This is a genomic window from Enterobacter sp. 186315, from assembly GCF_053290175.1.
Genome location: NZ_JBPTTK010000005.1, coordinates 171,045 through 227,739, shown reverse-complemented (window position 1 = coordinate 227,739; position 56,695 = coordinate 171,045). Strand labels below are relative to the sequence as shown.

The window sequence follows — 56,695 nt, the reverse complement described above, 5'->3', positions numbered from 1 at the left end:
CCGGACGAGATAGTGGCGGCCTGATCCGCCGGGCTGTGGACGACATCCGCGAGCGCAGCGACATCCTGCACCGTCCAGGGCGTTTCCAGCTCAATGGTGGTTTTCGCCCATTTCGACATCACCAGATGCGTTTCCACCTCCGGCATATCGCGCAGCGCCTGTAGTAACGCCACACCTAGCGGTGCGCCAGTCGCCCCCGTCATCCCCACAATCAATCTCATTCAGCACCTCAATTATCGTTCGTATACGAACATATTAAGTAAACTACTCCCGGATCCGGATGCTGGCAAGATCGTTCGTGCACGATCACACTAATTGTCAAAACCCGCCGCGTTAAAATCCCCGGCGATAACGGCTATCATAGAGACATCATTTTTAGGCCGGAGAGTTCATGGAACTGAGACACGAGGCGTTCCACCTGTTGCGTCAGCTTTTTCAACAGCATACCGCCCAGTGGCAGCAGGCGTTGCCGGAACTGACGAAACCGCAGTACGCGGTGATGCGCTCGGTTGCCGAAAATCCGGGCATCGAGCAGGTGGCCCTGACGGAAGTGGCGGTCAGCACTAAAGCCACGCTGGCAGAGATGCTGAGCCGGATGGAATCACGCGGGCTGGTAAAGCGCGAGCACGATCCTGCGGATAAGCGCCGCCGGTTTGTCTTTTTAACCCCGGAAGGTGAAGCGCTGCTTGAAAGCTGTAAACCGATTGGGAATGGCGTCGATGAGGCGTTTTTAGGGCGTCTTAGCAAGGCAGAACGGGAACAATTTTCTGTCCTGATCAAAAAGATGATGCACGACTAGCTAATCCTGGCGCGCATAAAATCGATAAACGTCCGCACCTTCGCGGGCACGTGCAGGGCATCCGGATATACGGCATAAATGCCCTGCTCTGCAAACGCGTACTCCGGTAAAAGCGCTACCAGCTCTCCTGCATCAAGCGCAGGTCGCACCAGCCATTCAGGCAGCAGCGCCACCCCTCCTCCGGCACGGGCGAACGCCATCAGCGCCTGCGCGCCGTCGGCATACAGACGCGGTGCTTTTTTGATTTCAAAAGAGACCTGATTTCCCTCGGCGTCTTTCACCTGCCAGCGCAGCGGTGAAGGCAAGCGCTCATGGATGATCCAGTCCGCCTGTGCCAGCTGCGCCAGCGATCCAACCGGATGGCCCGCAAGCCACGCGGGCGCGGCGACGGGCAGAATGGCAAAGTGCGAAATGAATGCCGCGTGGTAGCGTGAATCGGCGAGCGTCCCCAGCCGGATAGCGACGTCGAAACGCTCGGAGATCAAATCGGCATGTAAAGACGATGACGCATGGCGCACGCGAAGATCGGGATGCTGCTGGCTAAACTCGGCCAGCAGCGGAACCACAACCTGCGAACCGTACTCCGGCGTGGTGGTGATCCGCAATTCCCCGCTAAGTCCGGCGTGATCCGCACGGACATCATCCTGCAATCGTTCAGCCTCACTCAAAAGCGCCACGCTTCGCTGATGGAACAGCGCCCCCGCCTCGGTCAGGATCAGACTGCGGGTGGAGCGCAGCAGCAGCGTGACCCCGAGTTCATCCTCAAGCTGACGAACGTTGAAGCTGACCACCGCCTTTGTCAGCCCCATCGCCTCTGCGGCGGCGGTAAAACTTCCCGTATCCGCTACCGCAACAAACATGGCGGTACGCTGTAAATTCAGCACTGGCTGCCCTTATTAATGTCAAAATAATTTTGACATTGTATCGCACATTGTCGCGTTTATCCGTTCGAAACAAGCCGCTACGATACGCCACCTCACCGGAGGATCCACCATGACGTATCGCAGCAAAGTCGCCGTCGTTTATCTGCTCGGCTTTTTTCTTGATTTGATTAATATGTTTATCGCAAGCGTTGCCTTTCCGGCGATGGCGCAGACCTTTAACACCCCCCCTTCGGCGCTGTCTTGGGTCAGTAACGGCTACATTGTCGGTCTGACGATCGTCATTCCGTTTAGCAGCGCGCTGACGCGCCGCATGGGATCTAAGCGCATTATTCTTTTCTCGCTCTTTCTCTTTAGCATCGCCTCCGCCGCTGCGGGCTTATCCGCGTCGCTGGAAGGTGTGATCCTCTGGCGCGTGTTGCAGGGCATGGGGGGCGGGCTGCTGATCCCGGTGGGTCAGGCGCTGACATGGCAGCAGTTTAAGCCTCATGAACGCGTCAGACTCTCTTCTGCGGTGATGCTGGTTGCGCTGCTTGCTCCGGCGTGCTCGCCTGCGCTGGGGGGCGTGCTGGTGCAGGCGCTAAGCTGGCGATGGATATTTTTTGCCACGCTGCCCGTCGCCGCCGCGACCTTCGTTCTGGCCTGTCTGTGGCTCAAACATGAGATCCCTCCAGCGGCATCGCGCAGACTGTTAAACCTGCGGCTACTCACCGATCCGCTTCTGCGCTTTTCAATGCTGGTCTATCTGTGCGTGCCCGGCATATTTATCGGAATGAACGTCACGGGCATGTTTTTTCTTCAGAGCGTCGCCAGGATGACCCCATCCGCGACGGGAATGCTTATGCTGCCGTGGTCTCTGGCATCGTTTATCGCCATCACCGCCACGGGCCGCCTTTTTAACCGCATCGGCCCGGTGCCGCTTGTCGTGGCGGGTTGCCTTCTTCAGGCAATCGGTATTCTGCTCTTGCTGTACGTCAGTCCCACAACGAGCGTTCTGCTTCCCGGCGTGGCGTTTACGTTAATGGGCGCAGGAGGCAGCCTGTGCAGCAGTACGGCACAGAGCAGCGCATTTTTGACCACGCGTCAGGAAGAGTTGGCAGACGCCAGCGCCTTGTGGAATCTTAATCGTCAGCTGAGTTTTTTTGCGGGCGCGTTCCTGCTGGCGCAGGTTCTGGACGGCGTGCAGCGAGTTATGACGCCGCTCGCCGCGTGGCACGGGACGTTTATTTTTGCAGCGGCGATGACCCTGCTGCCCGTCATTTCTGTTTTTCGTCTTAACAACAGGCAGGTGCTTACGCAGCTGCAACAGGAGAAATCATGACGCATTTTGAACACGAGATTATCGATGTCCACGTTGCGCTCGAAAACTGGTTAGGCGCGGGCGAAGGCGACGTGAACGCCCTGCTCGCCCGTTTCCAGCCAGATTTTCTGATGGTTCCCCCGTCCGGAGCGCACCTGGATCACAACGCGCTGGTCAGTTTTTTGAACGCACAGCGTGCAAGCCGGCCCGGTCTGAAAATCACCATTGATGCGTTAACGACGCTGCAAAGCTGGGAAGACGGCGCCGTGCTTCACTACCGTGAAACGCAAACGCGCCCGGATCATCCCGTGAACGTTCGCTGGTCAACGGCGGTGCTTAATCAGGAAGGCGGCAATATCACCTGGCGTCTGCTGCACGAAACGGCGCAGCCGTAAGGCAAAAGAAAAAGGCCAGTCTCACGACTGGCCTTTTTTTGACGAAAGGGTGCTTACTCGCGGAACAGCGCTTCGATATTCAGCCCTTGACCCTGCAAGATTTCACGCAGGCGACGCAGACCTTCTACCTGAATCTGGCGAACACGTTCACGAGTCAGACCGATTTCACGGCCAACATCTTCCAGTGTCGCAGCTTCATACCCCAGTAAACCGAAACGACGTGCCAGCACTTCACGCTGTTTGGCGTTCAGTTCGAACAGCCATTTGACGATGCTCTGTTTCATGTCATCGTCCTGCGTGGTGTCTTCCGGGCCGTTGTCTTTTTCATCGGCCAGGATGTCCAGCAGCGCTTTTTCGGAGTCGCCACCCAGAGGGGTGTCAACGGAGGTAATGCGCTCGTTAAGACGCAGCATACGGCTGACGTCATCAACAGGTTTATCAAGCTGTTCGGCAATCTCTTCAGCGCTAGGTTCGTGGTCCAGTTTATGGGACAACTCACGCGCGGTGCGCAGATAGACGTTCAACTCTTTGACGATGTGAATCGGCAGTCGAATCGTACGGGTTTGGTTCATAATTGCCCGTTCGATGGTCTGACGAATCCACCAGGTAGCGTAAGTTGAGAAACGGAACCCGCGTTCCGGGTCAAACTTCTCAACTGCGCGGATGAGACCTAAGTTGCCCTCTTCAATCAGGTCCAGCAGAGCCAGACCACGATTGCCGTATCGACGGGCAATTTTCACGACCAGACGCAAGTTACTTTCAATCATGCGACGGCGCGAGGCAACATCACCACGCAAAGCACGACGTGCGAAATAGACTTCTTCTTCGGCCGTTAACAGTGGAGAATAACCAATCTCCCCAAGGTAAAGCTGAGTCGCGTCCAGTACACGCTGTGTGGCGCCCTGCGATAACAGCTCTTCTTCAGCTAAATCGTTATCACTGGGTTCCTCTTCTACTAAGGCTTTTTCGTCAAAAGCCTCTGCTCCGTTCTCATCAAATTCCGCGTCTTCATTTAAATCATGAACTTTCAGCGTATTCTGACTCATAAAGGTGGCTCCTACCCGTGATCCCTGAACGAGACACCCTGAAGTGGTATGTCCCGTCAAATTATCGCTGCGGTAAATATTGCAGCGGGTTTACGGATTTCCCCTTGTAACGAATTTCAAAATGCAAGCGTGTAGAACTGGTTCCGGTGCTACCCATGGTAGCTATTTTTTGCCCCGCCTTAACTTCTTGTTGTTCCCGGACCAGCATTGTGTCGTTATGGGCGTAGGCACTCAGGTAATCATCGTTATGTTTGATGATAATGAGATTACCGTAACCGCGCAGAGCGTTACCGGCATACACAACGCGTCCGTCTGCGGTCGCGATGATAGCCTGTCCCTTACTCCCTGCGATATCGATCCCTTTGTTCCCACCTTCACCAGGAGAGAAGTTCTCGATAATCTTGCCGTCAGTTGGCCAGCGCCACGCAGAAATTGCTGCGCTGGAGGTCTGACTGCTTGCAGCCGGTTGTGAAGAGCTAACCACAGGTGCCGTAACCGGTGCTGTGACAACAGTCGCAGTACCTTTATTATTCGGCAACATTTTGTTAGCACTCTGATCACCTGAATCCTCAGAATACGTAATTACCGGTTGTGAAGCAACCACCGTGGTTGATTTTTGTGCAGGTTTCACGCTGTTATTTTGCGCGGTCACGTCGGCCGCCGAAACGGTGTTGCCAGGCGTGAGCGGCGTACCCGTCGCGTTGCCCACCTGGAGCGTTTGGCCGACTTCCAGTCCGTACGGGGCCTGGACGTTATTTCGCTGGGCCAGATCGCGGAAATCGTTCCCGGTGATCCACGCGATATAGAACAAGGTATCGCCACGTTTAACCGTGTACGTGCTGCCGCCGGTATAGCTACCTTTCGGAATGTTCCCATACTTGCGGTTATATACTATGCGGCCATTTTCAGTCTGAACAGGCTGTTCAACTGCCTGAACCTGTGTTGGCTGTATAACAGGCTGCTGCACTGGCTGGATCTGCGGAGTTTGCTGCGCCGGAGCGGTGCCCATTTTCGGTGGAGGGGTAATCAGCATTCCGCCGGACGAACTTCCCGAGCCGCTGTTCCCGCCCACAGAACTGACGGGTGCTGGTGCGTTATTAGAACTTGTACAGCCTGCCAGCCAAAGCGAAACCAGTGTTGCTGCGGCAACACGGCTGATGGTGAATGTTGGGCTTCCCGCGCTCATTTATCCCCCAGGAATGTGATAACTACCAGTGACTTAAAATATCTGTGATGGCACGAACCATTTGCGCCACACCATACGCTCAATTTGGCTGATTAACCCTGGAAAATTCCGAGTCTCAGGCCAGCTCTCCTTTAACGAGAGGCACGAAGCGCACGGCTTCCACAGTATCGATGATGAACTCGCCGCCACGCCGACGAACCCGCTTTAACAGCTGGTGTTCATCGCCCACGGGCAAGACAAGAATGCCGCCTTCATCCAGCTGCGATAAAAGCGCAGTCGGGATCTCCAGCGGTGCAGCCGTCACGATGATGGCGTCGAACGGGGCGCGAGCCTGCCAACCCTGCCACCCATCACCATGACGTGTCGAAACATTATGTAAATCAAGTTGTTTCAGGCGACGTCGCGCCTGCCACTGCAACCCTTTGATCCGCTCCACGGAGCAGACATGGTGAACCAGATGGGCCAGGATGGCGGTTTGATACCCCGATCCGGTGCCAATCTCCAGCACGCGGGACTCTGGCGTTAACTCCAGCAGTTCCGTCATGCGCGCCACCATATAAGGCTGCGAAATGGTCTGGCCCTGGCCTATCGGCAAGGCCACGTTTTCCCACGCTTTGTGTTCAAACGCCTCATCTACAAATTTCTCGCGGGGAACCTGAGCAAGCGCGTTCAGCACATTCTCATCGGTAATTCCCTGAGTGCGTAATTGTTCCAGAAGAGTTTGTACACGTTTGCTTACCATTGAGTGTTCACCCCAGCGCGATCCAACCAGCCCGACACCACATCATGCGCGCTATAAGCGGTTAAATCCACGTGCAGTGGGGTGACGGAAACATAGCCTTCATCCACCGCCGCAAAGTCGGTATCCGGCCCGGCATCGTGCTTATCGCCAGGCGGGCCAATCCAATAAAGGGTATTGCCGCGCGGATCCTCCTGCGGGATAACCTTGTCCGCCGGGTGTCGGCTTCCGCAACGGGTGACGCGAATGCCTTTAATCTCATCAAGCGGCAAATCAGGAACGTTGATATTGAGGATACGGCCGGTGCGCAGCGGTTCGCGGTTGAGGGCGCGCAAGATAGAGCAGGCGACCGCCGCCGCGGTGTCGTAGTGCTGATGGCCGTTTAACGAGACCGCCAGCGCCGGGAACCCGAGATGGCGCCCCTCCATTGCGGCCGCTACCGTACCGGAGTAGATAACGTCATCGCCCAGATTTGGCCCCGCGTTGATGCCTGAGACCACGATATCCGGGCGCGGACGCATCAGCGCGTTCACACCCAAAAACACGCAGTCGGTCGGCGTGCCCATCTGGACAGCAATGTCGCCATTCTCAAAGGTAAAGGTGCGAAGCGACGACTCCAGCGTCAATGAGTTAGACGCCCCGCTGCGGTTACGATCGGGAGCCACCACCTGCACCTCGGCAAACTCGCGCAGGGCTTTCGCCAGCGTCTGAATGCCTGGGGCGTGGATCCCATCATCGTTACTCAGCAATATTCGCATAATCACCCGACGTGTTGATTAGTTCCCTGACAACACTGGTGGCAAAGCTACCTGCCGGCAGCCAGAAGCGTAACTCGACGGTTACGTCATCCCACCAGTTCCAGCTCAACTGTTGCGGGTAGAGCAGCATCGCTCGGCGTGCCGCTTCGACCTTTTCCCGCACCAGCAGTGATTGTAATTCTGTGGCATCCGCAACGGCGGCCTGCTCAGCGGCCAGCGCATCGCCCTGCGTGCCCCAGTCGCCCGTACCGGGCAGCGGCGCGGTGATCATTAGCGCCTTCGCGTCAACGCGCGCCTGGGCATCGGCCATTTCTTCCGCGCTGGCGACAAACCAGCTCCCGCGTCCCGCTAATTGTAGCGCATCGCCGACAACAACTTGATTCGCGTCCGGTTTTTTCAGCCGTTCGCTCACAATCTGATTAAACAACGCACTGCGGGCCGCCGACAACCAAAAACTGCGTTTATTGCGGTCGCGAACCGGGGCGTCGCTTTGCGCCCAGCGCAGCGCGCCCTGTAGGTTGCTGCCGCCGATGCCAAAACGCTGTGCGCCGAAGTAGTTCGGTACGCCCTGCTCGTTAATCGCAGTCAGCCGTTTTTCCACATCGTCGCGGTTCGTCACTTCGCGCAGCACCAGCGTGAAGTCGTTGCCCTTCAGCGCGCCCAGGCGCAGCTTGCGCTTGTGGCGGGCGTACTCCAGCACTTTACAGCCTTCCAGCTCAAACTTGCTTAAATCAGGCATCTGGTTGCCCGGCACGCGGGCGCAGAGCCACTGTTCGGTGACCGCGTGTTTATCTTTTTGCCCGGCAAAGCTCACTTCGCGGGCGTGGATTTTAAGGAATTTCGCCAGCGCGTCAGCGACAAATCGCGTATTGCAGCCATTTTTCAGAATTCGAACCAGAATGTGTTCGCCTTCCCCATCCGGCGCGAAGCCTAAATCTTCCACCACGACGAAATCTTCCGGGTTGGCTTTCAGCAGCCCGTGCCCCTCGGGTTTGCCGTGCAGATACGTCAGGTTATCGAAATCGGTCATTGTGCCGCCTTCACCAGAAGCGCCACGGCTTCACAGGCGATGCCCTCACCGCGACCGGTAAAGCCGAGCTTCTCGGTGGTGGTAGCTTTAACGTTAACGTCGTCCATATGGCAGCCCAGGTCTTCAGCAATAAAGACGCGCATCTGCGGGATATGCGGCAGCATCTTCGGCGCCTGCGCGATGATCGTCACATCGACGTTGCCCAGGGTGTAGCCTTTAGCCTGAATGCGGCGCCAGGCTTCACGCAGCAGCGCGCGGCTGTCTGCCCCTTTAAACGCCGGATCGGTGTCCGGGAACAGCTTGCCGATATCACCCAGCGCGGCCGCGCCGAGCAGCGCATCGGTCAGGGCATGAAGCGCCACGTCGCCATCAGAATGGGCCAGCAGCCCTTTTTCATAGGGAATACGTACGCCGCCAATGATAATTGGGCCTTCTCCGCCAAAGGCGTGTACGTCAAAACCGTGTCCAATTCGCATTATGCCTTCTCCTGATGGGTCGAACGGGTAAGATAAAATTCTGCCAGCTGTAAATCTTCGGGACGCGTCACTTTTATATTATCAGCGCGTCCTTCAATCAGCTCAGGGTGGAATCCGCAATACTCCAGCGCCGAGGCCTCATCGGTAATGGTGGCCCCCTCTTTTAGCGCGCGCGTCAGGCAGTCGTGGAGTAATTCGCGTGGGAAAAATTGCGGCGTCAGTGCGTGCCATAAATCGACGCGCTCAACGGTATGGGCGATAGCCTGTTTGCCCGGCTCGGCGCGTTTCATGGTGTCACGCACCGGCGCGGCGAGAATGCCGCCCACGCGGCTCGTTTCACTGATGGCTAGCAGCCGCGCGAGATCGTCCTGATGCAGGCACGGACGCGCCGCGTCGTGAACCAGCACCCACGACGCGTCACCGGCGGCATGAATGCCCGCCAGCACGGAGTCGGCGCGCTCGGCACCGCCATCAACAACGGTTATCTGGGGATGATTTGCCAGCTGGAGTTCGGCAAAGCGAACGTCGCCCGGGCTGATGGCGATCACGACGCGCGTCACCCGTGGATGCGCCAGCAGCGCCGCCACGGAGTGCTCAAGGATCGTTTTATCGCCGATAGAGAGGTACTGCTTTGGACATTCTGTCTGCATGCGCCGCCCGAAACCTGCGGCGGGCACCACGGCACATACGTCCGAAAAAGTCACTGCCATGTCGTAATCCTGGGCCTGATTATCGATTGTTTTGTGCTGAGCCCTGATTGCGTTTAGACGCATCCGGAACCAGACGATAAAAAGTTTCGCCCGGCTTAGTCATACTGAGTTCGTTACGTGCGCGTTCCTCAATCGCCTCTTGCCCGCCATTGAGGTCATCAATTTCAGCAAAGAGTTGATCGTTTCGCGCTTTAAGTTTGGCGTTTGTTGCCTGCTGAGCCGCGACGTCATCGCTCACCCGGCTATAGTCGTGCAGGCCGTTTTTACCGAACCACAGCGAATATTGCAGCCAGACCAGCAAAGCCAGCAACAGCAGCGTTAATTTACCCATCCTGCCCCCTGAAAAACGGCATCATCATTCCATAACGTTCCCCGGGACGCTTCGCCGGGGTTACAGAGATGCCGCAACATCGCGGGCAAATGTACCACATTTTTTCCGCAGAATCGCCCTGCACAATATCGTCACACAGTTGGTTACGGTTTGAATTATGGCTGAAGTTAGCCCATGAGCCACAAAAATAACAGACCAAACATCACGACCACCGTCACAATCGTGACGACGGCGCTGTAAAGGAGTTTGCCGTTGAGCAGGGAATGCAGCGCAATGCCGATCACCACCGCCACGGGCATTAGCGCCAGGAAGAAAGGCCAGGTGTAGAGGAAGAAGAACAGCGTGTTGCCGCCGTAGATCAAAAACGGGATGCCAAGCGCCAGCAACCAGGATACGAAGCCGACAATGGCCCCGGAAAGTGACCAGGTCGTTTCGTCATCGGTCGGCAATGTCTCCGATCCGGTGATTATGTAGTTCTCACTGTTACGCATAGCTAATCCTGTGACCATGACGCATCGCCCGGGAGTGTGCCCCGAACGATGTTGTCTCAGGATCTGATAATATCGTCCCGTCTGAGCAGGTCTAATAATTGGCTTACTAAATTTGTTACCAATTGTTGACCTTCCAGGTGGATTTCAGGGGATTCCGGCGCTTCGTAGACCGCGTCAATACCGGTGAAGTTTTTAAGCTCCCCCGCCCGCGCTTTTTTGTACAACCCTTTCGGATCGCGCGCTTCGCAGATCGCAAGCGGCGTATCGACAAACACCTCGATAAACCGATCCTCACCCACGCGCTCGCGCACCGTCTGACGCTCGGCGCGGTGCGGCGAGATAAACGCGGTCAGCACCACCAGCCCGGCGTCCGCCATCAGGCTGGCGACCTCGCCCACCCGACGGATGTTCTCTTTGCGATCGTCGTCGCTAAACCCCAGGTCGCTGCACAGGCCGTGGCGCACGTTGTCGCCATCCAGCAGGTAGGTGCTTACGCCCTGCTGATGCAACGCCTCTTCCAGCGCGCCCGCGACCGTGGATTTACCCGAGCCGGACAGCCCGGTAAACCACAGCACAACCCCACGGTGACCGTGGAGCTGTTCGCGCTGGGCGACGGTGACCGGATGAGGATGCCAGACGACGTTCTCATCATGGGCGGCCATTACTTGCCTCCCAGCAGATCGCGCGCGCCCCAGTGCGGGAAGTGCTTACGAACCAGCGCGTTCAGCTCCAGCTCAAAGTCGCTAAACTCTGACTTCACCGCCGCCTGCGCGTTAGGTTCGCGTACCATGCCTGCGCCGACGGTCACGTTGGTCAGCCGATCGATGAAGATCAGCCCGCCCGTTACCGGGTTCTGCTGGTATTCGTCCAGCACCAGCGGTTCGTCGAAGGTTAAATCCACCAGCCCGATGCCGTTAAGCGGCAGTTCGCTCACGTCGCGCTGGGTCAGGTTGTTGATGTCCACCTGGAACTGAATGCCGTCCACGCGGGCGCGGGTTTTCTTGCCCGCGATTTTGATGTCGTAGCTCTGGCCTGCGGTCAGCGGCTGTTCCGCCATCCACACCACGTCCACGGCCGCGCCCTGAACGGCGGCCAGCGTTTCACCGGCATCCACCAGCAGATCGCCACGGCTGATATCAATTTCGTCTTTCAGCACCAGCGTCACCGCTTCGCCTGCGCCCGCTTCTTGCAGGTCGCCGTCAAAGGTGACGATACGCGCAATGGCCGACTCCACGCCGGACGGCAGCACTTTCACGCGCTGCCCGACCTTCACGGAGCCTGACGCGAGCGTGCCGGAAAAGCCGCGGAAGTCGAGGTTCGGGCGGTTCACGTACTGCACCGGGAAGCGCATCGGCTGGGTGTCAACCACGCGCTGAATTTGCACGGTTTCCAGCACTTCCAGCAGCGTCGGGCCGCTGTACCACGGCATGTTGGCGCTCTGGGAAGCCACGTTGTCCCCTTCCAGCGCGGACAGCGGCACGAAGCGGATGTCCAGGTTGCCCGGCAGCTGCTCGGCAAAGGTCAGGTAGCTCTGGCGGATCTCCTCGAATTTCTCTTCGCTGAAGTTCACCAGGTCCATTTTGTTGACCGCCACCACCAGATGTTTGATCCCCAGCAGCGTGGAGATAAAGCTGTGACGGCGGGTTTGATCGAGCACGCCTTTACGGGCGTCCATCAGCAGGATCGCCAGCTCGCAGGTCGAGGCGCCGGTCGCCATGTTGCGGGTGTACTGCTCGTGCCCCGGGGTGTCGGCGATAATAAACTTGCGCTTCTCGGTCGAGAAATAGCGGTACGCCACGTCAATGGTGATGCCCTGCTCGCGCTCGGCCTGAAGGCCATCCACCAGCAGCGCCAGGTCGAGCTTTTCGCCCTGAGTGCCGTGACGTTTGCTGTCGTTGTGCAGCGAAGAGAGCTGGTCTTCGTAAATCTGGCGCGTGTCGTGCAGCAGACGACCAATCAGGGTGCTTTTCCCGTCGTCCACGCTGCCGCAGGTCAGAAAACGCAGCAGGCTTTTGTGCTGTTGCGCGTGGAGATAGGCTTCAACGCCGCCTTCATCCGCAATTTGTTGAGCAATAGTGGTATTCATGGCGGCTCCTTAGAAATAACCCTGACGTTTCTTCAGCTCCATTGAGCCTGCCTGGTCGCGGTCAATCACGCGGCCCTGTCGCTCGCTGGTGGTGGACACCAGCATCTCTTCGATGATCTCCGGCAGCGTCTGCGCGTTGGACTCCACCGCGCCGGTCAGCGGCCAGCAGCCCAGGGTACGGAAACGCACCATCTGTTTTTTGATCACTTCGCCTGGCTGCAAATCAATGCGATCGTCGTCGATCATCATCAGCATGCCGTCACGCTCCAGCACCGGGCGCTCGGCGGCCAGATACAGAGGGACGATCTCGATGTTTTCGAGGTAGATGTACTGCCAGATATCCAGCTCGGTCCAGTTGGAGAGCGGGAAGACGCGGATGCTTTCGCCCTTGTTGATCTGGCCGTTGTAGTTGTGCCACAGCTCCGGGCGCTGATTCTTCGGGTCCCAGCGGTGGAAGCGGTCGCGGAAGGAGTAGATACGCTCTTTGGCGCGGGATTTCTCTTCGTCACGGCGCGCGCCGCCGAACGCCGCGTCAAAACCGTATTTGTTCAGCGCCTGCTTCAGCCCTTCGGTTTTCATGATATCGGTGTGCTTGGCGCTGCCGTGAACGAACGGGTTAATGCCCATCGCCACCCCTTCCGGGTTTTTATGTACCAGCAGCTCACAGCCGTAGGCTTTCGCCGTGCGGTCGCGGAATTCGTACATTTCGCGGAACTTCCAGCCGGTATCAACGTGCAGCAGCGGGAACGGCAGCGTGCCCGGGTAAAACGCTTTACGCGCCAGGTGCAGCATCACGCTGGAATCTTTGCCGATGGAGTACATCATCACCGGGTTAGAAAATTCAGCAGCCACTTCGCGGATAATATGGATACTTTCCGCTTCGAGTTGCCGCAGGTGAGTCAGTCGTTTTTGGTCCATAACCGTTCCTTAAGCCAGAGTCACCACAGAAGAGCCAAACCCCTCTGCGTCTGTTGTGTGTTGAAACCAGGCGAGCGTGCTGTGCAGCTGCACCACTTCCCCCACCACGATCAGGGCGGGCATGGGGGCGTCTTTCGCCAGGGTTGCAAGTTCGTTAAGCGTGCCGACCGCGACGTGCTGATCGACGCGCGTTCCGCGTGAAATCACGGCCACCGGCGTCGCGGCGTCACGACCGTGTTGAATAAGCTGTTCGCTGATGTCCGCCGCCTTCATGGTGCCCATATAGATCGCCAGCGTCTGACGGCTCTGCGCCAGATGCGACCAGTCAAACGGCGTGCTGTCGGCCTTGTAGTGCCCGGTCACGAAGGTCACGCTCTGGGCGTACTCGCGGTGGGTCAGCGGAATGCCCGCATAGGCCGTCACCGCAGAGGCTGCCGTAATGCCCGGCACGACCTGGAACGGGATCCCCGCCTCGGCCGCCGCCTGAAGCTCTTCGCCCCCGCGACCGAAAATAAACGGGTCGCCGCCCTTGAGCCGCACCACGGTTTTGCCCGCTTTTGCAGCCGCAACCAGCATCTGGTTGGTGTCGTGCTGCGGTACGGAGTGCTCGCCCGCTCGTTTGCCGACGCAGATTTGCTCGGCGTCACGACGGATGAGCTCGCGCACGCCGTCGGTGACCAGATGATCGTAAAAGACCACATCCGCATCCTGGAGCACCTGTAGACCGCGCAATGTCAGCAGTCCGGCATCGCCCGGCCCGGCGCCCACCAGAATAATTTCACCCGTGCTGCTTCCCGGGTTATCCAGCTCGTTTTGCAGCAGCTCTTGCGCAGCGGCCTCATTCCCGGCGTGTATCAGGCTGGCAAACCGCCCCCGGAAGACGCGCTCCCAGAACCGACGGCGCTCCATCACGCTGTTGAGGCGGGTTTGCAGATGGTTGCGCCAGTAGCTGGCGGTTTCCGCCAGACGTCCGAGGCTGGTTGGCAGCAGCGCTTCGATTTTTTCTCGCAGCACGCGCGCCAGTACCGGAGCGGTGCCGCCAGAGGAGATCGCCACCAGCAGCGGCGAGCGGTCGACGATGGACGGGAAGATAAAGGAGCACAAAGGCTGGTCATCCACCACGTTCACCAGACGAAAACGGGCCTGCGCCGCCTCCGATATCCGGCGATTGAGCTCGCGGTTTTCGGTTGCCGCAATCACCAGCACCACGCTGTCGATTTGCGACTCGTCAAAATCCGCCTCTTCCACGACCCGCACCTGCGCGCCAGCACGATGCAAGAAGGCAATTTTGCGATCGGCGATTTCACCCGTACCGACAACCAGCACGGGCTTTTCTTTCAGCGCGGCAAATAAGGGCAGATAATCCACAAGCAACAACTCACTAACAACCAGGAATAGTGGGACTATAGGGGGCGGTTTAGATCGAATGAAATTACGAATTGGAATGAGTAGTTACTCAATGGAATAACGCTCTGAAAAAGCTAATATCAAAAAGTGCTTAACACGCGAATTTTCGGGCATTTAAGCGCAATTCAAATTGTGCAACGGCGATCGCAGTTTCATACTAAGCCAGTCAAAATTTTGCTCTGTTTTTAAGGACTCACTATGTTTTCCGCAACGCGCCACCGTATCGCTGCCCTGGCGCTCGGCGTTTGCTTTATCCTTCCGGCTCAGGCAAAAAATCAACCCTATGGTTCAATCGCCTCTGAGCAGGCGCGGCATATTGCGACGGTCTTTCCGGGACGAATGACCGGCACGCCCGCTGAAATGCTCTCCGCCGACTATGTCCGTCAGCAGTTCGCGGATATGGGCTACCAGAGCGATATCCGGGCCTTTCACAGCCGCTACATTTATACCTCGCGCAATAACGCGAAAAACTGGCACAACGTGACCGGCAGCACCGTGATTGCGGCGCACGAGGGTAAAGCGAATGAGCAAATCATTATTATGGCGCACCTCGACACCTTCGCGCCGTTGAGCGATACCGACACCGATAACAACCTCGGTGGTCTGACCCTTCAGGGCATCGACGATAATGCCGCCGGGCTTGGCGTGATGCTTGAGCTGGCCGAGCGGTTGAAAAATATTCCGACGAAATACGGTATTCGCTTTGTGGCGACCAGCGGTGAAGAGGAAGGAAAACTCGGCGCCGAGAATCTCCTTAAACGCATGAGCGCCGAAGAGAAGAAAAATACCCTGCTGGTGATTAATCTCGATAATTTAATCGTCGGCGATAAGCTCTATTTTAATAGCGGACAGAGCACGCCGAGCAGCGTGCGGAAATTAACCCGCGACCGGGCGCTGGCGATTGCGCGTAGCCTCGGCGTGTATGCGTCCAGCAATCCTGGCGGCAACCCGGATTACCCGAAAGGCACCGGCTGCTGTAACGACGGCGAGGTGTTTGATAAGGCGGGCATTCCGGTGCTGTATGTCGAAGCCACCAACTGGGGGCTGGGCAAGAAAGACGGTTATCAGCAGCGGGCGAAATCCAAAGCGTTTCCCGACGGGACAAGCTGGCATGACGTGCGGCTGGACAACCAGCAGCACATTGACGGCGCGCTGCCCCAGCGAATTGAGCACCGCAGCCGCGACGTGGTGAAGGTGATGCTGCCGCTGGTGAAGGAGCTGGCGAAAGCGGGTAAGGCATGATGCCCTCACCCCGACCCTCTCCCACGGGGAGAGGGAGGATAAAAGATCACCCTTCGTGCAACCCGCACTCGCGCTTGAGCCCGAAGAATCGCGTTTCTTCTTCCGCCATGCCCGGCTCCCATTTGCGCGTGGTGTGGGTATCCCCAACCGACAGATAGCCTTCGTCCCACAGCGGATGGTATTTCAGCCCGTGCTTTTGCAGGTACTGGTAAACCGTCCGGTTGTCCCAGTCGATAATCGGCAGCACCTTGAACACCCCGCGCTGGACAGCCAGCACCGGCAATGACGCCCGGCTTCCGGACTGATCCCGGCGCAACCCGGCAAACCAGGTCTGCGCCTTCAGCTCTTTCAGCGCCCGGTTCATTGGCTCGACTTTGTTGATCTCATTGTACTTCTCAATGCCCTCAACGCCCTGCTCCCACAGCTTGCCGTAACGCGCCTCCTGCCATGCCGCGCTCTGTTCCGCGCGGTAGACTTTCAGGTTGAGCTTAAGCGTGTCCGTCAGCTCATCGATAAACCGATAGGTTTCCGGAAACAGATAGCCGGTATCGGTGAGGATCACCGGAATGCCCGGACAGACCTGATTCACCAGATGCAGGCTAACCGCCGCCTGAATACCGAAACTCGACGAGAGCACATACTCACCCGGCAGGTTTTCCAGCGCCCAGGCAACGCGGCCTTCGGCGTCCCGCTTTTCAAGCTGGCCGTTGGTTTCTGCGAGTGCCAGAATGCGTTCGACTTTTGGCAGGTCGTTAAGGGCGTTCAGATCGAGTAAGGACATAGATACCTCGTTAGGCTGTTTTGCCGGGCGGCGCTGCGTTTGCCCGGCCTACAAAACCCGTAGGCCCGGTAAGCGAAGCGCCACCGGGCAATGGATAGGTTACTCCCAGAAATCCCTCGCGGGATCGAGCACCGGACGAATGATGCCCGCACGCACCGTAAAGTCGCCGAAGCCTTCACCCGCTTCGCGCTCTTTCGCCCAGCGACCGACAAGCTCGTCAATGGAATCGAGAATTTCCGGTTCCGTAATGTTCTCGCGATACATACGCGGAATACGCGTACCCATGCGGTTGCCGCCAAGATGCACGTTATAGCGACCCGGCGCTTTACCCACCAGACCCAGCTCGGCCAGCATCGCGCGGCCACAGCCGTTCGGACAGCCGGTCACGCGCATCACGATATGTTCTTCAGGGATACCGTGCTTTTCCAGAATCGCCTCGACTTTGTCGGTGAACGACGGCAGGAAACGTTCGGCTTCGGCCATCGCCAGCGGACAGGTCGGGAACGACACGCAGGCCATCGAGTTTTCACGCTGCGGCTTCACCGCATTCATCAACCCGTGGTCGCGCGCCAGCTTCTCGATCTTCGCCTTCTGGCTTTCCGGCACCCCGGCGATAATCAGGTTCTGGTTCGCGGTAATGCGAAACTCGCCTTTATGGATCTTAGCAATTTCCAGCAGGCCCGTTTTCAGCGGACGGCCCGGATAGTCAAGAATTCGTCCATTTTCGATAAACAGCGTCAGGTGCCATTTATTGTCGATGCCCTTCACCCAGCCGATGCGATCGCCGCGACCGGTGAACTCATACGGGCGGATCGGTTCGAACTTGATGCCTGCGCGACGCTCAACTTCTTCTTTGAACGTGTCCACGCCCACGCGCTCAAGGGTGTATTTGGTTTTCGCGTTTTTACGATCGGTACGGTTACCCCAGTCGCGCTGAGTGGTCACTACCGCTTCGGCCACCGCCAGCGTGTGCTCCAGCGGCAGATAGCCGAACTCGCTCGCGGTGCGGGCGTAGGTTTTCTTGTTGCCGTGCTCAATAGACAGGCCGCCGCCCACCAGCAGGTTAAAGCCCACCAGCTTGCCGTTTTCGGCAATCGCCACGAAGTTCATGTCGTTCGCGTGCAGATCGATATCGTTCTGCGGCGGGATCACCACCGTGGTTTTAAACTTACGCGGCAGGTAGGTCTGACCGAGGATCGGCTCTTCGTCGGTGGTCGCGACCTTTTCCTGATCCAGCCAAATCTCCGCATAGGCGCGGGTGCGCGGCAGCAGGTGCTCGGAAATTTTCTTCGCCCATTCGTAGGCTTCCGCGTGCAGCTGAGATTCGTACGGGTTAGAGGTACAGAGCACGTTACGGTTCATGTCGTTGGCGGTCGCCAGCGCGTCCAGCCCGACGGAGTGCAGCATCTGGTGAACCGGCTTCACGTTCTTCTTCAGAATGCCGTGGAACTGGAAGGTCTGACGGTTGGTCAGACGGATGCTGCCGTAAATGGTGTTGTCGTGGGCGAACTTATCGATCGCCTGCCACTGGGTAGTGGTGATCACCCCACCCGGCAGACGGCACCGCAGCAGCATCGCGTGACGCGGCTCCAGCTTCTGCTCGGCGCGTTCGGCGCGGATATCGCGGTCGTCCTGCTGGTACATACCGTGGAAGCGGATCAGCAGGAAGTTATCGCCGTTGAATCCGCCGGTCAGACCGTCGTTCAAATCTTCGGCTATGGTGCCGCGCAGATAGTTGCTCTCAACCTTCATGCGCTCGGCATCAGTCAGTTTGCCTTCGACCACCAGTGGGCCAGGATGTTTTTCGCTCATTAGTAGACATCTCGCTGATAACGGCGCTCTACGCGCAGCTCACTTAAAAATTCATCCGCCGATTCAGTGTCCATGCCACCAAATTCAGCAATCACTTCCAGCAGTGCCTGCTCAACGTCTTTCGCCATGCGATTGGCGTCGCCGCAGACATAAATATGGGCACCGTCATTGATCCAGCGCCACAGCTCTGCGCCCTGTTCGCGCAGTTTGTCTTGTACGTATACTTTTTCTTTCTGGTCGCGGGACCAGGCCAGATCGATGCGGGTCAGCACGCCCTCTTTGACGTAGCGCTGCCACTCAACCTGGTAGAGGAAATCTTCGGTGAAATGCGGGTTGCCGAAAAACAGCCAGTTTTTGCCCGGCGCTTCATCGGCCGCGCGCTGCTGCATAAAGGCGCGGAACGGGGCGATGCCGGTGCCGGGGCCAATCATAATGACCGGGGTTTCCGGGTTTGCCGGCAGGCGGAAGTTGTCGTTGTGCTCGATAAAGACGCGCACTTCGCCCTCTTCTTCCACGCGGTCGGCGAGGAAGCTCGACGCACCGCCCGCACGGGCACGGCCTTCGATATCAAAACGTACCACGCCCACGGTGACGTGGACTTCGCTCTCCACCTCGGCCTGCGCGGAGGCGATGGAGTAGAGGCGCGGGGTCAGCGGACGCAGCAGGCCGATCAGGGCGTCTGCATCAAGCTGTGCCGGGGCAAAACGCACCATATCGACAATCGGCGTCGTCGCGGCGTAGTGCTGGAGTTTCGCCTTATCGCCCACCAGCGGCAGCAGCGACTCGCTGCGGGTCAGGGTGGCGTAATTCTCAACGATGTTCGCGGTGTTAACGGTCAGCTCAAAATGCCATTGCAGCGCGTCGCTCAGCGACAGGGTTTTACCCTCAACGGTAACCTGCTCGTCGCCCTTCAGCCACAGCAGCTCAACCAGCTCTTTCACCAGCGCCGGGTCATTCTGATACCAAACGCCGAGCGCGTCGCCCGGCTGATAGCGCAGCCCGGAGTCGCCCAGTTCGATTTCGATATGACGGACGTCTTTTTCAGAATCACGGCCGGTGATTTTCTGGTTCACCGACAGGCTCGCGGTCAGCGGCGCCTCTTTGGTGTAAGGGCTGGAGTGGATGTCATTCACCGCACCCGCTGCGGTCACCGCCGCCTGCGCCGGGGTCTCTTTCGGCACGCGCGCTTTCAGCACGTCCACAATGCGCGCGCGCCACTCGGCGGCGGCGGCCTGGTATTCCACGTCCGCGTCAACGCGATCGAGAAGGCGTTCAGCGCCCAGCTCCGCCAGCTTGCTGTCGAAGTCTTTGCCGGACTGGCAGAAAAATTCGTAGGAGGTATCGCCAAGACCAAACACCGCAAAGGCGGTGCCGTCGAGTTTTGGCGCTTTCTTCGAGAACAGGAACTTATGCAGCGCCACCGCTTCTTCCGCTGGCTCACCTTCGCCCTGGGTTGAGGCCACAACCACCAGCAGTTTTTCTGACGCGATTTGTTTGAATTTATAATCCCCGGCGTTCACCAGGTTCACGTTCAGCTGAGCGGCAATCAGATCGTCACGCAGCGCTTCTGCAACGCGGCGGGCGTTGCCCGTCTGGGAAGCAGAGATAAGCGTGATAGCCGGAATTTCAACGGCCGTTGCCGGAGCCGCCGCCACAGCACCCTGCTGCTGGTTAAGCATTCCCCAGAAATAGCCCGATACCCAGGCAAGCTGAGTGGGAGAAAAATCAGTGGTGGCGGCCTGTAGACGCGCCAGTTGCTCCGGGTTCAGGGGAAGCAAGTTTGAAGGTGGGACCTGTGTTGTCATGCGTCGTTATGTTCCAGTAGCAAAGCGGACTTTAAGCGAATAAATCCAAACTGAAGATAAGGTTAACGGCGGGGATAATAACAATTAAAGAAGGGATGGAAATAATAAATAACCAAATGGACTAACCTGTTTTAGTTGTCGTTCTTAACGATAAAACCGATTATCCAGCCCATTGATATTTAACGATAAAAAACTCGAAAACAGGCACCCTGAGCGCATGCACAGGTAAAGGCCGTTTTAGTTAATGCTAAAAAATGTACTTTCCGGTACTATGCGGCGGTTTTTTCCGCATTACTTGAGAGTTCATGATGTCCACCACACTGTTTAAAGATTTCATCTTCGAAGCCGCCCACCATCTGCCGCACGTCCCTGCCGGACACAAATGCGGTCGTCTGCACGGACACTCTTTTATGGTGCGCCTTGAAATCACAGGTGAAGTCGATCCGCATACCGGTTGGATTATGGACTTTGCCGAGCTGAAAGCCGCCTTTAAGCCAACCTACGATAGCCTCGATCATTACTATCTGAACGAGATCCCGGGTCTTGAGAACCCGACCAGCGAAGTGCTGGCAAAATGGATTTGGGATCGGATGAAGCCCCTGGTTCCGCTGCTGAGCGCGGTGATGATTAAAGAGACCTGCACGGCAGGCTGCGTGTATCGCGGAGAATAAAAAAAGCCCGGTTTAACCGGGCTTTTTTCTAGGCAATATTCAGATACTTGTGCGTCTGCATCGACAGGCGCCAGTTACGGGCGATACAGGTTTCAATGCACAGACGCGTCGCGTCCTCTTTCTGACTGATAGGCTGCAAGGCAATAACCCGCTGCTTTTCGTCAGTCAGCGTCGCCAGCAGTTCATCCAGCGCTTCGATATCACGCACGCGACCTACCGGATGTTTAATCTCATCAGCCCGTTCCAGCGCCTGCGACAGCACATCGTAGCCGCCGCGCATATTCACTTTCGGGGAAACCGTCACCCAGGTGGTGTGGGTGCAGCGCACTTCGTGCGTGCCGCTGGTTTCAATCTGACAGCTGTAGCCGTTCTTTTCGAGGAGATCGGTCAGCGAGGTTAAATCGTGGATGCAGGGTTCACCGCCGGTGATCACCACGTGGCGCGCCGTCCAGCCCTGACGACCGATAATCGCCAGCAGGTCTTCGGCACTGCCCGCGCCCCATTTATCGCTCTCTTTGGTTTTCGCCAGAATGCTAAACAGCGACACTTCCCGATCTGCGAGTTTATCCCACGTATGTTTGGTATCACACCAGGCACAGCCAACCGGGCATCCCTGTAAACGAATAAAAATAGCGGGAACGCCGGTAAAGTAACCCTCGCCTTGCAGGGTCTGGAACATCTCGTTAATCGGGTACTGCATAGTCATCTCAGTTAGGGGGAGTAAGGGGTAAGTATCGCAGATTTAGGACTGGGCGTCATGTCTGGTGCCCGCGTCGCACCTCTCGGGTAACTGAAGGCGTTTTAACCGGAAATAGATTGCGATTCTTTTTGGTAATCCCTTATGAAAACGGCCAGCAAATTCGACAATGAAGAAAAGCAGACTAAAACCAAATAAAGCAATTAACGCTGCTTCCAGATCGTGAACAGCTAAATAAGAAACAAAACCTACGGCATAGATAAGTAAAAAAAGGTAAACAAAAATCAAACGGCGATATTGGGAAAGATAAGTCTTATGAAGACTCCAGCCATGTATTCTAGCCTTCTTTAATATGAATGATGCTTTGTATTCATTTAATCCTAAAGACCTCATCTTTTCTATTAATGCTTTATCGTTCATTTTGGCACCCCCCTGATTTTTTACAATTACCATTGATACCTTATTTACCCACGAGCTTGATCTGCACTTTTACGCTCCAGATAAGATTAATAAGGAAGGGACTAAAAAATACTGAAACCACAGCTATAATCACAAAACAAAGTATAAATTCCAGGAAAAACTGCACTCCCCCCATTGTTGCAGGGAAAAGCATGGATACGAGTAATGCGCTTGCCCAGGCGTAGTATTTCCACACGTAGATAAAAAATGCTCTGCTTACGCTAATCTTCTTTCTTTGCGATAGCTTTAATAAATACCGTATGTTTTTCTCTTTCATCCCAGACTGAGCAAGGATCTTTTCGACGTCGTTATCCATAACATCACCTTCAATAATTCATAGTCACTGAATCGGCTTCAGTACATTAGAAACTACTCATTTATCTCAGACCAATTCGTTTCCGGTTGAGATACAATTTTATAGATGTTGAAACTGCTGGAAGCATTACCTGCGATTTCGGTACTGATGCCTGCCGCGCCCATACCTTGCCATCCTCTGATAAAATCTTCTCGGATATGATAGAAAAGCTTTCTGGCCTCTTCACGCCGCGTCAAAATTCCCATTGAGCCTAACGACAATCCTATGTCAACCGCCGAGAAAGCGATATCTCCAGCGGTATCATCACTGCCAAGTATTCTCGCTATATAGCGATAAGCATCACGAACAGGGGTGTCTTTTGGTTCTTCATGTGTAAAAAGATAATAGATATTCTCATAAAAATTCTCAGCCCCCTGAACCATAAGGGGTATACCTAATTTTGCACAAGCAGAACGAATGTCTTTAAAGCAAGTCCCAAAACCACCTACAATCTGAAAAGCACCCCCTGCGAAGCCCACACCTTTTAACGATAGCGTTGCTAATGAGCTTGCATCCCTTTCCCTCTTAGCAATTGCAAATAGCTTTACACTACTCATTTGCAATTGATTAAGCTCATTATTCAGCTCAGAGTAATGATCATGTAACTTTCCCATGGCGTGGGAAAAATCTGCCCTGCCATATCGATACTCATCAAGGTATCCTTCAACTATTTCACGGTGCGTAGCAAAGAAATTTACTCTCACATCCGGATCGTTAATATATTGAAAACCTATATCAAACACAAGACGGTCAATTTCCTCTTTTTCCCGTTCCAGGCTCATCAATCCATAACCACTCATAATAATTTCCCTTTAAATATCCATAGAACGAATTTTAAATAATGTAATAACTGAGATTGTAAATAATACGTTTACCCGGGAGCGAATATCTAATTCATCAATCCTTTAACTAGATAGCTCGCATAAAAGATATCGTCTTAAAATGCCTTCACGTTACGCTGTCAATAATAGTAACGGCATGATACAGATCATGACTCAACACAAAATTTTGTCCTGAAAAAAACACTCTCTTTTGGGTAGGCATAAAAAAACCCGCCGAAGCGGGTTTTTATATTTAAGATTAAGAGCAGGATTATGCCTGGCCTTTGATCTCTTTACGACCGTTGTATGGTGCTTTTTCGCCCAGCGCTTCTTCGATACGAATCAGCTGGTTGTATTTAGCAACACGGTCAGAACGGCTCATAGAACCGGTTTTGATCTGGCCAGCAGCGGTACCAACAGCCAGGTCAGCGATGGTAGCGTCTTCAGTTTCGCCAGAACGGTGAGAGATAACAGCGGTGTAGCCAGCGTCTTTCGCCATTTTGATCGCAGCCAGAGTTTCGGTCAGAGAACCGATCTGGTTGAATTTGATCAGGATGGAGTTAACGATGCCTTTCTCGATGCCTTCTTTCAGGATCTTGGTGTTGGTTACGAACAGATCGTCACCAACCAGCTGGATTTTGTCGCCCAGTACTTTGGTCTGGTATGCGAAACCATCCCAGTCAGACTCGTCCAGACCGTCTTCGATAGAAACGATTGGGTACTGTTTGGTCAGGTCTTCCAGGAAGTGAGTGAACTCTTCGGAGGTGAATGCTTTGTTGCCTTCGCCAGCCAGAACGTATTTACCGTCTTTGTAGAATTCAGATGCTGCACAGTCCATCGCCAGGGTGATGTCTTTGCCCAGCTCGTAGCCAGCCGCTTTAACCGCTTCTGCGATTACAGCCAGTGCTTCTGCGTTAGAACCCAGGTTTGGCGCATAGCCACCTTCGTCACCAACAGCAGTGTTCATACCTTTAGCTTTCAGAACTTTAGCCAGGTTGTGGAACACTTCAGAACCCATACGTACCGCTTCTTTCAGGGATTTCGCGCCAACTGGCTGAATCATGAATTCCTGAATATCAACGTTGTTATCTGCGTGCTCACCACCGTTGATGATGTTCATCATTGGTACTGGCATGGAGTATTTGCCTGGGGTGCCGTTCAGTTCAGCGATGTGTTCGAACAGTGGCTGACCTTTTGCAGCAGCTGCCGCTTTGGCGTTTGCCAGAGACACAGCCAGGATTGCGTTAGCACCGAAGTTAGATTTGTTTTCAGTACCGTCCAGATCGATCATGATCTTGTCGATGCCAGCCTGGTCTTTGGCGTCTTTGCCAAGGATTGCCTGAGCAATAGGACCGTTTACAGCGCCAACAGCTTTCAGTACGCCTTTGCCCATGAAACGGGATTTGTCGCCATCGCGCAGTTCCAGCGCTTCGCGGGAACCAGTAGAAGCACCTGATGGAGCAGCTGCCATACCGACGAAACCACCTTCCAGATGAACTTCAGCTTCAACGGTCGGGTTACCACGGGAGTCGATGATTTCACGACCGATGACTTTAACGATTTTGGACATTAGATTTTCCTCAGTACAAGTTAAACTAAAACTCCAGACAAACAACGCGTACCCGAGGTACGCGTTGCCGTTCTAACTTTTTTTACTTCGCCTGACGCTTCTGGTAGTCGTTAGCGGCTTTCACAAAGCCAGCAAACAACGGATGTCCATCACGCGGTGTTGAAGTAAATTCCGGGTGGAATTGGCAGGCAACGAACCACGGATGGTTTGGCACCTCAATGATCTCGACTAACTGATCATCCCCGGAGCGACCCGCAACACGCAGGCCAGCAGCTTCAATTTGTTTCAACAACATGTTGTTGACTTCGTAGCGATGACGATGGCGCTCGGTGATGGTTGGCTCACCGTACATCTGACGAACCAGGCTACCATCAGAGAGCTGGCAAGCCTGAGCGCCAAGACGCATCGTACCACCCAGATCGCTTTTCTCAGTACGGACTTCAACGTTGCCGTCTTCGTCACGCCATTCAGTAATCAGCGCGACTACAGGGTACTTACAGTCTGGCACAAATTCCGTCGAGTTGGCGTTTTCCATGCCAGCGACATTACGTGCAAACTCAATCAACGCTACCTGCATACCCAGGCAGATGCCGAGGTAAGGAATATTGTTTTCACGTGCGTAACGTGCGGTTGCGATTTTGCCTTCAACGCCGCGGTAGCCGAAGCCGCCAGGGATCAGGATCGCATCCAGATCTTTCAGAATTTCAACGCCGCGCGTTTCAACATCCTGAGAGTCGATAAGCTTGATGTTCACGGAAACGCGGTTTTTCAGACCACCGTGTTTCAGCGCTTCGATCACTGACTTATAGGCGTCCGGCAGTTCAATGTACTTGCCGACCATCCCGATAGTCACTTCGCCGCCCGGATTGGCTTCTTCGTAAATCACCTGTTCCCATTCTGACAGGTTAGCTTCCGGACAGTTCAAGCTGAATCGTTTACAAATATAATCGTCCAGACCCTGTGATTTCAACAGGCCCGGGATTTTATAAATGGAATCGACGTCTTTCATTGAAATAACGGCTTTTTCAGGCACGTTACAGAACAATGCAATTTTCGCACGTTCGTTCGCCGGAATCGCGCGATCGGAACGGCACACCAGGATATCTGGCTGAATACCAATAGAAAGCAGCTCTTTAACGGAGTGCTGAGTCGGTTTGGTTTTCACTTCACCTGCGGCTGCCATGTAAGGCACCAGGGTCAGGTGCATGAACAGCGCGTGTTCACGACCGATATCAACCGCCAGCTGGCGAATGGCTTCGAGGAACGGCAGGGATTCGATATCACCCACGGTACCGCCGATTTCAACCAGCACTACGTCGTGCCCTTCGCCACCGGCAAGGACGCGCTCTTTGATCGCGTTAGTGATATGCGGGATAACCTGAACGGTTGCGCCCAGATAGTCACCACGGCGCTCTTTACGCAGAACGTCGGAGTAAATACGTCCGGTCGTGAAGTTATTACGACGGGTCATTTTGGTGCGGATGAAACGCTCGTAGTGGCCAAGATCCAGATCGGTTTCAGCGCCGTCTTCAGTAACGAACACTTCCCCGTGTTGGGTTGGACTCATGGTACCCGGATCGACGTTGATGTACGGATCCAGTTTCATCATGGTCACATTGAGGCCACGGGCTTCAAGAATGGCTGCGAGGGAGGCTGCGGCAATGCCTTTACCCAGAGAGGATACGACCCCGCCGGTCACAAAAATATAGTTCGTTGTCATGCTGAACCTGAGAAGTTAGGGTGAAACGATGGAATAACCAAGACGGGAAAGTAGTATACCCGAACACGGCGAGCGCCACAAACTTTCATTCTCCGTCTCCATTCCAGGCCATGACAAACATAAGGAGTGAGAAAATAGCCCCTTTTGGGTAAATGTTTTTGACGCAAATCAAGCGCTTGTCATTTAAAAAATCACACAAATTGCGCTTGATCGCAAAAATCCGTTAGAGATCAGATTCCTGGCGTTTTACTTCCTGCCAGACGTCTTCCATCACATCGAGGTCCACGCCGGTCATTTCCAGGCCCCGAGAGGCAACGATTCGCTCGACTTCGCGAAAACGACGCTCAAACTTAAGGTTGGCTTTTTGCAGCGCGGTTTCCGCTTTGACACCCAGATGGCGCGAGAGATTGACGGTGGCGAACAGCAGGTCACCCATCTCCTCTTCAAGCTTCGCTTCGTCCACAACGGCCTGCTGCGCTTCGTGCATCACTTCATCAATCTCTTCATGCACTTTTTCCAGCACCGGGCCGAGGGAGGTCCAGTCGAACCCCACCGCCGAGCAGCGTTTCTGGATTTTATGCGCACGCATCAGCGCGGGCAGGTTCAGCGGAATATCATCCAGCGCGGAGTGCTGGGATTTCTCCGCCCGTTCGGCGCTTTTAATCTGTTCCCAGCGTACGAGCACCTCGTCGCTGTTGCCCGCCGTTGCGTCACCGAAGATATGCGGATGGCGGCGTTCCAGCTTTTCACTTACGGTCGCGCAGATATCGTCGAAGTTAAAGCGCCCCTCTTCCTGCGCCATCTGCGCGTAGAACACCACCTGGAACAGCAGGTCGCCCAGTTCGCCGCGCAGATCGTCAAAATCTTCGCGTGAGATGGCATCCAGCACCTCATAGGCTTCTTCAAGGGTGTAGGGTGCGATGGTGGCGAAAGTCTGCTCTTTATCCCACGGGCAGCCGTTTTCCGGGTCGCGAAGGCGTTTCATGATGCCGAGCAGGCGGTCGATTTGAGTCATGTCGTTTTCCTGAAAATAAAGAAGCCGGGCGGCGGCGTCGCCTTACCCGGCCTACAGAAGAGTGTGTTTAACCGCCGTGCAAACGACGCGCGTCAATCACGTCCGGCACCTGGTTCAGCTTAGCCAGCACGCGGCCAAGCACCTGGAGGTTATAGATTTCGATGGTCATATCGATGGTGGCAAGCTGCTCGCGGGTATCGCTACGGCTGGCAACGCCCAGCACGTTGACCTTCTCGTTTGCGAGGATCGTGGTGATATCACGCAGTAAGCCGCTGCGATCGTTGGCGGTGACGCGCACCACCAGCGAATAGCCTGCCGAGTAGCTCTCGCCCCACACCGCGTCGACGATACGCTCCGGCGCGTGGGACTGAAGCTCGGCAAGCTGGTCGCAGTCCGCGCGGTGGATGGAGATCCCGCGCCCCTGGGTGATAAAGCCGACGATATCGTCGCCCGGGATTGGCTGGCAGCAGCGGGCGATGTGATGCATGAGATTCCCCACGCCCTCCACCACCACGCGTCCATTGTCCCTGTCCTTGCCGCGCTGCTGCGGCGCATAGGTTTTCTGCTGAAGCTGCTTGAGCGCAGCCGCGTCCTGCTCTGCCGCACTCGGCTTGTTGAACTGCGCCTGGAGGAAGTTCACCATCTGATTCAGACGGATATCGCCGCCGCCAATCGCCGCCAGCAGTTCGTCCAGCTCGTTAAAGTTGTAGCGCGTCAGCAGGTGCTTTTCCGCCTCTTTCAGGCTGATACCGACGTGTTCCAGCTCATCGTCCAGGATCTGACGCCCGGCCAGAATGTTTTTGTCCCGATCCTGTTTACGGAACCAGGCATGAATTTTGGAGCGTCCACGGCTGGTCGTGACGTACCCCAGATTCGGGTTCAGCCAGTCGCGGCTCGGGTTTGGCTGTTTTTGGGTGATGATTTCAATCTGATCGCCCATTTGCAGCTGGTAGGTGAACGGCACAATGCGCCCGCCAATCTTCGCCCCGATGCAGCGGTGACCGACATCGCTGTGGATGTGATAGGCAAAGTCGAGCGGCGTGGAGCCTGCCGGCAGGTCGACAACGTCCCCTTTCGGAGTAAAGACGTAGACCCGATCGTCAAAGACCTGGCTGCGCACTTCGTCGAGCAGTTCCCCGGAATCGGCCATCTCTTCCTGCCACGCAATCAGCTTGCGCAGCCAGGCGATACGGTCTTCGTGTCCGGAACGGGTGCCGCCGGAGGTACCCTCTTTGTATTTCCAGTGCGCGGCGACGCCCAGCTCGGCGTCTTCATGCATCTGTTTGGTACGGATCTGGATCTCGACCGTTTTCCCGCCGGGGCCAAGCACCACGGTATGAATCGACTGGTAGCCGTTCGGTTTTGGGTTCGCCACGTAGTCATCGAACTCATCCGGCAGATGACGGAAGTGAGTATGCACTATCCCCAGCGCGGCGTAGCAGTCCTGCAAACGCTCGGCCACGATACGCACCGCGCGCACGTCAAACAGCTCGTCAAAGGCGAGGTGCTTTTTCTGCATTTTGCGCCAGATGCTGTAGATATGTTTCGGGCGGCCATAGACCTCCGCCTTCACGCCCTCTTCTTTTATGGAGGCGCGCAGCCCGCCAACGAACTCGTCGATATAGTGTTCGCGATCGATACGACGTTCGTGCAGCAGCCTGGCGATGCGTTTGTATTCCGCCGGATGCAGGTAGCGGAAGCAGTAGTCTTCCAGCTCCCATTTAAGCTGACCGATACCTAAACGGTTCGCCAGCGGCGCATAGATGTTGGTGCACTCTTTCGCGGCCAGAACGCGTTCGTCTTCCGGCGCGTCTTTGACCTCGCGCAGGTGCGCGACCCGCTCCGCCAGCTTAATCACCACGCAGCGGAAATCGTCCACCATCGCCAGCAGCATTCGGCGAACGTTATCAACCTGTTCAGAGGAAACGGAATCGGTATGGGTTGCCTTGAGCTGGCGAATGGCCGCCATATCGCGCACGCCGTGGATAAGGGCAACAACCGGTTTGCCGACGCTTTCACGCAGAACATCTTCTGAAACGACCTCGGCATCCGCCAGCGGGAACAGCAGCGCGGCCTGAAGCGTTTCGATATCCATACTCAGCATGGAGAGGATTTCGACCATTTCGATCCCGCGCCACAGCAGCAGCTCTGCGTCAGGATGCCCCTGCGTGGTGCGAAGACAATAAGCCCAGGTTTCGGTTAAGCGTTCACACGACTGCTGGCTGGAAATCCCCAGACTTGCTATCCATTTTTGTGGGTCAAACTCACCAGCTTTATTAAGATGTGCACTTCTTACCGCAACCATCGTCCTCTCCTTTAGGGACCCGCCTGTCGAAGTCGACAAGCAAAATTTTAGATGTGCTCGAACAACACCATTGATTCCAGATGCCCAGTGTGCGGGAACATGTCCAGCATTGCCAGACGCTGAATTTGGTAACCCCCCTGGGTTAACGCCTCGCTGTCCCGGGCAAGCGTGGCCGGATTACAGGACACATACACCACGCGTTTTGGGGCAAGTTTTATAATATGCTGCATCACGCCTGGCGCACCTGCCCGCGCCGGGTCGAGTAAAATCTTATCGAAACCCTGCTTCGCCCAGGGCTGCTGCGTGACATCATCCTCAAGGTTTTGATGAAAGAATGTCACATTTTGCAAGCCATTTTGCCGGGCGTTCTCCTGGCCTTTGGCCACCAGCGCCTCAACGCCTTCAACCCCGACAACGCTCGACGCCTTCAGGGCCAACGGCAGGGTAAAGTTGCCCATACCGCAGAACAGATCGAGTACCCGGTCGGTCGGCTGAACGTCCAGCCACGCCAGCGCGGTCTCAATCATCTGCTGATTAACGCCGTCGTTCACCTGAATGAAATCACGCGGGCTGAACGTTAAGCGTAGCCCGTTTGAGCCATACCAGGGCGCCTCTCCGCTAACCTGCTCAAGTATCTCGCTTTGTGGTGCAAGAAAAAGCGCAAGCTCGTGAGAATGCGAAAAGCGTTCCAGTTTTTCGCGATCTTTATTCGACAGCGGTGCGGTGTGGCGCAGCACCATCAGCGGCCCGTTGTTCGCCAGCACCAGCTCTACGTGCCCGAGGTGGCGAACGCCATCCAGCCCGGAGAGGCAGTTGCGCACGTCAGGGAGCAGCGCCTCAAGACGGGGCACCATAATGGGGCACTGGGTGATATTGACGATATCGCTGGAGCCGGCCTTGCGAAACCCCATCTCCAGCCGTTCCGTTTTGGGCTGATAGCTCAGGCTCAGGCGCGCGCGGCGGCGGTAGCCCCAGGGCGTATCGGCAATCACCGCGTTGACGTCATGCTTAATCAACCGCGCCAGCGCGCGGCTTTTGCTTTTTTGCTGTAGCGCCTCGCTGGCGTGCTGCTGCTGACACCCGCCGCAGACGCCAAAGTGCGGGCAGCGCGGCGCAACGCGTTCAGGGCTATCATTAAGACGACGCTTAACCTGGCCCCGCGCATACTGGCGTTTCTCTTCCGTCAGGGTAATTTCCGCGCGTTCTTCGGGCAGCAAGCCTGTGATAAACAGAGCCTTACCATTGTGACGCGCAACCCCCTGACCAAAGGGATCGAGGTCAGTGGCTTCAACAGTTATGATCTGACGCGTCGTCACGCGTCGCTTTGCAGAGTAGAATTGCGCCATCGCCGAGATTGTTCTCAAATAAACATAATTTTCTTAATTGTCCCATAACGGAACTCCATGACCAACTACAGCCTGCGTGCGCGCATGATGATTTTGATCCTCGCCCCTACCGTTCTCATCGGTTTGCTGCTGAGTATCTTCTTTGTAGTGCACCGCTATAACGATTTGCAGAGGCAGCTGGAAGACGCCGGGGCCAGCATTATTGAGCCGCTGGCGGTCTCCAGCGAATACGGTATGAACCTGCAAAACCGTGAGTCTATTGGTCAGCTCATCAGCGTGCTCCACCGGCGGCACTCCGATATCGTCCGGGCGATATCGGTCTATGACGAACACAACCGTCTGTTCGTCACCTCGAATTTTCATCTCGATCCGGCGGCGCTGAAGCTTCCGGACGGTGTGGCGTTCCCGCGCCATCTCACCGTGCTGCGGCGCGGGGATATCATGATCCTGCGCACCCCAATCATATCGGAAAGCTATTCACCGGATGAATCCGCCGTATCGGACGCCAAGTCCTCCAGCAATATGCTGGGATATGTGGCGCTGGAGCTGGATCTCAAGTCCGTGCGGCTCCAGCAGTACAAAGAAATTTTCATCTCGGGCGTGATGATGCTGTTCTGTATCGGCATCGCGCTGATCTTCGGCTGGCGGTTAATGCGCGACGTCACCGGCCCCATCCGCAACATGGTGAACACGGTTGACCGCATCCGTCGCGGTCAGCTCGACAGCCGCGTGGAAGGTTTTATGCTGGGCGAGCTGGACATGCTGAAAAACGGCATCAACTCGATGGCGATGTCGCTGGCGGCCTATCACGAAGAGATGCAGCACAACGTCGACCAGGCCACGTCCGACCTGCGCGAAACGCTGGAGCAGATGGAAATCCAGAACGTCGAGCTGGATCTGGCGAAGAAGCGCGCCCAGGAGGCGGCGCGCATTAAGTCCGAGTTCCTCGCCAATATGTCCCACGAGCTGCGTACCCCGCTGAACGGGGTGATCGGCTTTACCCGCCTGACGCTGAAAAGCGAACTGAACCCTACCCAGCGCGACCACCTTCACACCATTGAACGCTCGGCAAATAACCTGCTGGCTATCATCAACGACGTGCTGGACTTCTCCAAGCTGGAAGCGGGCAAACTGATCCTGGAGAGCATTCCGTTCCCGCTGCGCGGCACGCTGGATGAGGTGGTAACGCTGCTTGCCCACTCCTCGCACGACAAAGGGCTGGAGCTGACGCTTAACATTAAAAATGACGTGCCGGATAACGTGATCGGCGATCCGCTGCGACTACAGCAGGTGATCACCAATCTGGTGGGGAACGCCATTAAGTTCACCGAGAGCGGCAATATCGACATTCTGGTGGAGAAACGCGCCATCAGTAACAACAAGGTGCAGATTGAGGTTCAGATCCGCGATACCGGGATTGGTATTCCTGAGCGCGACCAGTCCCGGCTGTTCCAGGCCTTCCGCCAGGCGGACGCCAGCATCTCGCGCCGCCACGGCGGCACGGGGCTTGGGCTGGTGATCACCCAGAAGCTGGTCAAAGAGATGGGCGGGGATATCTCCTTCCACAGCCAGCCAAACCGGGGGTCAACCTTCTGGTTCCACATTAATCTCGACCTGAATCCTAACGTGATCACCGACGGCCCGATGACGGATTGCCTGCGCGGCATGCGTCTGGCCTACGTCGAGCCAAACGCCGCCGCGGCGCAAAGTACGCTGGATGTGTTGAGCACCACCCCGCTGGAGATTATCTTCAGCCCGACCTTCTCCGCGCTGCCTGAAGATCACTACGATATTCTGCTGATGGGGATCCCGGTCACTTTTACCGGCGAGCTGACCATGCAGCAGGATCGACTGGCGAAGGCCGCGTCGATGACCGATTACCTGCTGCTGGCGCTGCCGTGCCACGCGCAGCTTAACGCCGAGGAGCTTAAAAACGACGGAGCCGCCGCCTGTCTGCTGAAGCCGCTCACCGCCACCCGCCTTCTGCCTGCGCTGACGGAGTATTGCCGTCTGAGCCACCAGGCCCTGCCGCTCATCAACGATGAGCAAAAGCTCCCGATGAGCGTCATGGCGGTGGACGACAACCCGGCGAACCTGAAGCTGATTGGCGTGCTGCTTGAGGATCAGGTTCAGCACGTAGAGCTGTGTACCAGCGGCGCGCAGGCGGTGGATCAGGCGAAGCAGATGCAGTTCGATCTGATCCTGATGGATATTCAGATGCCGGGCATGGACGGGATCCGCGCCTGCGAGCTGATCCGCCAGCTTCCGCATCAGCAGCAGACCCCGGTGATCGCCGTGACGGCGCACGCGATGGCCGGTCAGAAAGAGAAGCTGCTCAGCGCCGGGATGAACGATTATCTGGCTAAACCGATCGATGAAGAAAAGCTCCACAGCCTGCTGCTGCGCTATAAGCCGGGCAATATCGGCGGGACCTATATCGCACCGGCTGAAACGGCTGAGGTTGTGGTGAATCAGAACGTGACCTTCGACTGGCAGCTGGCGCTGCGTCAGGCGGCGGGAAAACCGGATTTAGCCCGGGAAATGCTGCAAATGCTGGTCGCGTTCCTGCCAGAGATCCGCAACAAGGTGGAAGAACAGCTGGTGGGCGAAGAACCTGAAGGGCTGCTGGAGGCTATCCACAAGCTGCACGGAAGCTGCGGTTACAGCGGCGTGCCGCGACTGAAAAACCTGTGTCAGCTGCTTGAACAGCAGCTGCGCGCCGGAACCCCGGAATCGGAGCTTGAGCCGGAGTTTCTGGAGCTACTTGATGAGATGGACAACGTGACGCGGGAAGCGACCCGGCTTCTGGGGAACTGAGTTAAAGCCCGGTGGCGGCTTCGCCTTACCGGGCCTACGGGTACCTATATAAGCGGATCGCCACCCGGCAAGCAGAGTTAAAATTTCTGCCCCACCTTCAACACCGCCGCGATATTCCTCGCGGCCATCTGCACGTTTTCGCGGGCACTCTCCAGCGCCTCTTCTAACGAGCAAACGGTGTAAATCACGCTGAACACCGCGTCGATGCCGTGATCGTGGACCACGCCCACGTCCGCCGTCAGGCTGCCCGCAATGCCGATAACCGGCTTGTTGTAGCGTTTTGCCACCTTCGCCACCCCGACCGGGACTTTGCCGTGAATGGTCTGGCTGTCGATACGCCCTTCGCCGGTGATCACCAGATCCGCATCGGCGACCTGCTCATCAAGGTGCAACGCGTCGGTGACAATCTCAATCCCCTGACGAAGCTGCGCGCCGCAAAACGCATACAGCGCCGCGCCCATGCCTCCCGCAGCGCCGCCCCCGGCGAGATCCAGCACGTCCAGATCCAGGTCGCGGGCGATCGTTTTCGCGTAGTGGTCCAGCCCCCTGTCGAGCGTGGCAATCATCTCCGGCGTCGCCCCTTTCTGCGGGCCAAACACCGCCGATGCCCCGTCATCCCCGATTAACGGGTTGGTGACATCGCAGGCCACCTCTATTCGGCAATCGCTCAGACGAGGGTCAAGACCGCTCAGGTCGATGCGCGCCAGCTTCTCCAGCTCACCGCCGCCGGGGCCAATGGCCTGCCCCTGCTCGTCCACCAGCGCGGCGCCCAGCGCCTGCGCCATGCCCGCGCCGCCGTCGTTGGTCGCGCTGCCGCCGATGCCGATAATGATATGCTTCACCCCCACGTCCAGCGCATGGCGAATGAGTTCACCGGTTCCCCAGGAGGTTGTTTTTAACGGATTACGCTGAGAGGGGGCGACCAGCTCAAGGCCGCTTGCTGCCGCCATTTCGATAAAGGCGCTGCGTTCGTCACCGGACAGGCCATAGAAGCCGTCAACGCGCTCGCCCAACGGGCCGGTGACCGGCACATGGACTATTCGCCCCTGGGTGGCGGCAACCATCGCTTCGACGGTCCCTTCGCCGCCGTCGGCGACCGGGAGTTTGACGTACTGCGCAGACGGGAAGATTTCGCGAAAGCCTGCTTCTATCGCTGTCGCGACCTCCAGCGCACTCAAACTCTCCTTATACGAGTCCGGTGCGATAACAATTTTCATAAGCCATCCTTACGCATGTTTACCTCGTTAAGCATACACCCGCCCAGCTTGCGAAAAAGCCGATTCCCGCAGGAACCGGCCGGATAACGCTTAACGCACCATGCAAGGACGTTTGTTGTTGAAGGTCCAGTCCGGGATCAGATACTGCATCGCCATCGCGTCATCACGCGCCCCCAGACCATACTGCTGATACAGCTCGTGCGCCTTCATCACCCGATCCATATCCAGCTCCACGCCCAGACCCGGCGTCGATGGCACCTGCACCATGCCGCCTTTGATTTCAAACGGCGCTTTGGTCAGGCGCTGATTGCCTTCCTGCCAGATCCAGTGGGTGTCGATCGCGGTAATATTGCCCGGCGCGGCGGCGGCTACATGGGTGAACATCGCCAGCGACACGTCGAAGTGGTTGTTGGAGTGGGAGCCCCAGGTCAGGCCGAACTCGTGGCACATCTGCGCGACGCGCACTGAACCCTGCATGGTCCAGAAGTGCGGATCCGCCAGCGGAATATCCACCGACTGCAACGACAGGGTATGGCCCATCTGACGCCAGTCGGTGGCAATCATGTTGGTCGCCGTTGGCAGGCCGGTTGCGCGGCGGAACTCGGCCATCACCTCGCGACCCGAGAAGCCCTGCTCGGCGCCGCACGGATCTTCCGCATAGGCCAGCACGCCCTTCAGCTGTTTGCCGATTTTGATGGCTTCATCCAGCGACCAGGCGCCGTTAGGATCCAGCGTTACGCGCGCCTGCGGGAAACGTTTTGCCAGCGCAGAGATAGCTTCCGCCTCTTCTTCGCCCGCCAGCACGCCGCCTTTCAGTTTGAAATCGTTAAAGCCATACTTTTCGTACGCCGCTTCCGCCAGACGCACCACGGCATCCGGGGTCATGGCTTCTTCATGACGAAGGCGATACCAGTCGCATTGTTCGTCCGGCTGGCTTTGATAGGCCAGCGGCGTCAGCTTGCGGTTGCCCACGAAGAACAGATAGCCCAGCATTTCCACTTCACTGCGCTGCTGGCCTTCGCCCAGCAGGGAGGCGACGTTGACGCCCAGATGCTGACCCAGCAGATCCAGCATCGCGGCTTCAATCCCCGTCACCACATGGATGGTGGTACGCAGGTCAAAGGTTTGCAGACCGCGCCCGCCCGCATCGCGGTCGGCGAAGGCGCTGCGCACCGCGTTGAGCACGTTTTTGTACTCACCCAGCGTTTTGCCCACCACCAGCGGGATGGCATCTTCCAGCGTCTTGCGGATCTTCTCCCCACCGGGGATCTCCCCCACGCCGGTGTGGCCGGAGTTATCTTTGATAATCACAATATTGCGGGTAAAGAATGGCGCGTGTGCCCCACTCAGGTTCATCAACATGCTGTCATAGCCCGCAACCGGAATGATCTGCATGGAGGTAACTACAGGGGTAGAAAATGTGCTCATCGTTTCATCCTTTTAAGAGTGACGTCCAAAAACAGGGCATTTACGATCGAATGTCCAGCCAGGGATCAGGTACTGCATCGGGCCTGCGTCATTACGCGCGCCGCCCGGCAGCTTTTTATACGCCTCATGCGCCTTGTGGATCTGATCCCAGTCAATCTCCACGCCCAGCCCTGGTGCATCCGGTACGGCAATCTTGCCATTGTTGATCTCCAGCGGATTTTTGGTCAGGCGGGCTTCACCTTCCTGCCAGATCCAGTGGGTATCAATCGCGGTCGGATTACCCGGTGCCGCCGCGCCAACGTGGGTAAACATCGCCAGCGAAATATCGAAATGGTTATTAGAGTGGCAGCCCCAGGTCAGGCCCCAGTCGTCGCAAAGCTGCGCCACGCGCACCGCGCCGGAGAGCGTCCAGAAATGCGGGTCCGCCAGCGGAATATCGACCGAGTTAAGCATGACCGCGTGGCCCATTTCGCGCCAGTTGGTGGCAATCATATTGGTGGCGACCGGCAGCCCGGTTGCCCGGCGAAACTCCGCCATCACTTCGCGCCCCGAGAAGCCCTGCTCTGCGCCGCACGGATCTTCCGCGTAGGTCAGCACGTCGCCCAGCCCTTTACACAGGGCGATCGCTTCGTCGAGCAGCCACGCGCCGTTAGGATCGACGGTGATCCGCGCCTCCGGGAAGCGTTTTTTCAGCGCCCGGGCGCTCTCGATCTCCTGCTCGCCCGGCAGCACGCCGCCTTTGAGTTTGAAATCCTTAAAGCCGTAGCGATCCTGCGCCGCCTCGGCCAGCCGCACCACCGCGTCGATGGTGAGCGCCTCCTGATGACGCAGGTGATACCACTCGTGGCTTCCGGGTGAACGTTCCAGATACGGCAGATCGGTTTTGGTGCGATCGCCCACGTAGAACAGATACCCCAGCACCGTCACCGCATCGCGCTGTTTGCCCGGCCCCAGCAGCTCGCAGACCGGAACGTTCAGCGCCTTACCTAAGAGATCCAGCAGCGCCGCCTCCAGCGCAGCGACCGCGTTGACGCGCAGCTCAAACGTCCACGCCCCTTTGCCGAAGGTATCGAAATCTGCCGACTGGTTGCCCTTGTGAACCCGCTGCACCACCTTGTTCAGACGGGCAACCTCCTGCCCCACCACCTGCGGGACGGCATCAACCAGCGTCTGGTAAATGACCTCTCCGCCCGGCGCTTCGCCCACGCCGGTATTCCCGGCGCTGTCGGTCAGCACCACGATATTGCGGGTAAACCAGGCGTTATGCGCGCCGCCAATGTTCAGCAGCATACTGTCCTGTCCGGCCACCGGAATGACCTTCATCTCGGTGACAATCGGGCTTGATTGCGTTGTCATTATCCACGCCCCCCAACAGGTTTGAGCTCGACGCGTTTGATATCGCCCACCAGCACCAGATAGCTCAGCACGGCTACCAGCGCATGGACGCCCACGTAAATCAGCGCGCCGTTAAAGGAGCCGGTGGTGCCGACGATATACCCGATAGCAATCGGGGTAACAATGCCGGAAATGTTGCCGAACATGTTGAACAGACCGCCGCTCAGGCCGCTGATCTCTTTTGGCGCGGTATCCGCCATCACCGCCCAGCCCAGCGCGCCGATGCCTTTACCGAAGAACGCCATCGCCATAAAGCCGATAATCATCCACTCCGCGTTAACGTAGTTACAGAAGACCATGGTCATGGAGAGCAGCATGCCCAGCACGATTGGCGTTTTACGGGCGATGTTCAGCGACCCGGTGCGGCGCATCAGCCAGTCAGAAATTACGCCGCCCAGGACGCCGCCCACAAAGCCGCAGATCGCCGGAATCGATGCGACAAAGCCCGCTTTCAGGATGGACATTCCGCGCGCCTGCACCAGATAGACCGGGAACCAGGTGATAAAGAAGTAGGTTAAGGCGTTGATGCAGTACTGGCCGAGGTAAATGCCCACCATCATGCGCGAGCCGACGAGCTGTTTGATCTGCGCCCACTTCTGGCTGAACGGCACTTTTACCTTGTCGTTCTTCTGATCCATATTGATCAGCGCCCCGCCCTCGGCAATGTACTCCAGCTCTTTTTTGTTCACGCCCGGATGCTGGTTCGGCTCGTGGATCACTTTGAGCCAGATAAAGCTGATGATGATGCCGAGCCCGCCCATGAAGAAGAAGACATGCGACCAGCCCACCTCATGCGTCAGCCAGCCCATGATTGGGGCGAAGATCACCGTTGCGAAATACTGTGCCGAGTTGAAAATCGCGACCGCCGTACCCCTCTCCTGCGCCGGGAACCAGGCTGCCACAATGCGGCTGTTGCCCGGGAAGGAAGGCGCTTCCGCTAACCCCACCAGGAAGCGCAGGGTGAAGAGCGCAATGATAATGCCGAAGCCGCTGAAGATATCGACGAAGCCCTGTAACAGGGTGAACATCGACCAGATAAAGATGGACCAGAAATAGACGCGTTTGGAGCCGAAGCGGTCGAGCAGCCAGCCGCCGGGAATTTGGCCGATCACATAGGCCCATGAAAACGCAGAGAAAACGTAACCCATACCGACCGGATCAAGCCCAATATCTTTTGCCATTTCCGAACCGGCAATCGACAGCGTGGCGCGGTCTCCGTAGTTAAAGGACGTGACGATAAACAGCATCACCACTATCCAGTAGCGAGCATTTGTGCGCTTCTCAGCGCTACTTGCAGCCTGGCTTAATGTACTCATAGTTGCACTCCTGAATCCTGGCTTTCGCCAGTTCATTCTGTACAGCACCGTAGGGTAATCAGAATGAGAGGTTGGTGATTGGCAGTTTTGGTACGGCTACATGCCGTTTTATAGTGACGCACTGCCTTTTGGTAACTGACGGGAAAAGTATATGTAAGGGGGGATGACTCTCTCACCGTGCATCAACACAACATTCTGAAGGCAGTGAGAAGTTGTTTGGGGCAAAAGCCCAAACCTCTGGAAGGTACTTCACGGAATTGAGGATTTCATGCGGGGTTTGTTGCCGGGCGTCGGCTACGCCTTACCCGGCCTGGGATGTGGACAACGTGGTGCTATTTGAGCAGCGTCGCCCAGTGTTCAACCCACGGATTTGATTCGCTTTCTGGCTCCGGGTGCTCACCGGCGTCAATCAGCAGCATCTCGCCCACGCGCTGTGCGCTTTGCTCCTGCAACAGGGCATCGAACTGCTTGCCGCCGCCGCAGAAACTGGCATAAGAGCTATCACCCAGCGCGATAATGCCGTAGTGAACGTCAGGCTGATAGCCAAGCCGATCTTTAATGCCCTGGAACAGCGGCATAATGCTGTCCGGCAGATCCCCCTGCCCGGTGGTCGAGGTCACCACCAGGATGTACTTGTCTTTGTACTTTTCCCAGTCCGCCAGCTCCGGATCTTCATAGACCGTGGCCTTATGTCCCTGACTGGCGAGGATCGCTTCGGCCTCTTCTGCCACCAGCAGCGAGTTACCGTACATCGTGCCAACGAAAATGCCGACTTCAGCCATGCTTTGCTCCCTTACTGTCCGCTATTGCTTTCATCCTGAACGTTGCCCGGCACAAACTCAACCCTTTCATTTTCGGGGAGTTGTCCTCTCCAGCCAAACTGTGACAGCGCCTGCATCCACACCTCGTCCAGCCCCGCGCGAATCGACAGCGGCTCGCCGGTGAAGGGGTGCGTTAGGCTCAGTTCGCTGGCGTGCAGCATCAGACGATTGCAGCCAAAATGGTCTGCCGCGCTGCGGTTCTGGCGTAAATCACCGTGCTTGCTGTCGCCAATAATCGGGTGGCGAAGATGGGCCAGATGGCGGCGAAGCTGGTGCTTGCGCCCGGTTTTGGGCAAAAGCTCAACCAGGCTGTAGCGGGTGGTGGGAAACTTGCTGGTGGCCACCGGCATTTCGGTAGTCGCCATCCCGCGATAGTCGGTGACCGCGGGCTGCGGGCCTTTATCGTCGCGGGCGAATTTATCGGCGATTTTGTCCAGCTCTTCCACCAGCGGATAATCAAGCGTTGCCGCTTCGGTCAGCCAGCCGCGCACGATGGCGTGGTAGCGTTTCTGCATCTGATGCTGCTCGAACTGCTGCGACAGCAGGCGACCTGCTTCGCTGGACAGCCCCATCAGCAACACGCCGGAGGTCGGCCTGTCCAGCCGGTGCGCGGTAAAGACGTGCTGACCAATCTGGTCGCGCACGGTCTGCATCACCACCACTTTTTCATCGCGATCCAGCCAGCTGCGATGCACCAGCCAGCCCGACGGTTTATTGACTGCCACCAGCCATTCATCCTGATAGAGGATTTCAAGCGTCATTCATTGTCACCGGCAAACAGCGCGTCCAGACGCTCCAGCTCGACCAGGATAACGGCGCGCGTGGGGTGTGCGGCATCGAGCGCCATTTCATAATAAGGCGCAACGGCGAACGATTCAGGCAGAGGATGCGCGCCGTCGATCAGGGCGTGCATACGCGGGATAAGCACCCATTGCAGCCACTCGAACGGCTCAAGGGTATCCAGGCAAAAAGGTTGAGTACTGGCGAACGCTTCCGGCTGAGGAGAGACCTCCTGCCAGTGCTGATGTTGACGTAAAACTGCTTCAATGGCGTGCAGCTGGGCACGTACGCTGTCGTGACGCGTCATGAAAACCTCTGGCGAAAAACACAATGGCGCGAAGCATAGCAAAAAAAAAGGGAGCACTGTATTAACAGTGCTCCCGGTTCGTTCCGCAGCAATCCAGCTACAATTTGTGCTCCCTGCTCATCCGTGACAACTTTTCCTGAAGCCCGAGGGCCTGGTCATCCGTAAACCTCTGCGTCCTGCTCACATCATCCTGACGTGATTGTTTCATCCTGAAACGTCCTGGCCATCCTGACCCACCGACCATCCTGACCGGCTCTCTTTCTCCTTCCTGGAGGTGTCCCTTACGCGTCCTGCGTTATCCTTTTGCTTCATCCTGAAGCCTTCCTGAAGCGCCGTCCTGGCGTGTCCTTTGTTAAGAAACGTCATCATCCTGATGTTCGTTTCTCGTGTCGGCATCCTGTCGACGGACATAGAATCCGCTATTCCGCATCGTCTTACAACCCATCCTGTAAGCGTTGTAAGAGTAAGTAAGCAGCGATAATTTGGCGGAAACTCGACTAACTGACTGAGAAATATAAATTTAAATTTACTGTCGCCATGAGATAAAACTTATTGCGGCGGCGATCTCTCACAAACCTTGTAAGAGATCTCTCACACGCGCAGTAGCACGTTGGATTACAGAACAGGCTCAAGTCGATTGAGGAAATCCGCAAGTGAAGGGGCGAGAACGTCGCGATTGCGGGTACCGATTGTCTCTTTAACAACTTCACCGGACAGGTTACAAACCGAAATCACGTCCAGCTCGCTGTCGAGGGTGGCGATAAAAAGCGTCGGAGAAAGTTTAAGGCGTTTCTGCGTGACCAGGTGACCAATCAGGTTTTCCTGTACGCGCTGGAGGTCATCTTCGCTCCAGGTTTGCAGCAGCGTCAGCGTTAATCCGTCGAAGCGGGCAGTCATATCACCTGCATACTGCGTGGTATAAAACGCGTGAAGCGCAGGTTGTACCACAATGTCCATTGCGCGTTCAACCGCATTTACACTCTGCCCGACCGGGAACGATTTCGGCTGCCAGATAACGCTGTCATCGAGAGTCGTAATGACGCACGGCGAAGGAACGCCATATAAGTCAGCGCTTTGCGGCCAGGTTCCTTTTGCCTCTTGCCATGCGTCGCAGTAGCGGGTTGTGAATGCGGCCAGGGCATTTGCAGTTTCGATATCCACCGATTTCTCTCTTCTCGTAAGACAGGATAAACTCAGCCCCTAAGTGTACCTGTAAAGTGGCAATGAAACATGTCTTACGAAAATCATCAGGCGTTAACGGGCTTAACGCTGGGGAAATCGACCGATTACCGCGACACCTACGATGCAGGCCTGTTGCAGGGCGTGCCGCGCAGTCTGAACCGCGATCCGCTGGGGCTTCACGCCGATGCGCTGCCGTTTGTAGGCGGCGATATCTGGACGCTGTATGAACTCTCCTGGCTCAACGCTCGCGGTCTGCCGCAGGTTGCGGTAGGCCATGTGGAGCTGGATTACGCCAGCGAGAATCTGGTCGAATCCAAATCCTTTAAGCTCTACCTCAACAGCTTTAACCAGACTCAGTTCAACAGCTGGGACGAGGTTCAGCAGACGCTGGAGCGGGATTTACGCGCCTGCGCGCAGGGGAACGTCACGGTTTCGCTGTATCGCCTGCACGAGCTTGAAGGCCAGCCGGTGGCGCATTTCAACGGCACCTGCATCGACGAGCAGGATATCGACATTGAGAGTTACGAATTCAGCACCGATTATCTGAACGATGCGACCGAGGGTAAGATCGTCGAAGAGACGCTGGTCAGCCATCTGCTGAAATCCAACTGCCTGATCACCCATCAGCCGGATTGGGGCTCGGTTCAGATCCAGTATCGCGGGCCGAAGATCGACCGGGAAAAGCTGCTGCGCTATCTGGTGTCTTTTCGCCATCACAATGAATTCCACGAGCAGTGCGTGGAGCGCATCTTTAACGATATTCAGCGCTTCTGCCAGCCAGAGAAGCTCAGCGTTTACGCCCGCTACACGCGTCGCGGCGGCCTGGATATCAACCCGTGGCGCACCAATACCGATTTTGTGCCCGCAACGGGCCGGCTGGTGCGTCAGTAATCTAAATATATTTGAAATATGCGCGGTGTATTCCGCGCTTTAGGTTGTGAAACGTCATAAGCCAGGGCTATTGTAATCAACAGGGAAAGACGATAATCGTCCCGTAAGGAGCTCACTTGATTACACATATTAGCCCACTGGGCTCAATGGATATGTTGTCGCAGCTGGAAGTGGACATGCTTAAGCGCACGGCCAGTAGCGACCTTTATCAACTGTTTCGTAACTGTTCACTCGCCGTTCTGAACTCCGGAAGCCTGACCGATAACAGTAAAGAGCTGTTGTCACGCTTCGAAAGCTTCGATATCAACGTGCTGCGCCGCGAGCGCGGCGTGAAACTTGAGGTGATCAACCCGCCTGAAGATGCCTTTGTTGACGGGCGAATTATTCGCTCTTTGCAGGCCAACCTGTTCGCCGTGCTGCGCGATATCCTGTTTGTTAACGGGCAAATTCACAACGCGGGCCGCTTCCAGCATCTCGATCTGGAAAGCTCCGTGCATATCACCAATCTGGTCTTCTCTATTCTGCGTAACGCCCGCGCCCTGCACGTTGGCGAGGCGCCCAATATGGTTGTCTGCTGGGGCGGTCACTCTATTAACGAAACCGAATACCTCTACGCCCGCCGGGTGGGGACACAGCTTGGCCTGCGCGAGCTGAACATCTGCACCGGCTGCGGGCCGGGTGCGATGGAAGCGCCAATGAAAGGGGCCGCCGTTGGCCATGCGCAGCAGCGTTATAAAGAGGGACGTTTTATCGGCATGACCGAGCCGTCAATCATTGCCGCCGAGCCGCCTAACCCTCTGGTTAACGAGCTGATTATCATGCCGGATATCGAAAAACGTCTTGAGGCGTTTGTCCGTATCGCGCACGGGATCATCATCTTCCCAGGCGGCGTGGGTACTGCCGAAGAGCTGCTCTATCTGCTCGGGATTCTGATGAACCCGGCGAACAAAAATCAGGTATTGCCGCTGATCCTGACCGGGCCGAAAGAGAGTGCGGATTACTTCCGCGTGCTGGATGAATTTATCGTCCACACGCTGGGTGAATCCGCGCGCCGTCACTACCGCATCATCATTGACGACGCCGCCGAGGTAGCCCGTCAGATGAAGAAAGCGATGCCGCTGGTGAAAGAGAACCGTCGTGATACCGGGGACGCCTACAGCTTCAACTGGTCCATTCGTATCGCGCCGGATCTGCAAATCCCGTTCGAGCCGTCGCACGAAAATATGGCTAACCTGAAACTCTATCCGGATCAGCCGGTTGAAGTTCTGGCGGCCGACCTGCGCCGCGCCTTCTCGGGGATCGTTGCGGGTAACGTCAAAGAGGTGGGCATTCGCGCGATTGAGGAGTTTGGCCCGTACAAAATCCACGGCGACCGCGAGATGATGCGCCGTATGGACGACATGCTTCAGGGCTTTGTCGCCCAGCACCGCATGAAGCTGCCTGGCTCAGCCTACATTCCCTGCTACGAAATCTGCACGTAACGCATTGACCCTTCACGCTCAGGCCGGGTAGCGCATCGCCGCTGTCCGGCTTTTTTTATCGGGATATTCATATGCTTCGTGAATGCTTTTAGCAAATCCATCCCAAACGCAAACGATTACCTCCATTTTCAGACCGCCAATTATCAGCCTTAATCCAAATTCCCTGCCAGAAAACTCTAAAACCCAACGTCTTTACAGCAAAAGACGCCTATCTCTCTGCCCGACCTTTCAGGCTGCATAGGGTTTCTGATAGCCTTCGCGCCCGTAAATTCTATTTGACGTTTTTTTAACAGATAAATGGTCTAAAGATACCCATATCAAAAGTGGATTATTGCATTTGGGATCGCGATCACTGATACATCCATAACGAAAATGTATCTTTCCGCCCGCAAACAGTTACGGGTGAAAATTATTAAAAAACCGTCACTGAACGAATTTCATATTACCGTCAGGCATTTTTTCATCGGATTCGACCAGAAACCTGACATTTTGCTTCCTCCAGGAGATATAGATGGAAACCACTCAAACCAGCACCGTTGCTTCGATTGATTCCCGAAGCGGCTGGCGCAAAACGGATACCATGTGGATGCTTGGCCTGTACGGCACGGCAATCGGCGCTGGTGTACTGTTCCTTCCTATCAACGCAGGCGTTGGCGGTCTGATCCCGCTGATCATCATGGCTATCATCGCCTTCCCGATGACCTTCTTCGCACACCGCGGCCTGACCCGCTTCGTGCTGTCTGGTAAGAACCCAGGCGAAGACATCACCGAAGTGGTTGAAGAGCACTTTGGCGTGGGCGCAGGTAAACTGATCACCCTGCTCTACTTCTTCGCGATTTACCCAATCCTGCTGGTCTACAGCGTGGCGATCACCAACACCGTTGAAAGCTTCATGACGCACCAGCTGCACATGACGCCGCCACCGCGTGCCATTCTGTCCCTGATCCTGATTGTCGGCATGATGACCATCGTGCGCTTCGGCGAGCAGATGATCGTAAAAGCGATGAGCGTGCTGGTGTTCCCGTTTGTTGCCGCACTGATGGTGCTGGCCTTCTATCTGATCCCACAGTGGATCGGCGCAGCGCTGGAAACCCTGTCCCTGAGCAGCGCAACCGCGAGCGGTAACGGCCTGCTGCTGACCCTGTGGCTGGCGATTCCGGTGATGGTGTTCTCCTTCAACCACTCGCCAATCATCTCCTCCTTCGCGGTAGCGAAGCGTGAAGAGTACGGCAACGGTGCAGAGAAGAAGTGCTCCAGCATCCTGGCGCGCGCCCATGTGATGATGGTGCTGACCGTTATGTTCTTCGTGTTCAGCTGCGTACTGAGCCTCTCCCCTGCGGATCTGGCGGAAGCGAAAGCACAGAACATCTCCATTCTGTCTTACCTGGCAAACCACTTTAACGCGCCGCTGATTGCGTGGATGGCACCAATCATCGCGATTATAGCTATCACCAAATCCTTCCTGGGCCACTATCTGGGCGCGCGTGAAGGCTTCAACGGCATGGTGATTAAGTCTCTGCGCGGTAAAGGCAAGAGCATTGAAATCAACAAGCTGAACAAAATCACTGCGCTGTTCATGCTGCTCACCACCTGGGCGGTAGCGACCCTGAACCCAAGCATCCTGGGCATGATTGAAACCCTGGGCGGCCCGGTTATCGCGATGATTCTATTCCTGATGCCGATGTACGCGATTCAGAAAGTGCCTGCGATGCGTAAATACAGCGGCCATATCAGCAACGTGTTCGTTGTGATTATGGGTCTGATTGCCATCTCCGCTATTTTCTACTCGCTGTTCAGCTAATACCTCCTGCGCCGTCTTCGGGCGGCGCACTCCTCCCCTCTGACTGATAGCAATGGACGCATCATGATTAGCGTATTCGATATCTTTAAAATCGGTATTGGTCCTTCCAGCTCTCACACCGTCGGGCCGATGAAAGCCGGTAAACAATTCACGGATGACTTGATTGCACGCGGCATTTTGCACGACATCACCCGCGTGGTTGTCGATGTCTACGGTTCCCTTTCCCTGACCGGTAAAGGCCACCACACCGATATCGCCATTATCATGGGCCTGGCGGGAAACCTGCCGGACACCGTTGATATTGACGCGATCCCTGGATTTATCCAGGACGTGAACACCCACGGTCGTTTGCTGCTGGCAAACGGCGAGCACGAAGTTGAATTCCCGGTTGACCACTGCATGAACTTCCATGCGGACAACCTGTCGCTGCACGAAAACGGCATGCGCATTACCGCGCTGGCAGGCGACAAAGCGGTGTACAGCCAGACCTATTACTCCATCGGCGGCGGCTTTATCGTCGACGAAGACCACTTTGGGCAGACCAGCATCTCCGCCGTTGAGGTGCCTTATCCGTACAAAAACGCGGCGGATTTGCAGCGTCACTGTCAGGAAACCGGCCTTTCTCTCTCCGGCCTGATGATGAAAAACGAGCTGGCGCTGCACAGTAAAGAAGAGCTTGAGCAGCACTTTGCTAACGTATGGGAGGTGATGCGCGGCGGTATCGAGCGCGGGATCACTACCGAAGGCGTACTGCCGGGCAAACTGCGCGTGCCGCGTCGTGCGGCGGCGCTGCGCCGGATGCTGGTGAGCACTGATAAAACCACCACCGATCCGATGGCGGTCGTGGACTGGATCAACATGTTTGCGCTGGCGGTAAACGAAGAGAACGCCGCGGGTGGCCGCGTAGTGACGGCGCCAACCAACGGCGCGTGCGGTATCGTTCCGGCCGTGCTGGCGTACTACGACAAGTTTATCCGCGAAGTGAACGCTAACTCTCTGGCGCGCTACATGCTGGTCGCCAGCGCAATTGGTTCGCTCTATAAGATGAACGCCTCTATTTCCGGTGCGGAAGTGGGCTGTCAGGGTGAAGTCGGCGTCGCCTGCTCGATGGCGGCGGCGGGTCTGGCGGAGCTGCTGGGCGCCAGCCCGATGCAGGTGTGCATCGCAGCGGAAATCGGCATGGAGCATAACCTGGGGCTGACCTGCGATCCGGTCGCCGGACAGGTGCAGGTGCCGTGTATCGAACGTAACGCGATTGCCTCGGTGAAAGCGGTCAACGCGGCGCGTATGGCGCTGCGCCGCACCAGCGAGCCGCGCGTCTGTCTCGACAAGGTTATCGAAACCATGTACGAAACGGGCAAAGACATGAACGCCAAATATCGCGAAACCTCTCGCGGTGGCCTGGCGATGAAGATCGTGACCTGCGATTAAGCCTTAAAGAAGCCTCGTTTTGCGAGGCTTCTTCCTGTTTTTCCCCGCACTATTCGTTTCCCCCTGCCGACAGTGTTACCCTTTACCCATTAGATTTAAGGGAGATTATCTGTGGCCGTTCATTTGCTTATCGTCGACGCGCTTAACCTGATCCGCCGTATTCATGCGGTGCAGGGCACGCCCTGTAAGGACACCTGTCTTCATGCGCTGGAGCAGCTTATCCGCCACAGCGAGCCTACGCACGCGGTGGCCGTCTTCGACGATGAAGCACGCAACACGGGCTGGCGACACCAGCGCCTGCCGGACTACAAAGCCGGACGCGCGCCGATGCCGGACGACCTGCACGCCGAAATGCCCGCGCTTCGCGCCGCCTTTGAACAGCGCGGCGTCCCCTGCTGGGGCGCGCACGGCAGCGAAGCCGACGATCTGGCAGCGACGCTTGCCGTCAAAGTCGCGAGCGCCGGGCATCAGGCCACGATCGTGTCCACGGATAAAGGCTACTGCCAGCTGCTTTCGCCGACGATCCGTATTCGCGACTATTTCCAGAAACGCTGGCTGGACGCGCCGTTTATCGCCGCCGAGTTTGGCGTTTCTCCCGAACAGCTTCCCGACTACTGGGGGCTGGCAGGCATCAGCAGTTCAAAAGTGCCCGGCGTTGCCGGTATCGGGCCAAAAAGCGCCGCACAACTGCTAACGGATTTTCACAATCTGGAAGGGATTTACGCCCGGCTGGACGAGGTGCCGGAAAAGTGGCGTAAGAAGCTAGAGGCGCACAAAGAGATGGCGTTTATCTGCCGGGACGTGGCGACGCTACAGACGGATTTGGTATTAGACGGGAATTTACAGCAGTTAAGGTTAGATCGTTAAAATTCCCTCTCCCCTGTGGGGAGAGGGTTAGGGTGAGGGGGGAACTATCGCTCGTCGCGACGCCCGCCTACGGCCGCCCACCAGCGACGGATATGTACCGTCACCTCTTCACGATCGTGATAGAGCTGGCGAGCCTGAATGACCACGTTAATGCCGTGCTCGTCCATCTGCTGCTGGATATAGGCCAGGTTCTGCGACACTTCCTCATAGCGCTTTTTCATCGGCAGCTTGAGGTTAAAAATCGTTTCGCGGCACCAGCCGTTCACCAGCCAGGAGGCCATCAGCGCGGCGACTTTCGCCGGTTTCTCTACCATGTCGCACACCATCCAGGAGATGTTGTTGCGCGTCGGGCGATAGCGGAAACCGTCTTCACGCAGCCAGGTCACCTGCCCGGTGTCCATCAGGCTTTGCGCCATTGGGCCGTTATCAACGGATGACACCCACATGTTGCGTTTCACCAGCTGATAGGTCCAGCCACCCGGACACGCGCCGAGATCGACCGCGTACATACCGTTTGCCAGACGCTCATCCCACTCGTCAGCCGGGATAAAGACGTGAAACGCCTCTTCCAGCTTCAGCGTTGAGCGGCTTGGCGCATCGGACGGGAATCGCAGGCGCGGAATGCCCATAAAGAACGGTGAATTATTGGTGGTGTAGGAGTAGCCCGTATAACAGCAGCCCGGCGCAATAAAGAAGATATGCACCACCGGACGCTTCGGCGTTTCGTAGTTGGTCAGCACGCCGGCGTCACGCAGCGCCGCGCGCAGCGGAACGGTGAACTTGCGGCAGAACTTCATCAGCTCTTTGCTTTCGTTGGTGTCCGCCACTTCAACGCGCAGATCGCCGCCCTTCTCTACCACGCCCTGCAACATGCCAACCACTGGCGTGATGCGGTCTTCCGGCGGGAGATCTTTAAGCAGCTCGCCCGCGACGAACATCTGGCGGGCAAAAATCAGCGAGCTGAACGGCAGCTCGCGCGCCAGCTTGTCGGCATCGTCAGGCTGATAGCATTCAAACACCACATAGCCCGCGTTCTCTTTCACACGCGCAAAGCCATACACCTCACGGCGCGCCGCTTTGTCTGTGATTTCCGCGGCGCACTCTTTCTCAAACCCCGGGCGACAATATAAAACAACCTTATTCATGAACAACGCCCTTGCGTTTCAGACGGATGGCTCCGATAAACATTAATACCCAACCGGCCAGGAAGCTCACGCCGCCGACCGGTGTAACAAACGCCCACAGGCGCAGATGCGAAAGCGCCAGGCAATACAGGCTGCCGCTAAAGAGCACCGTGCCCAGCGCCAGAAAGACGCTGCTCCAGTAAAACCAGATACTGATCCGGCGCTGCATCGCCACCGCCAGGCCGAAAATCGCCAGCGTGTGAAACGCCTGATATTCAAGGCCGGTCTGGATCCAGCCCATCTCTACAACGCCTAAAGACTTGCTTAACACGTGGGCACCGAATGCGCCCAGTGCGACAAAAATAAAGCCACTCACCGCGGCAAAAATCAGCATGAATCGGCTGGTCATGTTTCTGTCCTAAAGTGATGCGTGCTCAGCACACAAAAAGTTATTGCTCATACCTGAAGCGGAATTTTTCTTGCTCGCTTGCCGCTTTCGCCAGGATCCACTGTCGGAAGGCGGCTATTTTACCCAGTTCTGCCTGGCTGTCATGGCAAACCAGATAAAACGCATTCTTGCTGACCAGAACATCATTAAAAGGGCAGACCAGACGGCCTGCCTCAATTTCGGACTGGGACATCACGTTGTTGGCCAACGCGACACCCTGCCCGTGGATGGCAGCCTGTAACACCATCGCACTGTGGCTAAAGATGGGGCCTTGCTGCACGTTTATATGATTAAGACCGAGCTGGCGCGTATAAGTTTGCCAGTCACGGCGGGAGGCATCGTGTAAAAGGGTATGCTGCGCCAAGTCCGCCGGCGTTTTTAACGCCTTTTCGCCCGTCAGCAACAGCGGGGAACAGACCGGAAGGAGATATTCTGCGTATAATTTTTCGACACGTAAACCCGGCCAGTTGCCGCGACCATAAAAAATCGCCACGTCGACATCGTCCGCCAGCTTGTCTTCCTGACGGTCGACCGCCTGGATCCTGACGTCAATTCCCGGATAAGCTGAGTTAAAGCTTGAGAGTCTCGGCACCAGCCATTGAATGGCAAAACTGGGTAATAAACTGACAGTCAGTGCGCCTTTTGCGCTCCGGGCCTGTAGCTTGCGGGTGGCTTCGGTAAGCTGGGAAAAAATCTCTTTAATATCCTGAAAATAGCTTTGGCCTTCTTCCGTCAGGAGCAAGGATCGGTTGCGTCGACGGAACAGCTTAAGCCCCAGAAAATCCTCCAGAGACTTGATTTGATGACTTACTGCGGCCTGTGTCACAAAAAGCTCATCAGCCGCGCGAGTGAAGCTGAGGTGGCGGGCAGCGGCGTCAAAAACACGTAATGCATTCAGAGGTGGTAATCGCTTGGACATGGCTTTCTGGCTTAGATGTTAACGGCATTTAACAAACAGGAAACAACAGTTAACCTATTAGTTTTTTTTATCTGAGCCATTATAAATTGTCCGTTGAGGAACTACCAGCAAATACCTATAGTGGCGGCACTTCCTGAGCCGGAACGAAAAGTTTTTTGGAATGCGTGTTCTGAAGGGCTTTTGGCTTACGGTTGTGATGTTGTGTTGTTGTGTTTGCAATTGGTCTGCGATTCAGACCACGGTAGCAACGCTACCAATTTTTCACTTCCTGTACATTTACCCTGTCTGTCCATAGTGATTAATGTAGCACCGCCAATTTGCGGTGCTTTTTTTTGCTTATTTTCTGTTAGTGCTCGATCTCTTTCATCTCTTTTACATCAGAGCGATTGATCTGCTGTTTGTTGCCGTTCGCGTCCTTATACGAAATCATCCCGGTATCATTGTCTGTTGACGGTTTCCCTTCAGAGACAATGGAACGACCATCGTTAGTGTGCATAACGTAGTTATTGCCAGAACAGGCGCTCAGGGCAAAAGTAAACGCACAGGCAGAAATGATTGCAGCTGTCTTATTCATGATTATTCTCCTTTAGCAATTAATGCTATTCAAACCTCGATTTATAACAGGCTAAAACATCCGCCTAACACTATTTAGCATAACCTGCTTTTCCGAGGTCGCCAGTATATGCAGACGAATCCGATAGATATGAACCTCCTTGCCCTGGCGGAGAAATTGCGCGACGATCGCCTTATCGATATGAGGAACTCCATGAACGCATTCAGTCCCGCGCAGTTTCGCGCGCAGTTTCCGGCTCTTGCCGACGCCGGTATTTACCTCGACAGCGCCGCTACGGCCCTGAAGCCGCAGGCGGTTATCGACGCCACGCAGCAGTTCTACAGCCTGAGCGCCGGTAATGTTCACCGCAGCCAGTTTGCCGAAGCGCAGCGCTTGACGGCGCGCTACGAAGCCGCACGCGAGCAGGTCGCGCGTCTGCTGAATGCCGAAAGCGGTAAAAACATCGTCTGGACGCGCGGCACGACGGAGGCCATCAACATGGTGGCCCAGTGCTACGCCAGACCGCGCCTGCAAGCGGGTGATGAGATCGTCGTCAGCGAGGCCGAGCATCACGCGAATCTGGTTCCCTGGCTGATGGTCGCTGAGCAGACCGGCTCGCGCGTGGTCAAGCTGCCGCTGGGTAGCGATTGCCTGCCCGACGTGTCGCGTTTACCTGAGCTAATTACCCCCCGCAGCAAGATTCTGGCGCTAGGCCAGATGTCCAACGTGACCGGCGGCTGCCCGGATCTCGTCCGCGCCATCGACATCGCTCATGCGAACAATATGGTGGTTATGGTCGACGGCGCGCAGGGCGTGGTGCATTTTCCGGCCGACGTACAAAAACTGGATATCGACTTTTACGCCTTCTCAGGACACAAACTCTACGGACCGACCGGCATCGGCGCGCTGTATGGCAAGGCTGAACTGCTGGCTGAAATGACCCCGTGGCTGGGCGGCGGCAAGATGATTACCGAAGTGACCTTCGACGGCTTTAAAACGCAGGATGTCCCCTATCGCCTGGAGGCGGGCACGCCGAACGTCGCTGGCGTGATAGGTCTCAGCGCGGCGCTGGAGTGGCTTGCTGAAACGGACATCGCGCAGGCCGAAACCTGGAGCCGCGGGCTGGCAACGCTCGCCGAAGAAGAACTCAAAAAGCGCCCGGGTTTCCGGTCGTTCCGCGTACAGGATTCCAGCCTGTTAGCGTTTGATTTTGACGGGGTTCATCACAGCGACATGGTGACGTTGCTTGCTGAATACGGTATCGCCCTGCGAGCCGGGCAGCACTGCGCACAGCCGCTCCTCGCCGCACTCGGCGTTAGCGGAACGCTGCGCGCCTCGTTCGCGCCGTACAACACCAAAAGCGATGTCGACGCGCTGATTGCCGCCGTTGACCGCGCCCTTGAACTGCTGGTGGATTAATGACAAGCCCAACACTCGCCGGACACCCGTTCGGCACCGTTATCACCGAAGAGAGTCTCAGACAGACCTTCGGCCCCCTGACGCAGTGGGAAGATAAGTATCGCCAGCTGATTATGCTGGGCAAGCAGCTTCCGGCCCTGTCTGACGAACTGAAGGCGCAGGCGAAAGAGATCCCCGGATGTGAGAATCGCGTCTGGCTGGGATTTAGCCTGTCCGGCGAGAAGATGCATTTCTTTGGCGACAGCGAGGGGCGGATTGTTCGCGGCCTGCTGGCGGTACTGCTGACCGCGATTGAGGGAAAGCGCGCCGACGAGCTGCTGGCACACTCCCCTCTGGCGCTGTTCGATGAGCTGGGCCTGCGCGGGCAGCTTAGCGCCTCACGCAGCCAGGGATTAAGCGCGCTGAGCGACGCGGTACTGGACGCCGCGCGTCAGGCTCAGGCCTGACGTTCCGCTTTCGCCATCATCTTTTTCAGGGCGTGAGACACCGCCACAAAGCCGAAGGAGGCGGTCACCATCGTGGCCGCGCCGAATCCCGAGGCGCAGTCCATGCGCTTTGGCCCTTCCGCCGTACTTTTCATCGCACACACAGAGCCGTCCGCCTGCGGATAGACCAGCGCTTCGGTTGAAAACACGCAGTCTACGCCGAGCTTGCCTTTGCTGTTTTTCACCACGTTGAAGTCGCTCTTTAAGCGCTCGCGCAGCTTCGCCGCCAGCGGATCCTGAATGGTTTTCGCCAGATCGGCGACCTGGATCTGTGTCGGGTCGATCTGCCCGCCCGCGCCGCCGGTCGTTACCAGAGGCACCTTATAACGACGGCAGTACGCGATCAGCGCCGCTTTTGGACGTACGCTGTCGATGGCGTCAATCACGTAGCTGTAGCCTTTGCTCATGTACTCGGCGACGTTATCGGCCGTCACAAAGTCATCAATGACCGTCACCCGGCATTCGGGGTTTATCTGGCGAATACGCTCGGCCATGACCTCGGATTTCGCCAGCCCGACGCTGTCGCGCAGGGCGTGGATTTGCCTGTTAGTGTTCGTCACGCAGACATCATCCATATCAATCAACGTGATTGCGCCAATGCCGGTACGGGCCAGCGCCTCTGCCGCCCATGAGCCGACGCCGCCGATCCCCACCACGCACACGTGCGCCTCCGCAAACAGTTGCAGCGCTTTTTCACCATATAAACGTGCCGTGCCGCCAAAGCGCTGACGCCACGCATCGCTGATTACCACAGACATAAAACCTCAGATGTAAAAAGGGTGAGGTTATCCCTCACCCTGAAAATTAATCCGTTATTGCACTCAGAATACCATAATCAGCCGCTGAATACGTTCCCGCTGTTGGCTGCGGTTTTCAGCACCCAGACGCGTCCGTAGTGGTTATACCAGCCCGCGCGGTGCCCGGCATCCGGGCCAATGCCCTGATAAATATCGAAGTGTTGGCCTTTGATGGCGCCACCTACGTCCAGCGCCACCATCAGGCGCAGCTCGTACTGGCCGCTGAACTTACCGTTGTTATCCAGCAGCGGCACTTCTGCCAGCAGCGTTGTCCCGGCCGGAATAATGGAGCGGTCAGACGCCACGGAAGCGCGACCAATCAGCGGAACGGCGCTCGCCCCTTTCACCGGCGCAAAGTTTTGCGGTTTAAAGAAGACGAACGACGGGTTCTGCTCCAGCAGCTCGCGCACTTCGGCTTCGCTGTGCTTTTCGCCCCACTCGCGGATCGCCTGCATCGACATGTCTTCTTTTTTCACTTCGCCGCGGTCAATCAGCACTTTGCCGATGCTGCGGTAAGCATGGCCGTTTTTGCCGGAATAGCTGAAGAAGTTAAGCGGCGAACCGTCACCGTAATCAATATAGCCACTGCCCTGCACGTCCATGATGAAGTTATCCATCAGCGAGTTGCTGTAGGCAAGGACGTAGTTTTCGCTCAGCGCACCGGAGTAAATCTCGGCGCGGGACGGCAGACGACCGCGTTTTGGCGGCATCCGGTAAATAGGATACTGGAACTCACCCTGGCGGGTATGTCGCGCCTGGATAACCGGGGTGTAATAGCCGGTGAACTGGACGTTACCGTAGTTATCCGCCCCTTCCATCTGCCAGGCGTCGATCCCAAACTGGCGCATATTGCGCGTGTCGCCGCCCGCGCGCAGCCAGTTCTGCACCGCGCTATAAACGTCGTTCTGCGAGCCATACAGGCGCGGCGACGCGTTGCGGATCTGGTAGACCTGCTCGGAGAAATCACCGGCGTTGATGGGTGCACCTACGGCATCAGGCTGGTTAACTAAAGAGAAAGGCTGGGATAATTTCCCGTCTTTATACTGTTGACCGCGATCGGTCGGTTTGGAAGAGCAGGCCGCCAGAATAGCGACCATTGCGCCCGTCATTAGATACTTCGCCCAACGTCCTTTCATTATATCTCGTCTTTTAGTTGCCCATTTCCGCGTGATGAAGATAACAAACCGCCCGTTCTAATGAAATGCGATCGCATGCCCTTTGGCAAATTTTGCGCAAAAAACGCTCCAAAGGCGGCAATACCGTTCAATTTACAGACAAAATAAGGATTTGTGTAAAAAAGGGGTTGCATCACAAACCTATCCGAGTATAGTGCGCTTCCACGGACGCGGGGTGGAGCAGCCTGGTAGCTCGTCGGGCTCATAACCCGAAGGTCGTCGGTTCAAATCCGGCCCCCGCAACCAATTAAAATTTGAAGAAGTAGAAGCAGTACGGTGACGCGGGGTGGAGCAGCCTGGTAGCTCGTCGGGCTCATAACCCGAAGGTCGTCGGTTCAAATCCGGCCTCCGCAACCAATCAAATTTGAAAAAGTAGAAGCAGTACGGTGACGCGGGGTGGAGCAGCCTGGTAGCTCGTCGGGCTCATAACCCGAAGGTCGTCGGTTCAAATCCGGCCCCCGCAACCAATACTTCTTAAAACAATAAACACCCTGACGGGTGTTTTTTTGTATCTGACGTTTGTGAATTTGCCGGGTTTCCCCGGCGTCTGCCTCTACCCTCTTCGGGCAAGCGTTGCCCCGTCCGAGAAATAGGCCTTTATTCCCGCCAGAATTGACTCTGCCACTTCCTGCTGGAATTTCGCCGTCTTGAGCTTACGCTCCTCTTCCACGTTACTGATAAACGCCGTTTCCACCAGGATAGACGGGATATCTGGCGCTTTCAGCACCGCAAAACCCGCCTGCTCGACGCTGTTCTTGTGCAGCTTGTTGATGTTGCCAAGCTTGCCCAGAACCGCTTTACCAAATTTCAGGCTGTCGGTGATGGTCAGGGACTGCACCATATCGAACATGGTGTGATCGACGTAGCGATCGCCGCTTTTACTCACGCC

Annotated in this window: 55 protein-coding genes and 3 tRNA genes (2 of these 58 only partly in view); 16 read left to right on the top strand and 42 right to left on the bottom strand. The window is 56.4% G+C overall.

What is annotated here, in order from left to right; translation table 11 throughout:
• Nucleotides 1-221 carry the 5' end (the start) of a non-oxidative hydroxyarylic acid decarboxylases subunit B gene (locus ACSVHP_RS08415; protein WP_234676224.1) on the bottom strand. 382 nt of this gene lie to the left of the window's left edge, so only the first 221 of its 603 coding nucleotides appear in the window; it begins with the start codon at nt 219-221; its stop codon lies off the left edge, out of view.
• Nucleotides 222-391: 170 nt separating this feature from the next.
• On the opposite strand from ACSVHP_RS08415, the gene ACSVHP_RS08410 reads away from it, so the two are divergent.
• The gene (locus tag ACSVHP_RS08410; RefSeq protein WP_447551630.1) at nt 392-799 is read left to right on the top strand and encodes a MarR family winged helix-turn-helix transcriptional regulator; all 408 of its coding nucleotides are present in this window, start codon (nt 392-394) and stop codon (nt 797-799) included.
• Here the strand turns inward: ACSVHP_RS08410 and ACSVHP_RS08405 are convergent.
• Entirely contained in the window at nt 796-1,683 is an 888-nt protein-coding gene (locus ACSVHP_RS08405) for a LysR substrate-binding domain-containing protein (protein ID WP_447551628.1), read from the bottom strand. The two genes, ACSVHP_RS08410 and ACSVHP_RS08405, sit on opposite strands and share 4 nt — an antisense overlap.
• Nucleotides 1,684-1,792: 109 nt before the next feature.
• Between ACSVHP_RS08405 and ACSVHP_RS08400 the strand changes: the two genes are divergently transcribed.
• Together ACSVHP_RS08400 and ACSVHP_RS08395 are read left to right on the top strand one after the other, a co-directional pair.
• Complete coding sequence (locus ACSVHP_RS08400; RefSeq protein WP_447551626.1) at nt 1,793-3,001, top strand: MFS transporter; 1,209 nt, start codon at nt 1,793-1,795, stop codon at nt 2,999-3,001.
• A complete protein-coding gene (locus ACSVHP_RS08395; RefSeq protein ID WP_447551625.1) occupies nt 2,998-3,375 on the top strand; it encodes a DUF4440 domain-containing protein in 378 nt (125 codons plus the stop codon). The genes ACSVHP_RS08400 and ACSVHP_RS08395 overlap by 4 nt, the downstream gene beginning before the upstream one ends.
• 53 nt (nt 3,376-3,428) lie before the next feature.
• Here the strand turns inward: ACSVHP_RS08395 and rpoS are convergent, their stop codons facing one another.
• From rpoS to cysG, 13 genes are all read right to left on the bottom strand, one after another.
• Nucleotides 3,429-4,421 (bottom strand): RNA polymerase sigma factor RpoS, encoded by a 993-nt coding sequence (gene rpoS / locus ACSVHP_RS08390; RefSeq protein ID WP_013098493.1) that lies wholly within the window; start codon nt 4,419-4,421, stop codon nt 3,429-3,431.
• A gap of 61 nt (nt 4,422-4,482) precedes the next feature.
• Nucleotides 4,483-5,607 carry a murein hydrolase activator NlpD gene (gene nlpD / locus ACSVHP_RS08385; RefSeq protein WP_234676216.1) on the bottom strand — a complete coding sequence of 375 codons (1,125 nt, stop codon included), beginning with the start codon at nt 5,605-5,607 and terminating at the stop codon, nt 4,483-4,485.
• 115 nt (nt 5,608-5,722) lie between these two features.
• Complete coding sequence (locus tag ACSVHP_RS08380) at nt 5,723-6,349, bottom strand: protein-L-isoaspartate(D-aspartate) O-methyltransferase (RefSeq protein ID WP_234676214.1); 627 nt, start codon at nt 6,347-6,349, stop codon at nt 5,723-5,725.
• The gene (surE, locus tag ACSVHP_RS08375) at nt 6,343-7,104 is read right to left on the bottom strand and encodes a 5'/3'-nucleotidase SurE (RefSeq protein ID WP_447551623.1); all 762 of its coding nucleotides are present in this window, start codon (nt 7,102-7,104) and stop codon (nt 6,343-6,345) included. Before surE ends, ACSVHP_RS08380 begins: the two co-directional genes overlap by 7 nt.
• A complete protein-coding gene (truD, locus tag ACSVHP_RS08370; RefSeq protein ID WP_447551622.1) occupies nt 7,085-8,134 on the bottom strand; it encodes a tRNA pseudouridine(13) synthase TruD in 1,050 nt (349 codons plus the stop codon). Before truD ends, surE begins: the two co-directional genes overlap by 20 nt.
• Complete coding sequence (gene ispF, locus ACSVHP_RS08365; RefSeq protein ID WP_447551620.1) at nt 8,131-8,610, bottom strand: 2-C-methyl-D-erythritol 2,4-cyclodiphosphate synthase; 480 nt, start codon at nt 8,608-8,610, stop codon at nt 8,131-8,133. Before ispF ends, truD begins: the two co-directional genes overlap by 4 nt.
• Entirely contained in the window at nt 8,610-9,320 is a 711-nt protein-coding gene (ispD, locus tag ACSVHP_RS08360; protein WP_447551618.1) for a 2-C-methyl-D-erythritol 4-phosphate cytidylyltransferase, read from the bottom strand. The genes ispF and ispD overlap by 1 nt, the downstream gene beginning before the upstream one ends.
• Nucleotides 9,321-9,339: 19 nt before the next feature.
• Nucleotides 9,340-9,651, bottom strand: coding sequence for a cell division protein FtsB (gene ftsB / locus ACSVHP_RS08355; protein ID WP_003862095.1), 312 nt, complete (start codon nt 9,649-9,651; stop codon nt 9,340-9,342).
• Between the two features lie 167 nt (nt 9,652-9,818).
• A complete protein-coding gene (locus tag ACSVHP_RS08350) occupies nt 9,819-10,142 on the bottom strand; it encodes a DUF3561 family protein (RefSeq protein WP_234676203.1) in 324 nt (107 codons plus the stop codon).
• A 56-nt stretch (nt 10,143-10,198) separates the two neighbouring features.
• A complete protein-coding gene (cysC, locus tag ACSVHP_RS08345) occupies nt 10,199-10,804 on the bottom strand; it encodes an adenylyl-sulfate kinase (RefSeq protein WP_417314179.1) in 606 nt (201 codons plus the stop codon).
• On the bottom strand, nt 10,804-12,228 hold the full coding sequence (gene cysN / locus ACSVHP_RS08340) for a sulfate adenylyltransferase subunit CysN (RefSeq protein ID WP_447551617.1): 1,425 nt from the start codon (nt 12,226-12,228) through the stop codon (nt 10,804-10,806). The genes cysC and cysN overlap by 1 nt, the downstream gene beginning before the upstream one ends.
• 9 nt (nt 12,229-12,237) lie before the next feature.
• A complete protein-coding gene (gene cysD, locus ACSVHP_RS08335) occupies nt 12,238-13,146 on the bottom strand; it encodes a sulfate adenylyltransferase subunit CysD (protein ID WP_008499613.1) in 909 nt (302 codons plus the stop codon).
• Nucleotides 13,147-13,155: 9 nt separating this feature from the next.
• On the bottom strand, nt 13,156-14,514 hold the full coding sequence (gene cysG / locus ACSVHP_RS08330) for a siroheme synthase CysG (protein ID WP_447551614.1): 1,359 nt from the start codon (nt 14,512-14,514) through the stop codon (nt 13,156-13,158).
• A gap of 237 nt (nt 14,515-14,751) precedes the next feature.
• Between cysG and ACSVHP_RS08325 the strand changes: the two genes are divergently transcribed.
• The gene (locus ACSVHP_RS08325) at nt 14,752-15,795 is read left to right on the top strand and encodes an aminopeptidase (protein ID WP_234676197.1); all 1,044 of its coding nucleotides are present in this window, start codon (nt 14,752-14,754) and stop codon (nt 15,793-15,795) included.
• Nucleotides 15,796-15,841: 46 nt separating this feature from the next.
• Here the strand turns inward: ACSVHP_RS08325 and cysH are convergent, their stop codons facing one another.
• The 3 genes from cysH to cysJ all read right to left on the bottom strand — a co-directional run bounded on the left by cysH (nt 15,842) and on the right by cysJ (nt 20,193).
• Nucleotides 15,842-16,576: a phosphoadenosine phosphosulfate reductase gene (gene cysH, locus ACSVHP_RS08320; RefSeq protein ID WP_234676195.1), complete on the bottom strand. Its 735-nt coding sequence runs from the start codon at nt 16,574-16,576 to the stop codon at nt 15,842-15,844.
• Nucleotides 16,577-16,675: 99 nt separating this feature from the next.
• Nucleotides 16,676-18,388, bottom strand: a complete 1,713-nt coding sequence (gene cysI, locus ACSVHP_RS08315; RefSeq protein ID WP_234676193.1) for an assimilatory sulfite reductase (NADPH) hemoprotein subunit — start codon at nt 18,386-18,388, stop codon at nt 16,676-16,678.
• Nucleotides 18,388-20,193, bottom strand: coding sequence for an NADPH-dependent assimilatory sulfite reductase flavoprotein subunit (cysJ, locus tag ACSVHP_RS08310; protein ID WP_447551612.1), 1,806 nt, complete (start codon nt 20,191-20,193; stop codon nt 18,388-18,390). Before cysJ ends, cysI begins: the two co-directional genes overlap by 1 nt.
• A 305-nt stretch (nt 20,194-20,498) precedes the next feature.
• On the opposite strand from cysJ, the gene queD reads away from it, so the two are divergent.
• Complete coding sequence (gene queD, locus ACSVHP_RS08305) at nt 20,499-20,864, top strand: 6-carboxytetrahydropterin synthase QueD (protein ID WP_234676190.1); 366 nt, start codon at nt 20,499-20,501, stop codon at nt 20,862-20,864.
• 28 nt (nt 20,865-20,892) lie between these two features.
• On the opposite strand, the gene queE is transcribed toward queD, so the two are convergent.
• From queE to rlmD, 9 genes are all read right to left on the bottom strand, one after another.
• On the bottom strand, nt 20,893-21,564 hold the full coding sequence (queE, locus tag ACSVHP_RS08300; protein ID WP_234676188.1) for a 7-carboxy-7-deazaguanine synthase QueE: 672 nt from the start codon (nt 21,562-21,564) through the stop codon (nt 20,893-20,895).
• Nucleotides 21,565-21,606: 42 nt separating this feature from the next.
• A complete protein-coding gene (locus ACSVHP_RS08295) occupies nt 21,607-21,981 on the bottom strand; it encodes a hypothetical protein (RefSeq protein WP_447551611.1) in 375 nt (124 codons plus the stop codon).
• A 40-nt stretch (nt 21,982-22,021) separates the two neighbouring features.
• Nucleotides 22,022-22,336: a hypothetical protein gene (locus tag ACSVHP_RS08290; protein ID WP_447551610.1), complete on the bottom strand. Its 315-nt coding sequence runs from the start codon at nt 22,334-22,336 to the stop codon at nt 22,022-22,024.
• 53 nt (nt 22,337-22,389) lie between these two features.
• Nucleotides 22,390-23,175, bottom strand: coding sequence for a DUF4225 domain-containing protein (locus ACSVHP_RS08285; RefSeq protein WP_447551609.1), 786 nt, complete (start codon nt 23,173-23,175; stop codon nt 22,390-22,392).
• A 292-nt stretch (nt 23,176-23,467) separates the two neighbouring features.
• Nucleotides 23,468-24,766 (bottom strand): phosphopyruvate hydratase, encoded by a 1,299-nt coding sequence (gene eno, locus ACSVHP_RS08280; protein ID WP_234671115.1) that lies wholly within the window; start codon nt 24,764-24,766, stop codon nt 23,468-23,470.
• A gap of 82 nt (nt 24,767-24,848) precedes the next feature.
• Nucleotides 24,849-26,486, bottom strand: coding sequence for a glutamine hydrolyzing CTP synthase (gene pyrG / locus ACSVHP_RS08275; protein WP_234671113.1), 1,638 nt, complete (start codon nt 26,484-26,486; stop codon nt 24,849-24,851).
• A gap of 223 nt (nt 26,487-26,709) precedes the next feature.
• The gene (gene mazG / locus ACSVHP_RS08270; RefSeq protein ID WP_447551608.1) at nt 26,710-27,501 is read right to left on the bottom strand and encodes a nucleoside triphosphate pyrophosphohydrolase; all 792 of its coding nucleotides are present in this window, start codon (nt 27,499-27,501) and stop codon (nt 26,710-26,712) included.
• A gap of 67 nt (nt 27,502-27,568) precedes the next feature.
• The gene (gene relA / locus ACSVHP_RS08265) at nt 27,569-29,806 is read right to left on the bottom strand and encodes a GTP diphosphokinase (protein ID WP_417312910.1); all 2,238 of its coding nucleotides are present in this window, start codon (nt 29,804-29,806) and stop codon (nt 27,569-27,571) included.
• A 47-nt stretch (nt 29,807-29,853) separates the two neighbouring features.
• The gene (gene rlmD / locus ACSVHP_RS08260; protein WP_417312908.1) at nt 29,854-31,152 is read right to left on the bottom strand and encodes a 23S rRNA (uracil(1939)-C(5))-methyltransferase RlmD; all 1,299 of its coding nucleotides are present in this window, start codon (nt 31,150-31,152) and stop codon (nt 29,854-29,856) included.
• Nucleotides 31,153-31,209: 57 nt separating this feature from the next.
• Between rlmD and barA the strand changes: the two genes are divergently transcribed.
• Nucleotides 31,210-33,969 (top strand): two-component sensor histidine kinase BarA, encoded by a 2,760-nt coding sequence (gene barA / locus ACSVHP_RS08255; RefSeq protein WP_447551607.1) that lies wholly within the window; start codon nt 31,210-31,212, stop codon nt 33,967-33,969.
• 77 nt (nt 33,970-34,046) lie between these two features.
• Here the strand turns inward: barA and ACSVHP_RS08250 are convergent, their stop codons facing one another.
• From ACSVHP_RS08250 to syd, 8 genes are all read right to left on the bottom strand, one after another.
• Complete coding sequence (locus tag ACSVHP_RS08250) at nt 34,047-35,186, bottom strand: glycerate kinase (RefSeq protein ID WP_447551605.1); 1,140 nt, start codon at nt 35,184-35,186, stop codon at nt 34,047-34,049.
• A 90-nt stretch (nt 35,187-35,276) separates the two neighbouring features.
• Nucleotides 35,277-36,614: a glucarate dehydratase gene (gudD, locus tag ACSVHP_RS08245; protein WP_447551604.1), complete on the bottom strand. Its 1,338-nt coding sequence runs from the start codon at nt 36,612-36,614 to the stop codon at nt 35,277-35,279.
• A 12-nt stretch (nt 36,615-36,626) separates the two neighbouring features.
• Nucleotides 36,627-37,970 (bottom strand): enolase C-terminal domain-like protein, encoded by a 1,344-nt coding sequence (locus ACSVHP_RS08240; RefSeq protein WP_447551603.1) that lies wholly within the window; start codon nt 37,968-37,970, stop codon nt 36,627-36,629.
• A complete protein-coding gene (gene gudP, locus ACSVHP_RS08235) occupies nt 37,970-39,325 on the bottom strand; it encodes a galactarate/glucarate/glycerate transporter GudP (protein WP_234671086.1) in 1,356 nt (451 codons plus the stop codon). Before gudP ends, ACSVHP_RS08240 begins: the two co-directional genes overlap by 1 nt.
• Nucleotides 39,326-39,657: 332 nt before the next feature.
• On the bottom strand, nt 39,658-40,107 hold the full coding sequence (locus tag ACSVHP_RS08230; RefSeq protein ID WP_417312899.1) for a flavodoxin: 450 nt from the start codon (nt 40,105-40,107) through the stop codon (nt 39,658-39,660).
• Nucleotides 40,108-40,118: 11 nt separating this feature from the next.
• Complete coding sequence (truC, locus tag ACSVHP_RS08225; protein ID WP_447551601.1) at nt 40,119-40,907, bottom strand: tRNA pseudouridine(65) synthase TruC; 789 nt, start codon at nt 40,905-40,907, stop codon at nt 40,119-40,121.
• Nucleotides 40,904-41,233, bottom strand: a complete 330-nt coding sequence (locus ACSVHP_RS08220) for a YqcC family protein (RefSeq protein WP_234671076.1) — start codon at nt 41,231-41,233, stop codon at nt 40,904-40,906. The genes truC and ACSVHP_RS08220 overlap by 4 nt, the downstream gene beginning before the upstream one ends.
• Nucleotides 41,234-41,848: 615 nt before the next feature.
• Nucleotides 41,849-42,394 (bottom strand): SecY-interacting protein, encoded by a 546-nt coding sequence (gene syd, locus ACSVHP_RS08215; protein WP_447551599.1) that lies wholly within the window; start codon nt 42,392-42,394, stop codon nt 41,849-41,851.
• A gap of 69 nt (nt 42,395-42,463) precedes the next feature.
• Here syd and queF point away from each other — a divergent pair, with 69 nt between their 5' ends.
• The 5 genes from queF (at nt 42,464) to xni (ending at nt 48,886) form a co-directional block, all read left to right on the top strand.
• On the top strand, nt 42,464-43,306 hold the full coding sequence (gene queF, locus ACSVHP_RS08210) for an NADPH-dependent 7-cyano-7-deazaguanine reductase QueF (RefSeq protein WP_447551597.1): 843 nt from the start codon (nt 42,464-42,466) through the stop codon (nt 43,304-43,306).
• 116 nt (nt 43,307-43,422) lie between these two features.
• Nucleotides 43,423-44,787, top strand: a complete 1,365-nt coding sequence (gene ppnN / locus ACSVHP_RS08205; RefSeq protein ID WP_447551596.1) for a nucleotide 5'-monophosphate nucleosidase PpnN — start codon at nt 43,423-43,425, stop codon at nt 44,785-44,787.
• A gap of 511 nt (nt 44,788-45,298) precedes the next feature.
• Nucleotides 45,299-46,588, top strand: coding sequence for an HAAAP family serine/threonine permease (locus ACSVHP_RS08200; RefSeq protein WP_447551595.1), 1,290 nt, complete (start codon nt 45,299-45,301; stop codon nt 46,586-46,588).
• 63 nt (nt 46,589-46,651) lie between these two features.
• A complete protein-coding gene (locus ACSVHP_RS08195) occupies nt 46,652-48,019 on the top strand; it encodes an L-serine ammonia-lyase (protein WP_447551594.1) in 1,368 nt (455 codons plus the stop codon).
• Between the two features lie 111 nt (nt 48,020-48,130).
• Nucleotides 48,131-48,886 carry a flap endonuclease Xni gene (xni, locus tag ACSVHP_RS08190; RefSeq protein ID WP_234671048.1) on the top strand — a complete coding sequence of 252 codons (756 nt, stop codon included), beginning with the start codon at nt 48,131-48,133 and terminating at the stop codon, nt 48,884-48,886.
• A 44-nt stretch (nt 48,887-48,930) separates the two neighbouring features.
• On the opposite strand, the gene rlmM is transcribed toward xni, so the two are convergent.
• From rlmM to ACSVHP_RS08170, 4 genes are all read right to left on the bottom strand, one after another.
• On the bottom strand, nt 48,931-50,031 hold the full coding sequence (gene rlmM / locus ACSVHP_RS08185) for a 23S rRNA (cytidine(2498)-2'-O)-methyltransferase RlmM (RefSeq protein WP_234671046.1): 1,101 nt from the start codon (nt 50,029-50,031) through the stop codon (nt 48,931-48,933).
• Nucleotides 50,024-50,419 carry a DUF423 domain-containing protein gene (locus ACSVHP_RS08180; RefSeq protein ID WP_003862756.1) on the bottom strand — a complete coding sequence of 132 codons (396 nt, stop codon included), beginning with the start codon at nt 50,417-50,419 and terminating at the stop codon, nt 50,024-50,026. Before ACSVHP_RS08180 ends, rlmM begins: the two co-directional genes overlap by 8 nt.
• A gap of 40 nt (nt 50,420-50,459) precedes the next feature.
• The gene (gene gcvA, locus ACSVHP_RS08175; protein WP_234671044.1) at nt 50,460-51,377 is read right to left on the bottom strand and encodes a glycine cleavage system transcriptional regulator GcvA; all 918 of its coding nucleotides are present in this window, start codon (nt 51,375-51,377) and stop codon (nt 50,460-50,462) included.
• 346 nt (nt 51,378-51,723) lie between these two features.
• A complete protein-coding gene (locus ACSVHP_RS08170) occupies nt 51,724-51,951 on the bottom strand; it encodes a YgdI/YgdR family lipoprotein (RefSeq protein WP_234671042.1) in 228 nt (75 codons plus the stop codon).
• A gap of 192 nt (nt 51,952-52,143) precedes the next feature.
• Here ACSVHP_RS08170 and csdA point away from each other — a divergent pair, with 192 nt between their 5' ends.
• Together csdA and csdE are read left to right on the top strand one after the other, a co-directional pair.
• The gene (gene csdA / locus ACSVHP_RS08165; RefSeq protein ID WP_447551592.1) at nt 52,144-53,349 is read left to right on the top strand and encodes a cysteine desulfurase CsdA; all 1,206 of its coding nucleotides are present in this window, start codon (nt 52,144-52,146) and stop codon (nt 53,347-53,349) included.
• The gene (gene csdE / locus ACSVHP_RS08160) at nt 53,349-53,795 is read left to right on the top strand and encodes a cysteine desulfurase sulfur acceptor subunit CsdE (protein ID WP_417313731.1); all 447 of its coding nucleotides are present in this window, start codon (nt 53,349-53,351) and stop codon (nt 53,793-53,795) included. The genes csdA and csdE overlap by 1 nt, the downstream gene beginning before the upstream one ends.
• Here csdE and tcdA read toward each other — a convergent pair.
• Both tcdA and mltA read right to left on the bottom strand, forming a co-directional pair.
• Nucleotides 53,786-54,592 carry a tRNA cyclic N6-threonylcarbamoyladenosine(37) synthase TcdA gene (gene tcdA, locus ACSVHP_RS08155; protein ID WP_234671026.1) on the bottom strand — a complete coding sequence of 269 codons (807 nt, stop codon included), beginning with the start codon at nt 54,590-54,592 and terminating at the stop codon, nt 53,786-53,788. The genes csdE and tcdA overlap by 10 nt on opposite strands.
• A gap of 77 nt (nt 54,593-54,669) precedes the next feature.
• Entirely contained in the window at nt 54,670-55,767 is a 1,098-nt protein-coding gene (gene mltA, locus ACSVHP_RS08150) for a murein transglycosylase A (RefSeq protein WP_234671024.1), read from the bottom strand.
• Nucleotides 55,768-55,975: 208 nt separating this feature from the next.
• Here mltA and ACSVHP_RS08145 point away from each other — a divergent pair.
• From ACSVHP_RS08145 to ACSVHP_RS08135, 3 genes are all read left to right on the top strand, one after another.
• Nucleotides 55,976-56,052, top strand: a tRNA-Met gene (locus ACSVHP_RS08145).
• A 34-nt stretch (nt 56,053-56,086) separates the two neighbouring features.
• Nucleotides 56,087-56,163, top strand: a tRNA-Met gene (locus tag ACSVHP_RS08140).
• Between the two features lie 33 nt (nt 56,164-56,196).
• Nucleotides 56,197-56,273: transfer RNA gene (locus ACSVHP_RS08135), tRNA-Met, on the top strand.
• An 86-nt stretch (nt 56,274-56,359) separates the two neighbouring features.
• Here the strand turns inward: ACSVHP_RS08135 and amiC are convergent.
• Nucleotides 56,360-56,695, bottom strand: partial view of an N-acetylmuramoyl-L-alanine amidase AmiC gene (gene amiC, locus ACSVHP_RS08130; RefSeq protein ID WP_234671014.1) — the end only. 918 nt of this gene lie beyond the right edge of the window; only the last 336 of its 1,254 coding nucleotides appear in the window; its start codon lies beyond the right edge, outside the window — the gene reads right to left on this strand; it ends in the stop codon at nt 56,360-56,362.

Bases quoted from the DNA above. Each gene is read 5' to 3' on its own strand.
- ACSVHP_RS08410 (WP_447551630.1), top strand. From the start codon at position 392: ATGGAACTGAGACACGAGGCGTTCCACCTGTTGCGTCAGCTTTTTCAA.
- ACSVHP_RS08400 (WP_447551626.1), top strand. From the start codon at position 1,793: ATGACGTATCGCAGCAAAGTCGCCGTCGTTTATCTGCTCGGCTTTTTT.
- ACSVHP_RS08395 (WP_447551625.1), top strand. From the start codon at position 2,998: ATGACGCATTTTGAACACGAGATTATCGATGTCCACGTTGCGCTCGAA.
- rpoS (WP_013098493.1), bottom strand. From the start codon at position 4,421: ATGAGTCAGAATACGCTGAAAGTTCATGATTTAAATGAAGACGCGGAA.
- nlpD (WP_234676216.1), bottom strand. From the start codon at position 5,607: ATGAGCGCGGGAAGCCCAACATTCACCATCAGCCGTGTTGCCGCAGCA.
- ACSVHP_RS08380 (WP_234676214.1), bottom strand. From the start codon at position 6,349: ATGGTAAGCAAACGTGTACAAACTCTTCTGGAACAATTACGCACTCAG.
- surE (WP_447551623.1), bottom strand. From the start codon at position 7,104: ATGCGAATATTGCTGAGTAACGATGATGGGATCCACGCCCCAGGCATT.
- truD (WP_447551622.1), bottom strand. From the start codon at position 8,134: ATGACCGATTTCGATAACCTGACGTATCTGCACGGCAAACCCGAGGGG.
- ispF (WP_447551620.1), bottom strand. From the start codon at position 8,610: ATGCGAATTGGACACGGTTTTGACGTACACGCCTTTGGCGGAGAAGGC.
- ispD (WP_447551618.1), bottom strand. From the start codon at position 9,320: ATGGCAGTGACTTTTTCGGACGTATGTGCCGTGGTGCCCGCCGCAGGT.
- ftsB (WP_003862095.1), bottom strand. From the start codon at position 9,651: ATGGGTAAATTAACGCTGCTGTTGCTGGCTTTGCTGGTCTGGCTGCAA.
- ACSVHP_RS08350 (WP_234676203.1), bottom strand. From the start codon at position 10,142: ATGCGTAACAGTGAGAACTACATAATCACCGGATCGGAGACATTGCCG.
- cysC (WP_417314179.1), bottom strand. From the start codon at position 10,804: ATGGCCGCCCATGATGAGAACGTCGTCTGGCATCCTCATCCGGTCACC.
- cysN (WP_447551617.1), bottom strand. From the start codon at position 12,228: ATGAATACCACTATTGCTCAACAAATTGCGGATGAAGGCGGCGTTGAA.
- cysD (WP_008499613.1), bottom strand. From the start codon at position 13,146: ATGGACCAAAAACGACTGACTCACCTGCGGCAACTCGAAGCGGAAAGT.
- ACSVHP_RS08325 (WP_234676197.1), top strand. From the start codon at position 14,752: ATGTTTTCCGCAACGCGCCACCGTATCGCTGCCCTGGCGCTCGGCGTT.
- cysH (WP_234676195.1), bottom strand. From the start codon at position 16,576: ATGTCCTTACTCGATCTGAACGCCCTTAACGACCTGCCAAAAGTCGAA.
- cysI (WP_234676193.1), bottom strand. From the start codon at position 18,388: ATGAGCGAAAAACATCCTGGCCCACTGGTGGTCGAAGGCAAACTGACT.
- cysJ (WP_447551612.1), bottom strand. From the start codon at position 20,193: ATGACAACACAGGTCCCACCTTCAAACTTGCTTCCCCTGAACCCGGAG.
- queD (WP_234676190.1), top strand. From the start codon at position 20,499: ATGATGTCCACCACACTGTTTAAAGATTTCATCTTCGAAGCCGCCCAC.
- queE (WP_234676188.1), bottom strand. From the start codon at position 21,564: ATGCAGTACCCGATTAACGAGATGTTCCAGACCCTGCAAGGCGAGGGT.
- ACSVHP_RS08295 (WP_447551611.1), bottom strand. From the start codon at position 21,981: ATGAACGATAAAGCATTAATAGAAAAGATGAGGTCTTTAGGATTAAAT.
- ACSVHP_RS08290 (WP_447551610.1), bottom strand. From the start codon at position 22,336: ATGGATAACGACGTCGAAAAGATCCTTGCTCAGTCTGGGATGAAAGAG.
- ACSVHP_RS08285 (WP_447551609.1), bottom strand. From the start codon at position 23,175: ATGAGTGGTTATGGATTGATGAGCCTGGAACGGGAAAAAGAGGAAATT.
- eno (WP_234671115.1), bottom strand. From the start codon at position 24,766: ATGTCCAAAATCGTTAAAGTCATCGGTCGTGAAATCATCGACTCCCGT.
- pyrG (WP_234671113.1), bottom strand. From the start codon at position 26,486: ATGACAACGAACTATATTTTTGTGACCGGCGGGGTCGTATCCTCTCTG.
- mazG (WP_447551608.1), bottom strand. From the start codon at position 27,501: ATGACTCAAATCGACCGCCTGCTCGGCATCATGAAACGCCTTCGCGAC.
- relA (WP_417312910.1), bottom strand. From the start codon at position 29,806: ATGGTTGCGGTAAGAAGTGCACATCTTAATAAAGCTGGTGAGTTTGAC.
- rlmD (WP_417312908.1), bottom strand. From the start codon at position 31,152: ATGGCGCAATTCTACTCTGCAAAGCGACGCGTGACGACGCGTCAGATC.
- barA (WP_447551607.1), top strand. From the start codon at position 31,210: ATGACCAACTACAGCCTGCGTGCGCGCATGATGATTTTGATCCTCGCC.
- ACSVHP_RS08250 (WP_447551605.1), bottom strand. From the start codon at position 35,186: ATGAAAATTGTTATCGCACCGGACTCGTATAAGGAGAGTTTGAGTGCG.
- gudD (WP_447551604.1), bottom strand. From the start codon at position 36,614: ATGAGCACATTTTCTACCCCTGTAGTTACCTCCATGCAGATCATTCCG.
- ACSVHP_RS08240 (WP_447551603.1), bottom strand. From the start codon at position 37,970: ATGACAACGCAATCAAGCCCGATTGTCACCGAGATGAAGGTCATTCCG.
- gudP (WP_234671086.1), bottom strand. From the start codon at position 39,325: ATGAGTACATTAAGCCAGGCTGCAAGTAGCGCTGAGAAGCGCACAAAT.
- ACSVHP_RS08230 (WP_417312899.1), bottom strand. From the start codon at position 40,107: ATGGCTGAAGTCGGCATTTTCGTTGGCACGATGTACGGTAACTCGCTG.
- truC (WP_447551601.1), bottom strand. From the start codon at position 40,907: ATGACGCTTGAAATCCTCTATCAGGATGAATGGCTGGTGGCAGTCAAT.
- ACSVHP_RS08220 (WP_234671076.1), bottom strand. From the start codon at position 41,233: ATGACGCGTCACGACAGCGTACGTGCCCAGCTGCACGCCATTGAAGCA.
- queF (WP_447551597.1), top strand. From the start codon at position 42,464: ATGTCTTACGAAAATCATCAGGCGTTAACGGGCTTAACGCTGGGGAAA.
- ACSVHP_RS08200 (WP_447551595.1), top strand. From the start codon at position 45,299: ATGGAAACCACTCAAACCAGCACCGTTGCTTCGATTGATTCCCGAAGC.
- ACSVHP_RS08195 (WP_447551594.1), top strand. From the start codon at position 46,652: ATGATTAGCGTATTCGATATCTTTAAAATCGGTATTGGTCCTTCCAGC.
- rlmM (WP_234671046.1), bottom strand. From the start codon at position 50,031: ATGAATAAGGTTGTTTTATATTGTCGCCCGGGGTTTGAGAAAGAGTGC.
- ACSVHP_RS08180 (WP_003862756.1), bottom strand. From the start codon at position 50,419: ATGACCAGCCGATTCATGCTGATTTTTGCCGCGGTGAGTGGCTTTATT.
- gcvA (WP_234671044.1), bottom strand. From the start codon at position 51,377: ATGTCCAAGCGATTACCACCTCTGAATGCATTACGTGTTTTTGACGCC.
- ACSVHP_RS08170 (WP_234671042.1), bottom strand. From the start codon at position 51,951: ATGAATAAGACAGCTGCAATCATTTCTGCCTGTGCGTTTACTTTTGCC.
- csdA (WP_447551592.1), top strand. From the start codon at position 52,144: ATGAACGCATTCAGTCCCGCGCAGTTTCGCGCGCAGTTTCCGGCTCTT.
- csdE (WP_417313731.1), top strand. From the start codon at position 53,349: ATGACAAGCCCAACACTCGCCGGACACCCGTTCGGCACCGTTATCACC.
- tcdA (WP_234671026.1), bottom strand. From the start codon at position 54,592: ATGTCTGTGGTAATCAGCGATGCGTGGCGTCAGCGCTTTGGCGGCACG.
- mltA (WP_234671024.1), bottom strand. From the start codon at position 55,767: ATGAAAGGACGTTGGGCGAAGTATCTAATGACGGGCGCAATGGTCGCT.